The following is a 57,671-nucleotide window of genomic DNA, read 5'->3' on the forward strand; positions in this document are numbered from 1 at the left end:
CAGGACCGCTCGATCCTGTCCAAGGCGCTTGAAGACGACCTCGCCAAGCTGGCGGAAAGCCGGTCGAGCATCGACGGACTGGTCGCAGGTCAGGTCGAAAAGCTGGCCGAGGGCCGCGACATCCTCAGACGTGCGCTGGAAGCAGACCTCAATACCATCAAGGATGTCGTCGCCGACCAGTCGCAGCAGCTGACCGACAATCGCGCACAGTTCGCGCAGGCGCTGGAAGCCGATCTCGGCAGCGTCAACGGTCTTGTAAACAGCCATGCCGAAAAGCTCATCCAGGACCGCTCGACCCTGTCCAAGGCGCTCGAAGACGACCTCGCCAAACTGGCGGAAAGCCGGTCGAGCATCGACGGGCTGGTTGCCGGCCAGGTCGAGAAGCTGGCCGAAGGCCGCGACATCCTCAGACGTGCGCTGGAAGCAGACCTCAATACCATCAAGAGTGTCGTCGCCGACCAGTCCCAGCAGCTGACTGACAATCGCGCACAGTTTGCGCAGGCGCTGGAAGCCGATCTCGGCAGCGTCAACGGTCTTGTAAACACCCATGCCGAGAAGCTCATCCAGGACCGCTCGATCCTGTCCAAGGCGCTTGAAGACGACCTCGCCAAGCTGGCGGAAAGCCGGTCGAGCATCGACGGGCTGGTTGCCGGCCAGGTCGAGAAACTGGCCGAGGGCCGCGACATCCTCAGACGTGCGCTGGAAGCAGACCTGCAGAAAATTGCGACGAGCCGCAGCGAGGTGGACGACATCATCGCCGGGCATGTCGGCAAGCTGGGCGAAGGCCGCGACGCGCTGACCCGTGCGCTGGAGGACGATCTCTCCAAGCTCGCCGATACGCGCAAGGAAGTCGACCGTTCCCTGTCCGGCCATATCGACCAGATCGCGGCCAGAAGCACCGATATCTCGGACGCCATTGCCGCAGACGTCGAAAAGATCGAGCAGGCGTTCAGCCGCCAGACCGGCATCATTGAGGAGCGCGCCGCAACCATGGAGCGCGCGCTGTCGACCGGTGTCGACAACGTCCGCAGCGTGCTCGAAAAGAGCGCCGTCTTCGTTGCGGGAGCGCTGCGTGAAAAGGTCATGGAAGTCACCAGCGCGCTGCATGAGCAGGCAGGCGCGGCGTTCAGCGACGCCGATCGCAAGATCGCCGAACGTGCCGAGCAGACCTCGGCCGCCTTGCTCGCCAGGGCGGAGGATATCGCCCGCACCTTCGAGGAGGCGGACCGCCGCCTCGCCGCACGTGCCGAAGACACGTCGAGCACGCTCATTGCCCGCGCCGAGGATACATCCAGCGCAATCATGGCCCGTGTCGATGACACATCGAACTCCTTGCTGACGCGCGCCCAGGAAACAGCCGACCAGCTGGCCGCTCGCGCCAGCGAGATCGCCGGTACATTCGATGCGGCGGACCAGAAGCTGGTTGCCCGCGCGGTCGAAACGGCGCAGTCGCTGGCGGCACGCGCCGGCGACATCCTGCGCAATTTCGAAGGCGCCGACGAACGGCTCGGCGTGCGCATCGGCGAATCGGCCGAAGCGCTAGCAGCGCGGGCATCGGACCTTGGCCGCATTTTCGATGCCGCCGACCAGCAGCTGATCTCGCGCATCGCCGAAGGTTCGGAGGCGCTGGCGGCCCGAGCATCCGAGATCGGCCGTATCTTCGACGAGGCGGATCACCGTCTGGTTTCCCGCATCACCGACAGCACGTCGACGATCGGAGAACATGCCGACAGCATCGTCGGGGCGTTTGCCAGCACCGAGCAGCGGGTTGCCGAACGTGCGAGGCAGACCGGTCAGGAACTGGCCGTCCACGCCCGTGAAATCGAGCAGGCGCTCGCCGGCGCCGACGAGCGCCTGGCATCCAGCGCGGCGGCTGCGGCGGCTCGCGTCGAGGAGCAGGTTGCCGGCGTCGAAAACCGTCTCGTCTACACCACCGAAACGATAGGCCAGAAGCTCAACGAGCAGGTTTCGACCGCTGAGGCGCAACTTATTTCGCGCGCCAACTCGATCGCCGAAACCTTCACTGCGGTCGGCCAGCATATCGGCCAGAGCACCAACGACGCGGCGAAGACCATCGGCACCAACACCCGCGAGCTCAACACCATGCTTGCGGCACGTTCGGCCGAGATCTCGAAAATCCTCGACGAAACGGCACGGCCGCTGGTCGAGCGCTTCGCCCTGGGCGGCTCGGAACTGCAAAAGAGCATGGAAGAGGTGACCGAACGCGCCACCGAGAAGCTGCGCAGTGAAAACGCCACCCTCGTCAATGCGCTCGCCAGCCGCACGGCCGAAACATTGTCGGCCGTCGAAGGCGCGCGCTCGACGCTCGCCGACAGTGTCGCCGATCTCATCGGCCGCATGAGCACCTCGAGCTCGCAGCTCGGTCAGTTGATCGAGCAGGCGGCGGCCAATCTCGGCCAGGTCGACGAACGCCTGACCGGCAGCACGCAAAGCTTTGCGGCGACGACGGAAAAAGCCGCGCAGACCTTCGCCAGTTCGGCACGCCTGGTCGATTCGAACACGACACGGCTTACCGAGCTGTCATCCGCGACCTTGCGCGAGGTTGCCTCGATCGCCACCAAGTTCGACGAGCACAGCCGATTGCTGTCCAGTGCTTCGGATCTGTTGAGCTCGGCCCAGAGCAACCTCGAACACACACTGGAAAGGCAATCGTCGCTGGAGGACCTCGCCGTCGGCCTGGTCAAGAAGTCGGAGGATCTCGAAAAGGTCATGCGCTCGTTCGAGGATCTGGTCGGCCAGACGTTGCAGAATGCCGAAGGCAAGACGTTGGAGTCGGCGGACAAGATTCGTACCGCCATCTCCGACGTCGTTGATTCGGCAACGAAGCGCTTCGCCGACGCGACCGAGGAGATGCGGCGCACCGCCGGCTCGATCAAGAGCGAACTCGACCTCACCCGCGCCGAGCTCAAGAAGGGCGTCATCGAAATGCCGGAAGAGGCAAAGGAATCGACCACGGCCATCCGCCGCGCCGTTTCCGAGCAGATTAACGCGCTGAAGGAACTATCTGAAATCGTTGCGAAATCTGGCCGCAACACCGACTCCTCGGAGCCGCGCAACCTGCGTCCTGCGCCGCAAGCGCCTGCCGCGCCCGCCGCTGAGCCGCAGCGCCGTCCTCCGAGCCCGCAACTGGAGCCTCTTGGCCCGCAGGCGCCATCGGGTGACACCGCACTGCGCGGCACGCTCGACCTTGAACGCCCGGCTGAGACGGCGCCGCGCCAGCGCGACCCCAATGGCCGTACGCCGCAGGGCGGCTGGGTGCGCGATCTCTTGACCGGGGCATCGCGCGAAGACGGCGCCAAGCCCGCGGCACCTTCGGAAGCGCCACGCTCGGCCCCTGCCCAGCGCTCGCCGCTTCACGTCGTGGAGTCGCTCAACTCGCTGTCCGTCGACATCGCCCGCGCCATCGATCACGACGCCTCGATCGAGCTGTGGGACCGCTACCGGCGCGGCGAGCGTGACGTGTTCACGCGGCGTCTCTACACGTTGAAGGGTCAGCAGACTTTCGACGAGATCCGTCGCAAATATCAGATGGAGGCGGAGTTCCGCGCCGCCGTCGACCGTTACTGCGACGATTTCGAAAAACTGCTCAAGGACGTGTCGCGCAACGACCGCGACAACATGATGGCGCAGACCTACCTTACGTCGGACACCGGCAAGGTCTATACGATGCTTGCACACGCCAGCGGCCGCCTGCATTGATCAGGCGATAGGGACCGAAAAGGCGGGAAAAATTCCCGCCTTTTTCATGCCGTCCCCGCGTCCTCGGGGATGATGCCCTATTCATTGATCTCCGGTTCGACGAGCCTTGCCAGATTTCGCAGCGACTCCTGCCAACCGAGATAACAAGCCTCAGCTGGAATCACGTCCGGAACACCTGCCTGCGTGATATCCAGTTCCGTGCCGACTGATACTTTCTTCAATATCACCGTCACCTGCATCTCGCCGGGCAAGTTAGGATCGTCGAACTTGTCCGTATAGCGCAGGCGTTCACCCGGAACGAGCTCGACATATTCGCCGCCAAACGAATGGCTTTTGTCCGTTGTGAAGTTGCGGAACGACATTTTGAATGTTCCGCCGACTTTGGGTTCCAGATGATAAACCGTGCAGGCAAAGCCGTTGGGCGGTAGCCATTTCGCGAGCGCGTCCGCCTCAAGGAAAGCGCGGTAGACTTTTTCTGGGCTGGTTGCCAGGATGCGGTGCAGGCGTACGGTACTGGGCATATCATTTATCCTTGTGATGTCGTTCCATGCCCAAGGACGAACCGGTCTTGACCAATCCGACACAAGTTCTGAGGTTTTTTGGAACCGGGGCCGCAGACCTTCATGTTTAGGCTCCCTGCGACCGCTTTTCGACCCGTTGCGGAAGTTCGTTCGACCCTGCCGAATTCACGCCCATGACCCTAGTCGGACATTCCAGGCCCAAATTTTCTCCCAGATAGGGGACCTCCAGTGGAACTCACCGCTTTGACCCAATCCAGTTGCTACTCGATTTCGACCTCAATGTCGCAAGAGGTGGCGAAAGCGGATCTTGACCGAGCTAGATGCGTGTCGCCTATTTGGCGCGCTCGATACGCGGGGGTATATGAGCGGGCTTGCAATGGTGAGCCTGGCGCTACCTGCCCGGCCGGCTCAAAACAACGGTGGGGGCCTATTCGGAGCTCGCCACGCGTGCGACCAGCGGCGTGATGCGGCGGATCGCGACGCGCCGGTTCTCGCGTTCGGGCTCCTGGGTTTCAACCTTCAAATACTGCTCGCCATAGCCCTGCGTCTCCATGTTCTCGGGCGCGATGTCGAAGACGTTGGTCAGCGCGGTCGCCACCGCCTCGGCCCGCTGGTCCGACAGCGCCAGGTTCGCCACCTCCGCCCCGACCGCATCGGTGTGGCCCTCGATCAGGAAGGTCTCGCCCGGGTTCTCCTTGAGCAGGCGCTGCATGGCCCCGGCGACACCTTCGAGCTTGCCGATCTCGCTCTCCGGGATCTGGGCCGAGCCGAACTCGAAATTGATGATGTCGAGATCGATGCGCCTGACCTTGTCGCGGATGCGCGCCGAACGCCGGACCTCGTCAAGTGAGTAGGTGCGCTCCACCTGCTCGACCGGCGGCTGGTCGAGGAACGTATAGTAGTCCTCGGGGTCCTCAACCCATTCCGCGTCCAGTATGTAGTCGCGGACCGGAATGTCGAGATCGAGCGGCGGCAGGTCGAGGCCGGGATCGCGCCATTCCAGCACCTCGTCGTAATAGTCGTCTTCGACATAGACGAGGACGATCTCGCGATCGTCGGGCAGGATCTTCACGCGGCGGACGACGTCTCCCCAGCGGTTGCGGATCGTGACGATCCGCGTCCCGTCGGGACGGACCACAACCTCGCGCTGCCGGCTGCGCGGCAGTTCCTCGTAGTAGACCTCGCGCGCGTCGATGATGAAGCGCTCCTCGCGGGGCCGCTCGATGAAATAGGTGTTGTTGGTCCGGAAGATGAAGCGGTTGTTGACCTCGCGCACGAGTTCCGCGCCCTCCGGAACCTCGGGACGCCCCCTGCGCGAGCGTTCGATCCGGCGGCCTTTCTCGGAGATGACGGAGCCGATTTGCACTGGATCTGTCGAGGCTCGCGCCTGCGCCGCGGCGTCGCTTTCGGGCAGCCGCTCGGCCCTGGCCCGAGCGGGCTGATCCGGCTCGGCGCCGCCCGGCTTGCGCCTCAGCGGCTTTTCCTTGGCGCTGTCGAAGAGCCTGGCGGCGTTTTCGGGACGACGCATCGCCGCTTCGCGCTCCTTGCGCCGCTTCAGGCGTTCCTCGGTGATCGCGGGCTCGGGTTCGGCGGCACGCTGTCTGGCGGCCTCGCGCTCCTTGCGCCGCTCCAGGCGCTCCTCGGTGATCGCCGGCTCGGGTTCGGCGGCACGCCGTTTGACGGCCTCGCGGTCCTTGCGCCTCTTCAGGCGCTCCTCGGTGATCGCTGGCTCGGGTTCGGCGGCACGCTGTCTGGCGGCTTCGCGCTCCTTGCGCCGCTTCTGGCGCTCCTCGGTGATGGCGGGCTCGGGTTCGGCGGCACGCCGTTTGACGGCTTCGCGCTCCCGCGCCGCAGGCCGCTCGGCCCGCTCGCGCTGCGCCGGCCTTTCTGCCCGGGGAGCCCGCTGCTCGTCGCGTTTGGCCCCCTCTCTTTTCTTCCTGCGCAGCAGTTCTTCCTCTTCGGGAGACTGGGTTTGGGCCAGAATGAGGGGTGCGGCGCGCGGCTGGGCGTCGCGCGAAAGTGCGGGAAGCGGAGCAGGTGTCAATGTGAGGCTGACCACGGCACCCAAAACAATCCGAAAATGGCGTTTCATCTGGACAATGATTCCGTAGAGCAGTCCCTTGCGCATCTCCAACCTTGAAACAGGTAAGATTGTTCCCAATCGGTCGGTTCCCGGGCGCTTCGAGGCGTTTTTCCGTCGAGAATATGTCCAGGGCGCGGCGCCTCACCGGCCGCAGCCGGGAATGGCCCGAGAAACGCGACGCTTTTGACGAGTTTCTCGCACCCACGTCCAAGCGACCTTTGCCTTTCAGGAAAGCTCGATAACGATCAGATCTTTTGATAGTGATCTGGCGACCTCGTTCTACTATGTTCGCCCGCAGCGACGTCGAACCGCTAACCCCTGTGCGGTTCTTGCAGCGAAGCAACACGAAGGTCGGCCAACGAGTAGGAGAGGCGACCGACAGGGTCGCCTCGATGTTGGTCCGGAAATAGCGCAACCGAGCCGGCCGGGGCATCGGCTCGGATTTCACCGCCATGGCGCGTTCTACGTCTCAATCGGGTGGCTTTGCGACACCAACTAGCAGCAAGATCGAAGTCGGGAATCAGGCGGATACCCTTCCTGCGATTCATGCACCGACGGCAATTTTGATCAGGCAATGAGCTGATGCGACCGGCGGTATCCGGCACACGCTTTTCAAGCACGGTGCTATTGTACAATCTCTACCAGGACGCGCTTACCTTGATAGCCCGATGAGTTTAGAATTGGTCTTTCAGGCGGCTCGTCAGAAGCCGCCGGCGAAGAGGCCTATCGAGGGAGGAAACCATGACGCCGATCGAACCAAACAGGTCGCGTACCTGGCATAGGTCAGTGCTCGGCGCGGCCGTGCTCGGCATGGGCGTGCTGCTGACGGGAACGAGCGCCGGCGCTGGCTCTGTGGACAAGACCCCATTCGGAAACACGCAGGACGGCAAAGCCGTCGATCTCTACACGCTCACCAACGACAGGGGCGCGTCCGTCAAGTTCATCGCCTATGGCGGTATCATCACGGCGATCAATGTGCCCGATCGCTGGGGCAAGCTCGACAACGTCGTGCTCGGCTTCAAGGAACTCGCCGACTACGAATCCATGAACCCCTATTTCGGCGCCTTGATCGGGCGCTACGGCAATCGCATCGGCGGCGCGAAGTTCACGCTCGACGGCACGCAGTACCAACTCGCCGCCAATAACGGGCCGAACAGCCTGCACGGCGGCACGAAAGGCTTCGACAAGGTCGTCTGGGCGGTCGAACCGCTGAGCAGCGTCAGCGGCGCCGCAGCGCGGCTCAACTACACGAGCAAGGATGGCGAGGAAGGCTATCCCGGCACGCTCACGGTCCAGGTCGTCTATAGCCTCACCAACGACAACGAGCTGCGCATCGACTACGAGGCGACGACCGACAAACCAACCGTGGTCAATCTCACGAGTCATTCCTACTTCAATCTCGCCGGCGACGGCACGGGTGGGATCGACGATCACATCCTCACGATCAACGCCGATCGCTACACGCCGGTCGATGCGACCTTGATCCCGACCGGGCAGCTCGCCTCCGTGACCGCCACGCCGTTCGACTTCCGCCAAGGGGCGCCGATCGGCGCACGCATCCGCTCGAACGACCCACAGATGGCCTATGGCCGCGGATACGATCACAACTTCGTGCTGAACCGGTCGGGTGGTGGACTTTCGCTCGCCGCCCGAGTCTACGAGCCGCGCTCGGGCCGGATCATGGAGATCTCGACCACCGAGCCCGGCGTCCAGTTCTACAGCGGCAACTTCCTCGATTCGACGCTCGTCGGCGCGGCCGGTCAGCAATACCGCCAGACCGACGGCTTCTGCCTTGAGACGCAGCACTTCCCGGATTCGCCGAACAAGCCGTCATTTCCAACGACGGTGCTGAAACCGGGCGAAACGCTGAAGTCGACTACGATACACAAATTCTCCACCGACGCGTCCTAGCGTTGCAGCTGCGTTCTTTTCTGGTTGCTGAATCGATGGGTCGCCATGATTCGGAGATCATGGATGACGGGCGTTTCGATCGAGACGCTGGAGCTCTGGGCGTCGTCGCTGCGGGAGGCAAGGCAGCGGATCCGGAGCTTGCTTGCTGGCGCTATGTCCCCGGCGGAACACGCAGCGTCTCCGCGGCGAAGCAGGCGAACATTGCGGCTTTCCATCGCCCACAAAGCCGCTGGCCGTAGCCAAATCAAATCAGACCTTCATGCAAGTCGCTGTCTACGTCCGAAAGGGGGTCGATTCAAAGCTGTAGCGCGAAGGGCGGCTTTGGAGAAGCGCCGGGAAGGTCGGTAATTGGCGCTCCCTGCTCGTTCCAGTCGTCGAAACGGACGGCAGTTCCCCACCCGTCTCGGCCATTGGCGGCAGCCAGAAGATTGAGTTTGATCCTAAGCTGCGCCAGGCAGTTCCGGCTGTATCAGATCACCGAATCGGTCCAGCGGACGATGTCCTTGGCGGCATCGCCGAATGCGCGGTCGAGCGCGCCGACATAGGCCTGGTTGCCGCCGCCGGAGACGGGCGCGGTCGCGGTAAAGCTCTTCGAGGCGCGCACCTCGCCATTGCGGTCGTTCAGTATCCGCACGAACAGCTCGACCTCGGCATGTTCGCCGCCGTCGACCCGGACTTCGAAGGAACGGACTTCGACGATCACCTGATAGTCGATCGCCAGCCCCTCGCCCGGCTTGCCGACACCGGCGAAGCTGCCCGAGCGCTGGAATGTCTCGGCCAGCCGCGCCTGCACGATCAGCGGCAGCCGATCGGCCCATTGCGCGCCCTTGAGGTACTGGATCGAACGCACAGACGGCTTGATAACGATGTTCTGGCTGTCCAGCGCCTTGAGCGCGGAGGGTTGGGCAATGAGGATCTGGCGGCGGCTGCGGCCGCGCGCATCGAGCGGCGGCGCCGACAGTTCGAATGTGTCCAGGGGCGCCGGCCCGCCGCCCGGCAAAAACGCGCAACCGGCCAGCGAAAGCGTAAGCAATGCCACACCCGCTTTGAGCCCGCCCGATTTGACCCCGCCCAATTTAAGCACCACCGACTTCACACGCGATCCCCGTTGTCCCCCGAATCGTATGAGCAATCCGCTTTCCGCAGTGCACTTGCCTGCTGTTCTTGGGGCGGGCGAAAGCCGAAGTCAACGCCGCGCCCTGCCGTCGAATTGCCGAACCTCGCCTTCGCCGCCTGACAGGATCCGCTGCGGATTGCGGCTGAGATCCGTCACCGCCTCTTCGATGCGGCTGATCGAACGGCGGCTGTCCTGGACCAGCGCCTCGACGTCCTGCAGGCCCTGACCGGAGAATCGCGCCAGATTGTCGGTGATGGTGCCGAGGCGGGCGTTCAGCGTGTCGGCGACCTGCTTGAACGATTTCAGCGTATTCCTGGCATCGGCTATCATGCCGTCGGCCTGGCCTGAGCCGAGCAATGTATCGACCTTGGCGAGGATGCCGTCGACGCGCACCGAAGCGTCGTTGAGACGCTCCGCGAGCTGTTGCGCGTCCTTGATCGTCTGGTCGATATCGTCGGCCCGGTTGGCGAATTTGCTGGTCACCTTGGCGATGTCGGCGGCAGCCTCGTTGGCGTTTTCGCTGGCCTTCTGGATGTTGGCCAGCGCGGTGCGAACCTGTGCCGGGTCGATGCCGTCGAGAACGCCGTCGACCTTGGCCAGCGTGCCTTGCGTCCGTTGGGCGAAATCGTTGATCGATCCCACCGCGGTGTCGACATTCCTGACGACCGTGTCGAACTGCTTGCTGGTTTCCTTCAGGTTCTCGGTCACCGTATCGACATTGGCGACAATGCTCTTGATCTGATCCTTGTCGACAGCGTTGAGCAGCCCTTCCGCCGCCTTCAACGTGCCGTCGAGCTTGCCCGAGACGCCCCTCAATTCGTCCGACAGCGAACTGACGCTGGCGAGGAATTTGTCGATGCCGTCGGAGTTCCTGGCCAGCGCGTCGGAGAAGGTCTGCACATTGTTGACGGTCTGCGTCAGCGGCCCGCGAACGTCCCTGGTGAAGCCTTCGAGCTGGGTGAGAACCGTATCGGCGCGGGTAAAGATGTTCTGCGCCGTCTGCAACAGGTTGGTGACCGCCGACGGGTTGGCGACGATCTCGGCGACGCGGCCCTCCGCCTCCGCCTGGTCGAGAAGGTTGACCTCCTTGAGGTCGGCGCCCCTGAGTTCGATATTGGCCTGACCGGTGAGGGTAGCAAGGCCGATATCGGCCTGCGTCGATTTGGTGATCGGGGTGTTCCTGCCTATTTCGGCTTCGGCTATGGCGTCGTTCGGATTGGCGGGGTCGATATAGACTCGCCTTACATCCCCGACCCTGACGCCGTTGAACAGCACGAAACTGCCGCGGCCGAGGCCGGAAGCCGATCCCGGAATGCGCACCTGCAGCATCGCCGTCTCACCCCTCTCGCCGATCGCGGCCGTCCAATAGACGAACGCGAATGCTGCCAGGATCGCGGCTAGCGTGAAAATGCCGACAATGACGTAGTTGGCTCTGGTTTCCATTTATCCACTTATGGCTACGCGCGGGCCGCAAGATCAAGTTGCCGCGCACGTTTTCCGCGAAAATAGGATTTCACCCAGGGTTCCTCGCTTCCGAGCATGTCGTCGATCGTGCCTTCGACCAGCACTTTCTTGTTGCCGAGCACGGCCACCCGATCACAAGCGGTGAACAGCGTGTCGAGATCGTGCGTGACCATGTACACGGTCAGATCCATGGTATCGCGCAGCTTGACGACCAGTTCGTCGAACTCAGCCGCGCTGATCGGATCGAGGCCCGATGTCGGCTCGTCCAGGAACACGATGTCGGGGTCGAGCGCCAGTGCGCGCGCCAGCGCCGCACGCTTGATCATGCCGCCGGAAAGCTCGGACGGGAATTTCTGCGCCGCATCCGGCGGCAACCCGACCAGTTCGACCTTGAGCATCGCCAGCTCGTCCATCAGCTTTTTCGGCAAATCGAGATATTCGCGCATCGGCACCTGCACGTTTTCGAGAACCGTGAGCGCCGAAAACAACGCGCCGTGCTGAAAGAGGACGCCAAGGCGCATGTCGATGCGAAGACGCTCCCTCTCGCTCGCCTTTTCGACATCGACGCCGAACAGCTTGATCGTTCCCGACTGCTTGTGCACCAGGCCGAGGATGGTGCGCAGGAGAACCGACTTGCCGGCACCGGAGGCGCCGACAAAGCCGAGGATCTCGCCGCGCCTGATATCGAGCGACAACCTGTCGAGAATGACCTTGTCGCCGAAGGACACGGTGATGTCGTGCGCGGAAAGCACGATCTCGTCTTCGTCGGCCCCTTCCGCAACCCCAGTTGCCTTTGTGCTGCCCTGCGTCGCCATGTCAGAACTCGATCGCCGCGTAGAACATGGCGAATAGCCCATCGAGGATGATGACCACGAAGATCGACTTCACCACCGAAGCGGTCACGTGTTGTCCCAGCGATTCGGCACTGCCGCCAACCTTCATGCCTTCGACCGAGGCGATCGTGCCGATGATCATGGCCATGAACGGCGCCTTGATCAGCCCGGCAAAGATGGTGCTGAGATCGATGGCGACGCGCAGCCGGTCGATGAAGGCGGCCGGTGCGATGTCGGAATAGAGCCATGCCGCCGCGATGCCGCCGCCAAGTGCGGCGAAATTGGCGATGATCGTCAGGCAAGGCAGTGCGATCACCAGCGCGACCAGCCGCGGAAACACCAGCACGCCGATTGGATTGAGCCCGATGACCTTTAGCGCGTCGACCTCCTCGCGCATTTTCATCGAGCCGATTTCAGCCGTAATGGCGCTGCCCGATCGGCCGGCGATCATGATCGCGGTCATCAGCACGCCGAGCTCGCGCAGGATCAGCACGCCGACCAGGTCGACGACGAAGATATCGGCGCCGAAATAGCTGAGCTGATAGGCGCCTTGCTGAGCGACGATCGCCCCGACGATGGCCGACATCAGCACGACCACCGGGATGGCGCCGACGCCCATGCGGTCCATCTGGTTGAAGATCGCCGCCGGATTGACCGCATGGCCGCGGCCAAGCTTCATCTGCGAGCCGCGTATCGTGGCGCCCAGTATGTTCATCGCGGCCAGGAAATCGTCACGCATCTCATAGACGCGCCGGCCAACCGCCTCGAGCGCGCGAATGATGATATTCGGCGGCCTAGCGGTGCCGGAATCAGGTTCGCGTCGAACCGCGTCACCGACGGCGCCGAGCAGGATCGAGGCAATCTCGCTTTGCCCCTGCACCGTGATTTCCACACCCTTCTTTTCGAAGGCGCTAACCAGACGGTCGATCACCCAGGCCCCGGCGGTATCCATCTTCTCGATACGCGAAAGGTCGATCGCCAGCGTCTGGAAACCGCTGCGCTTCTCGATCTTGCGCATCTCGGCGTCGACCAGCGTCACGGTGCGCGTCGTCCAGTTTCCGGAGAAGGCGCAGCCGAGAACGCCGCCCTCCTCACCGACCGCGACGCGTGGCTGGTGGTCGGCCTCCTTGGCGGTCTTGCCGCTTGCGAAGCGTTTGCGGATCGTCAACATGGCGTCCTGTTTAGTCTGACGGGCCATCTGTTTAACCTGACGGAACCCACCTGTCGATTTGCCGACAAGCTTGTTGTCGCACAGCCGGAGCAGAAAAATATGGCGCGTGTCATTTCGGTCGAGTCCGAGCGCTTTCCCATCGCCGGGACCTTCACCATTTCGCGCGGTTCGAAGACCGAGGCCGAGGTCATCACAGTGACGATCCGAGAGGACGGCCAGAGCGGGCGCGGCGAATGCGTCCCCTACAAGCGCTATGGCGAGACGATGGACGGTGTGCGCGATGCGATCGAGGCGATGCGGGAGCAGATTCAAGGCGGCATCAGCCGGGCCGCGCTGCTCGAGGCCATGCCGGCGGGCGCGGCGCGCAACGCCGTCGACTGCGCATTATGGGACCTGGAGGCGAAGATCACAGGCAAGTCGGTCGCGTCCAGCATCTGCGCGGCTCCGCCAAGGGCGCTTGAGACAGCCTACACGCTGTCGCTCGGTGAGCCCGAAGCGATGGCAGCCCAGGCCCGCGCCAACGCCCGGCGCCCGCTGCTCAAGGTCAAGATCGGCGGCGACAACGATATGGCCCGTATCCGCGCGGTCAGAGAGGCGGCACCGACGAGCCGCATCATCCTTGACGCTAATGAGGGCTGGAGCGACGACAACATCGTTGCAAATCTCGCCTTTGCCGCCGAATACGGCATCGCCCTGATTGAACAGCCGCTGCCGGCGGGCCGTGACGGCATCCTTCGCCACATCGCGCATCCGGTGCGGATCTGCGCCGATGAAAGCGTGCATGAGGCAGGGGGCCTTGCCTCGCTTGTCGGCCTTTATGATGCCGTCAACATCAAGCTCGACAAGTCGGGCGGCTTGACCGCTGCTCTCGTCCTTCGCGATCGCGCCCGCGAACTGGGTTTTGGCGTCATGGTCGGCTGCATGGTCGGCACGTCATTGGCCATGGCGCCGGCCGTGCTCTTGGCCCAAGATGCCGATTTCGTCGATCTCGACGGGCCGCTGCTGCTTGCCCGCGACCGTGTTCCCGGTCTCGTCTACCAAGGTTCATTGGTGTCACCGCCCGATGCGGCGCTGTGGGGCTGAACGCGCGGCAAGCCCGATCAGTACAAGGCCGACCAAGGCGATCGGAACCATGGCAAAAAAACCATCCACGCCGAAGCGGTCATACAGAGGCCCGGACATGAGCGTCACCACGGCCGTGAAAAAGCCGTTGGAGAAATAGGCGATGCCTTGCGCGGCTCCGGTGCGTTCCTCCGCGACCGTCTCACCGATCATTTTCTGCAGGCCGATCAAAACCAGCGCCACGGAGACCGCATGCAACGTCTGGACAGCGAAGAATCCGGCAATGCCAAGGCCGAGCGGCCAGATCATGGGGAAGGCAATCCAGCGCACGATCGCGCCTATCCCGGCCATCACCATGATCGACACGACCGAGAAGGAGCCGAAAACCCGGGTAAAGACCATGAACATGCCGATCTCGGCCACCACACCCCAGCCCCAAAGCAACCCGACAACCTGATCGCCGATGCCGATCGATTTCCAGTAGATCGAGACGAAGCCGTAGAAAAACGCGTGACTGGCGGTGATGACGCCGACGCCGATGGAGAAATACAGGAAATAGGCGTTGAGGAGTTTTGGCGCGGATTGCTGGATGTCGGCCGCCGAAAGCGGCGAGGCACGGCGGGGACGGCCGAGCCGCGGCGCGATCAGTCCGACGACAAGCGCCGCACCAAAGGCCACGAAGATGATCATCGGAACAGCCGGGGCGCCGGTCGCCGACAGGATGAAACCGCCCGCAAGATTTGCGCACAGATAGGAGATCGATCCCCATTTGCGCATGCTTGCGTAGTTGGAGCCGAAGCGGCGCACACCCGATAGCGCCAGCGAATCGGCAATCGGCGAATGCGGTGTCCAGACCACGGTGAGCGCCAGCGAAACGGCGAGCACGATGGCGTAGGTCGGCGTCAGGAAATAACCGGCGGACGCAGCCACAGATGCGGCCATCAGCGCGACATAGACATGGGCGCGGTCACTCGCCCTGTCGGCCAGTGCTGTAAGCAATGGCGTCGTCACCACGCGCAGGAACATTGGTGCTGCGAGAATGACCGCTATCTGCTCGGCATCGAAACCCTCTGCCTGCAACCACAGCGGGAAATATGGCAAATGTATTCCGAGCGGCACGAAAAGCGTGAAGAAAATCAGGCCCATGCGCAGTTCGAAATGACGCGGCTTGACGAGCTGTTCGGGTGAAAGCGGCGGCAGGGAGGACATCAACAGGCAATCCGTCGGCGCAGCGCTCAGCCGAGGCGGCCAGCAGCGCACGCCAATTCCATAACATGCTGAAAAAGTCGGCGGAACCGCTTGGACTAATCGATTAAAGCGAGGTGAGGTCGGGTTTGGTCAGGCAGCCTGGACTGCCCTGCCCTTGATGTCGATCGGCACCAGCACTTCGCTGCCGACCGGAGCCTCCGGCAGGACGTGCGCCCAGTGCAGGATCTCCATCCGGCCGTCGAAATGCTCGACCACCGCGGTGCAGCTCTCCACCCAATCGCCGGTGTTGATGTATTGCACGTCCTCATAATTTTCGATCGCGGCATGGTGGATGTGCCCGCAGATCACGCCGTCGACATGCGAGCGGCGCGCTTCCTCGGTCAGCATGGTTTGGAACGAGCCGATGAAATTCACCGCCTTTTTGACGTTGACCTTGGCCCAGGACGAAAACGACCAATATGGCAGGCCACGCAGTTGGCGAAGCCGCGTCACCACGCGATTGACGAGCATGGCCGCGTCGTAGGCATAGTCGCCAAGATAGGCCAGCCAGCGCGCATTGTGGACGACAGTGTCGAACTGGTCGCCATGGATGACAAGAAGGCGTTTGCCGTCGGCGGTCTCGTGAATGGCGCGGTCGGCGACGACGATGCCGCCGAAATGCACGCCTTGGAACTGGCGCGCGAACTCGTCGTGATTGCCGGCGATGTAGGTGATGCTGGCGCCCTTGCGCGCCTTACGCAGCAATTTCTGGACGACGTCGTTGTGGCTCTGCGGCCAGTGCCAGTTCCGTCTCAGCCGCCAGCCGTCGACGATGTCGCCGACGAGATAGATGATATCGGCGTCGTGATGGCGCAGGAAATCGATCAGGAACTCGGCCTTCGCCGCTTTCGATCCGAGATGGACGTCGGAGATGAACATGCTGCGGAAAGTGCGGGGCTCTGCGCCAGGCATTGGATTCTCACCGTTGCTCTCGTGCAGCCTATGCCCCGATTCATGCAACAACCGTATGACGGTTGCGATTGGTCCAGCCTCAAGAGTAGGTTGCCGCGCCAATCAGAGGAGAAATCGCCATGGATCTCGGTATTCGCGGAAAAAAGGCCATCGTCTGTGCTTCGAGCAAAGGACTTGGGCGCGGTTGCGCCATGGCGCTGGCCGAGGCCGGCTGTGACCTGGTCGTCAACGGGCGCAATGCCGACCAATTGGCGAAGACCGCCGCCGAACTGCGCGAAAGATTTGGCGTCGAGGTGACCGAAATCGTCGGCGACGTGTCGAAGCCCGAGGTGCAGAAGGCGCTGCTTGCCGCCTGTCCCAATCCCGATATCCTCGTCAACAACAATGGCGGACCGCCGCTTCGCGATTTCCGCGAACTCGACCGCGAAAAGATCCTCGAAGGCGTCACCCAGAACATGGTGACCCCGGTCGAGCTGGTTCAGGCTGTCATCGACGGCATGGCCGAACGCGGCTTCGGCCGTGTCGTCAACATCACCTCGCTGTCGGTCTATGTTCCCATTCCCGGCCTCGATCTGTCGTCCGGCGCGCGCGCAGGCCTGACTTCGTTCCTGGCCGGCGTCGCGCGGACGGTGATCGACCGCAATGTGACGATCAACAACATGCTGCCGGGCAAGATCGACACCGACAGGCTGCGCCCTCCGCATGAAGCCGGCACCCCCGAAGATCCGGCTGCTGCCGCCGTGCGCAAGACCCAGGCAGCAGCCAACGTTCCGGCCAAGCGGCTCGGCACGCCGGAGGAATTCGGCCAGATCTGCGCCTTCCTGTGCTCGGTTCATGCCGGCTACCTGACCGGGCAGAATATACCGGTCGACGGAGGCGCCTATGTCAGCGCGTTCTAGTACCTAACGCTTGGTACCCGCTGGGAACGCCGGGAGACGATCCATCTCGGCCGTTCTTGTCAGGAAGTGACGGCTCTGAAAGCGGGGCTCTGATGGCCCCTTCCCGCGCTGGCCGCCGCTACAGTGCATAGGGCCATTCGTCCGGCACGAAGCGATAGGCGTCGCCATCGCGCGCCACATGGCCGATGCCGGGGAACGGCAAATGCATGCCGGCGATCAGCATCCGGTCAGCAGCGACCCGGTCGAGCGTCCGCTTGCGCGTTTCGGCAGCCAGCTTGGAATCGACATCGAAGGCGATGCTCCAGTCCGGGCGCGCGAACTGATAGGTCGCCATGTGCACGACATCGCCCCAGATGAACAGCGCCTCGCCGTCCGATTCCACGATGAAGCCGGCATGGCCCGGAGTGTGGCCGGGCAGCGGCACGGTGCGGATCGCGCCGACCGCCTCGCCCTCGCCACCCACCTGCCGCACGCGATTCGCATAGGCGGCGGCGGCCTGGCGGGCACCGATGAAGAACGGCCTTGCCCCATCCGGCGCCTGGTTCATGTTTGCGTCGTCATGCCAGAAGGCGTAATCGGCGGCGGTGACGATGAGCTCGGCATTGGGAAACAGCGCCTGGCCGGCGGGAGTCAGAACGCCGTTGATATGGTCGGGATGCATGTGGGTAATCAGCAATGTGTCGATCTGGTCCGGAGAGACGCCGGCCGCCTCGATAGCGGCCGGAAGTCGGCCGAGTGACGGGCCCATGCTGTCCGACATACCGGCGTCGACGAGCACCAGACGGTCGCCCAGATTGATGAGATAGGCATTGACCGGTGCGCGGCGCGGTCCGGGCTTCTGGAAGCTGGCCTCAGCCAGCCGCTCCGCATCGGCCTCAGCGAGCCCGATGACCAGCTCGGAACCAATGTCGATATAGCCGTCTAATAGCGCCGTAACCTGGACCGATCCCACGTTGCGGCGCAGAGCGCCAAGCGTTGCAGCGTCGACCAGCGGCGCGCGGGCCACTGCCGGAACGGAGACATTGGCCAGGAGAGTGCCGCCGGTTAGGCCGGCACCGGCGAGAAAATGACGGCGGGAAAGCGGCATTGCATCGTCTCCAGTTTGGGGATCTAGAGCTCCAGGCGGAGCAAGGCGGGTCTATGTCATAGGCTCAGCTTTTTGAACTTGCTGATTCCTTATATGTCTTATTACTCTTGTTTATTAATCACGACGGAGAGTTGCCATCATGGACCGCTTGACCGAGCTGACCAGCTTCGTACGCGCCTGCGATACCGCCAGCTTCTCGGCGGCAGCGCGCGAGTTGGGCTTGAGCCAGCCGGCCGTCAGCCAGCAGATCCGCGCACTGGAAAAGCGTCTAGGCGTCCGGCTCTTTGACCGTACGACCCGCCATGTTTCGCCGACGGAAGCCGGCCGGCGTTATCTGGAGCGCGCCCGCGACATCATTGAGCGCATCGAGGAGGCGGACCGCAGCGTCGGCTGCCTCGAATCGAAGATGTGCGGACGTCTTGCCGTCGGCGCGCCGGCCAGCTTCGGCGCCGGCGTGCTTGGCAGCTACCTGATCGAGTTCAAGCGCGCCTATCCGGAACTGTTGCTCGACGTGGCGCTGACCGACAGTTTCGTCGATGTGATCGCAGAGGGGCTCGACGTGGCGATCCGTATGGGGACCATCGATGACGACCGGCTGATCGTGCGCAAGCTCGGCGTGATCGGGCGCTGCCTTGCGGCGACGCCAGAGTATCTCGACCGCAGGGGCCGGCCGCGGCGCCCGGAAGATCTCGCCGACCATGATTATCTGCTTTACGCCCACATCAGGAAGCGCGATGTCGTGCCGCTCACCGGCCCGGGCGGCGAAAAGGCCGAGGTGCGAATCCGGCCGGCCATGCGCTCTGACAATTCGCTGCTCAATCATCAGGCGTTGCTGTCCGGCGTCGGCATCGGCCTCGGGCACAGGGTGATACTCGATCCGCTCATCGCCGAAGGCTTGCTCGAACATGTGCTGCCGGACTGGCACTATGCGCCGCACCATGTGCATGCGGTCTATCCATCGAACCGCTTCATTCCGTTGAAGGTCAGGCGGTTCGTTGCCGGCTTCGCCGACCACCTCGCCGCGATGAGTGCGTTCATCGATGACAAAAAAAGCATGTACATCCAAGGAAACGGCGCCGGCCCAGTGAAGTCTGACGTTTGTACGCGCAGGGAAATGGCGGAGACGGGAGAGTCGAGATGTGGCGCGGCGGAGATAGGCGTAGCCCCGCAACCGCGCGGTGAGTAGCTGTCGGGTGGACGGTAGCCGCAAAGCCTGGAGGCGGTCGACCTGACACCGTTGCGGCTGCACTTGACCGCCGGCGATCGGACATACCCCGGTCGCGCAATGCGCTCCCATGACATCAGCCCGGCAGCGACAAGGCAGGTGAGGATTTCAGCGCAACAATCTGACATAGATGAGTTTTTGACGATTCTTCCGCCTAATTGGCGGTTGCGTCATTTGGCATCGTGAAAAACCAACGCTGCATGCTAAAAGGGCTTCAAGGCAGCATAGCAGGGAGGCCCGCATGGAAGGCGAAAACAAAAAAGCAGCCCGGTCGGACCTCGACGAAGCCGCGCTTTATTTCCACAAGCATCCGCGGCCTGGAAAGCTTGAAATCCAGGCAACAAAGCCGCTCGGCAACCAGCGCGACCTGGCGCTTGCCTATTCGCCCGGCGTCGCGGCGCCCTGTCTGGAAATCCGCGACAATCCGGCAACCGCCGCCGACTACACGGCGCGCGCCAATCTGGTTGGCGTCGTATCGAACGGTTCGGCGGTGCTCGGCTTGGGCAATATCGGTCCGCTCGCCTCCAAGCCGGTGATGGAAGGCAAGGCGGTGCTGTTCAAGAAATTCGCCGGCATCGACGTCTTCGATATCGAGATCGACGCGCCTGACATCGAGCGCATGGTCGAGACGATCTCGGCGCTGGAGCCGACCTTCGGCGGCATCAACCTCGAGGACATCAAGGCGCCCGAATGCTTCGAGGTCGAGGAACGGCTGAAGGCCCGCATGGCCATACCGGTCTTCCACGACGACCAGCACGGCACCGCGATCATCGTCGCCGCCGCCGTGCTCAACGGGCTGGAATTTGCCGGCAAGACCATCTCCGACATCAAGATCGTCACCTCCGGCGCAGGAGCTGCGGCCCTTGCCTGCCTCAACTTGCTGGTTTTGCTTGGCGCGCGCGTCGAAAACATCTGGGTCACCGACCGTTTCGGCGTCGCCTACAAGGGCCGCGTCGACGAGATGGACCGCTGGAAGGACCCCTATGTGAAGGACACCGAGGCGCGCACGCTGGCGGATGTGCTGCCCGGCGCCGACGTGTTCCTGGGTCTTTCGGCCGCCGGCGTGCTGAAACCGGAATTGCTCCAGCATATGGCGCCAAAACCGCTGATCCTGGCGCTGGCCAACCCCAACCCCGAGATCATGCCGGAAGCGGCACGGGCGGCGCGACCCGATGCAATGATCTGCACCGGCCGCTCCGATTTTCCCAATCAGGTCAACAATGTACTTTGTTTTCCTTACATTTTTCGTGGCGCATTGGACTGCGGCGCCAGCGCCATCAATGAAGAGATGAAGATGGCCGCGGTGCGGGCGATCGCGGCCCTTGCCCGCGAGGAACCGTCGGATGTCGCCGCCCGCGCCTATTCCGGCGAAACGCCGATCTTCGGGCCCGATTTCCTGATCCCCTCGCCCTTTGATCCCAGGCTGATCCTGCGCATCGCTCCGGCCGTCGCCAAGGCCGCCTGCGACACCGGTGTCGCGACACGGCCGATCACCGACATGACGGTCTATATCGACACGCTGAACCGCTTCGTCTTCCGCTCCGGCCTGGTCATGAAGCCGGTGTTCACGATGGCCAAGACGTCGAGCGCCAAGCGCGTCATCTATGCCGACGGCGAGGACGAGCGCGTGCTGCGTGCCGCCCAGGTGGTGCTGGAGGAAGGCATCGCCGAGCCGATCCTGATCGGTCGCCCGCATGTCATCGAAGTCAGGCTGAAACGCTACGGGCTGCGCATCAAGCCGGGCGTCGATTTCGGCCTGATCAATCCCGAGGACGACCCCCGTTATCGCCATTATGTCGATCTTTTGATCGAACTCGCCGGCCGGCGCGGTGTGACGACGGAGGCCGCGCGCACCATGGTGCGCACCGACAACACCGTGATCGCAGCACTTGCCCTTAAGCGTGGCGACGCCGACGCCATGGTCTGCGGACTGGAAGGACGTTTCGAGCGGCATTTGCGCAATGTCACCCTGATCATCGGCCCGCGCGCCGGTATCAAGGACCATGACCTGTCGACGCTTTCCATGCTGATCTCGCAGCGCGGCATCATTTTCCTCACCGACACGCATGTCACCGTCGATCCGACGGCCGAGGAGATCGCCGAGATGACGGTGCTGGCTGCCGAAGAAATCCAGCGCTTCGGCATCGAGCCCAAGGCCGCCCTGCTGTCGCATTCGGATTTCGGCTCACGCGACTCGCCAAGCGCGCTCAAGATGCGGCAGGCAGCGGCGATCCTGGCGCGCATTGCGCCAGACCTGCAATGCGACGGCGAGATGCATGCCGACTCGGCTCTGTCGGAGCAGCTGCGCCAGCGCGTCTATCCTCATTCGCGGCTGAAGGGCGAAGCCAATCTGCTGGTGTTCCCCAATCTCGATTCGGCGAACATCACGCTCACCGCGCTGCGCGCGATGATGGACGCCCTGCATGTCGGGCCGATCCTGCTCGGCACCGACAGGCCGGCGCATATATTGACGCCGTCGGTGACGTCGCGCGGCGTCGTCAACATGACGGCGCTCGCGGTGGTCGAAGCGGCCCATAAGGCGCAGGCGGTGGTAAATCTGGGCTAAAACGGGCTTTCGCGGTAAGCTAAGTAAATAATCGCAAATGCGGTAGCTTTCGCGACGGACGGATAAAAGGAGCTCAGGGCGAATGATGGGCCTAGGGTGGAAGCTGACGCGTGCCGCGGCGCTGCTCTGCGCCCTGGCGCTATCAGGCTTTGCCGTCACTCAGCCGCAGGCCGCCTCCGGTGTTTGCCGCCAGCTGGAAGCCGATCTCGCGGCCGCTTCGCGCGGTGGCGGCGGCAAGCCGGCCCTGCTCCGGAAATACGACGACGCGATCGTGCGGCAGCGCGAGCAGATTTCAAAGGCAAGCCGCCAGTCCGACAGCGCCGGCTGCGCCTTTTTGCTGCTCGGCCGCAATCGCAACGCTTGCGCCGCAGTCGAGGCCACGCTCGACCGCATGATCGCCAATCTCGATGCCCTGCAGATCAAGCGCGCGCAGCTCGCCGACGGCGGCTCGCGCCGCGATCGCGCGCGCATATTGGCTTCGCTCGACGCCAATGACTGTCGCGACAGCATAGTGCCTTCGAAACGTGCGCCTGTCCTGGAAGCGAACCGTGAGAACGGCAATGGAAATCTGCTCGATCGGCTTTTGGGCGACGCCAGAAATCAGCCCGATGCGCTGGACGAACCGAGCGATCCCGACGAAGAACGCGGTCTCCGCGGCATGATCAATCAGCCAGACGGCATGGACCTGCCAGGTCTTGGCGGCGAATTCCGCACGATGTGCGTGCGCACCTGCGACGGCTATTTCTTCCCGATGTCGAATGCCGCCTCGCTGGGCGATTTCGAGCGCGACCAGAAGAACTGCGATTCGAGTTGCCCCGGCACCGAGATGCAGGTGTTTTATACGCGCGGCATAGGCGACGATTCGGCTGACATGACGTCTTCTGTAACCGGCAGGCCCTACAGCGAACTGCCGACCGCCTATCTCTACAAGCAGCCCGAAACGTCTCGCCCGCCGGCCTGCGGCTGCAACGCTGCACAGAATTTCGAGATCATTGCCGGCAATCCGCCAAGCCCCGAACAGACCGAGGCAGATGTAGAGACCACGCCGCTCAATCCGATGCCTGTCGCCAAACCCGATCCAGGCGCCGACCCCGAGACTTTGGCCAATGTCGGAGGCGGGCTCGATCGCGAAGCCATCAACCGCCTCGCCGTCAAACCCTCGCCGACGACTTTGCCGCCGCCGGGACAGCGCAAGGTCAGGGTCGTCGGGCCAACGTTCCTTCCCGACCCAGCAGCGGCAACAGATCTGCAAGCTCCGGCCCCGAAGGCTGCCCCGTAAGCGCCAGCCTGAGCGGCATGAACAGCGCCTTGCCCTTGCGGCCGGTCGCTTCCCTGATCCTGCCCGTCCACTCCTTCCACACCGACCCGTTCCAGGGGTCTTCCGGCAAAAGGTCGAACGCCTGGCGAAGGAAATCGCGGTCGACGTCGGAAAAGTCCGGCTGCTCCTGCGGGCCGTCGCGAAGTGTGCGCCACCAGATTGCGGCGTCGGCCAGCCTGTCGAGATTGCCGCGCACCGCCAGCCAGAAGGGCTCGGCCTGTTCGCCGGAAATGCCGAGCACGATCAGCCGGTCGCGCGCCTCGGAAAACGGCATATGGTGCAGCAGCGTGCGGTTGAGCACGAAGAGCTCGTCCGGGTCGAACTTGGCGGCGGATTTCGACGTCGCTGCCGGATCGAAGCGCCGGGCAAGCTCGGTCATATCGGGCACCGCCACGACGTTTTCCGAGGTGCCGACAAGCACGGCCAGCGAGGCGACGGCCATCGGTTCGATGCCGCTCTCGCGCAAGCTCTCGATGGAGAGCGCGCCGCTCCGCTTCGACAGGCCCTCGCCCGATGCGGTGGTCAACAGATTGTGGTGGCCGAACACCGGCGGCTCGGCACCCAATGCCTGGAACAGGGCGATCTGCACACCGGTATTGGTGACGTGGTCGTCGCCACGGATAACGTGGCTGACGCCCATCTCGATGTCGTCGACCACCGAAGGCAGAGTATAGAGATAGGTCCCGTCCTCGCGCATTAGAACCGGGTCGGAAAGCGAGGCAAGGTCGACGGTTTCCTCGCCGCGCACCAGATCGTTCCAGTGGATTTCCGTGCGCTCCGGCTGCAACGGGTCGCTTGTGAAATTGGGCAGCAGAAAGCGCCAGTGCGGCCGGCGGCCATCGGACTGGTATTCGGCGATCTGCTCAGGCGTCAGCGTCAACGCTTCGCGGCCGTAGACCGGCGGCAGGCCGCGCGTGCGGCGCACCTTGCGCCTGAGATCGAGCTCTTCGGGTGTTTCGTAACAAGCATAGAGAAGGCGCGCCGCCTTCAATTTCTCCATCGCCGCATCATAGATCTCGAAGCGCCGTGACTGGTACTCCGTGGCGTCCGGAAAGATGCCCAGCCAATGCAGGTCGTAGAGGATGGCGTCGGAGAACTCCTGCGTCGAGCGGGCGACATCGGTGTCGTCGAAGCGCTGGATGAAGCGGCCCTTGTTGTTCATGGCGAACAGCCAGTTGAACAGCGCAGTGCGCGCATTGCCGATATGAATACGGCCGGTGGGTGATGGGGCGAAACGGACGGTAACTGTCATGAACGGGGCGTACCGGATGGTTTTGCTGTTGACAAGACACGCCCCCGCGCTTGGGCCGCAGACATAGAACATGACGAAGGCGATGAAAAGGCGGCAGCGCCGCGCGTCCTAGCGCATCGGCCCGAAATCGGAACCGATTTTCGGAAAGCACGATGCGCAGATTCAAAGTTAGAGCGTACTTTGTGCGTCCAAGTGGCCGCACGTCGCTCTAATGGATGCGCGGCGCTGTAAGTCGTCAGATCACCAGCCCCTTGGTCAATTCGAGCGCTTGGCGCTCGAACAGCCGGCGGTAGATGCCGCCTTGCAGCCGGATCAGTTGGTCATGCGAACCCTCCTCGACGATGCGGCCGCGATCGAACACCAGAAGCCTGTCCAGCGCCCGTACCGTCGAAAGCCGGTGCGCGATGACCAGCGTCGTGCGGCCGACCATCAACCGCTCCATCGCCTGCTGGATCAGCACCTCCGATTCTGAATCGAGGCTCGACGTCGCCTCGTCCCGAATGAGGATCCGCGCATCGGCGAGGAAGGCCCGCGCGATCGCCACCCGCTGGCGCTCGCCACCTGATAGTTTCACGCCGCGCTCGCCGACCAGCGTGCCATAGCCTTTCGGCAGATCGACGATGAAGTCGTGCGCGCTTGCCAGCCGTGCCGCGTGCTCGATTTCGGCTTGCGTGGCGCTCGGCCGGGCATAGGCGATGTTTTCGGCCAGCGACCGGTGGAACAGGATCGGCTCCTGCTGGACGATGGCGATCTGCCCACGCAGCGACGCCTGCGCCACCCCGGAAATATCCTGACCGTCGATCAGGATCGTTCCCGCGTTCACGTCGTAAAGGCGCTGGATCAGCTTGACGAAGGTCGTCTTGCCCGAGCCCGAATGGCCGACCAGCCCGACGCGCTCGCCCGGCGCGATGTCCACCGAAAAGTCGCGATAGAGCGGCAGTCGGTGGCTGCCATAATGGAAGGTGACGTCGTCGAAGCTGATGCGGCCGTCAGTGATGCGGATCGGCCTGGCGCCGGGCACATCCTCGATGCCGAGCGGCTCGGACTGGAAGTCGACCAGTTCCTCCATGTCGTTGATCGAGCGCTGCAAATTGCGGATATGCGTGCCGATATCGCGCAAATAGCCCTGCAGCACGAAGAACGAGGTCAGCACGAAGGTGACATCGCCGGCGCTCGCCTGCCCCCACGACCATAAAAGCAGGGAAAATCCGATCACCGCTGTTCTCAGAAGCAGCAGCATCGACCCTTGCGTGGTGCCGTTGACGGTGCCACGCACCCAGGTGCGGCGCGTGCGGGCGCGCCATCTGGCGACGACCTTGCCGAGGCGCGTTTCCTCGCGTTCCTCGGCGCCAAAACCCTTGACCACGGCGTTGCAGCTCACCGCATCGGCCAGCGAGCCGCCCAGGCGCGTGTCCCATGCGTTGGCAAGCCTTGCCGCGGGCGCGACATAGCCAAGCGACAGCAGCGCCGTCACCGCGATGAACAGCACCGAACCTGCGGCGACGACAGCACCCATCAGCGGCCAGAACCAGCCGAGCAGCAGCGTCGAACCGACGAGCATGACGACGGACGGCAGCAGCGCTATCAGGATCGTGTCGTTGAGCAGGTCGAGCGCCCACATGCCGCGGGTTATCTTGCGCACGGTCGATCCGGCGAAGCTGTTGGCGTGCCAGTCGGTGGAGAAGCGCTGGACGCGATGGAACGCGTCGGCGGCGATATCCGCCATCATCTTCAGGGTCAGTTCGACGATAGCCATGAAGGCGAGGTTGCGCAGCACGACGCCGGTGAGCGCCAGCGCCACCAGCATCGAAAACGCCGCCGTCGCCGCATTCCACGCGACATCGTCGGCTGCAGCACTGCTGGCAACGGCGTCGACCAGCCGGCCGGAATAGAACGGCGTCAGCACGTCGGCCAAGGTCGACAGCAGGAACGTGCCCATGATGAGCGAAAGCCGCCACGGCTGGCGCCGCCAATGGCTGAGCGTGAAGCCAAGGACGTTGCGAAAGGCGCCGGCGCGCAAATCTATCTGAAAACGAGCCATGATGTCATTCGGGCGCAAGCGAGCCCGGCCCCGGTAAGGTCGAAAATTGAAAAAACCGCGTTGGGCGAATTAGCGCCCGGGAATGCGGAGGTTCGGCATATTTGGCGGCTCGCCCGAATACGGGCAGCGACCGGCATCGACGAACGCCTGTTGTCAGATGGGCTTGGCCGTGAAGATGAAAACCTTCCGGCGCGCCCTCTGAGACCTAGGCTTCGCGGCCTCGCATAACGGTGTCAAATCCTGCCATTCGGTCCTCCCATTAGAGCGACGTGCGTCCATTTGGACGCACAAAGTACGCTCTAACATTTTGAACCTGCGCATCGTGCTTTCCGAAAATCGATTGCGATTTTCGGGCCGATGCGTAGGGGATCACGAAGACGCCCTTATAGAGACGCCTCAACGCCGCGCCAAGTCAGTGGAAGGCCGAAAGCGCATCTGGTCCAACCAGTGAGACCATTTTGCAACAATCGCGGGTTGTGCACTTCCTCGCGGCAGCCATTTTCACAAGAGCGAGAAACGGTGATCTACCCGCCATCCCTGAACCGGTTGGTGATGGGATAACGGCGGTCGCGGCCGAAATTCTTTTTGGTGATCTTCACGCCGGGCGCTGCCTGCCGGCGCTTGTATTCGGCGATGTAGAGCAGGTGCTCGACGCGCGTCACCGTCGCCCGGTCGTGGCCGCGGGCCACGATCTCGTCGACACCCATCTCGTTCTCGACCAGACACTCCAAGATGTCGTCCAGCACCGGATAGGGCGGCAGCGAATCCTGATCCGTCTGGTTCTCGCGCAGTTCCGCCGACGGCGCCTTGTCGATGATGTTATTCGGGATCACTTCGCCGGAAGGGCCCAGCGCGCCCGGCGGCACGTGCGTATTGCGCCAGCGCGCCAGCGCATAGACCTGCATCTTGTAGAGGTCCTTGATCGGGTTGAAGCCGCCATTCATGTCGCCGTAGAGCGTTGCGTAGCCAACCGACATCTCGCTCTTGTTGCCGGTGGTGACCACCATCGAGCCGAACTTGTTGGAGATCGCCATCAAAATGGTGCCGCGCGCGCGGCTCTGCAGGTTTTCCTCGGTGATGCCTTCCTTGGTACCCTCGAAAAGCTGCGTCAGCGTGTGCAGAAATCCCTCGACCGGCTCGAAGATCGGCACGATATCGTAACGGCAGCCGAGCGCACGGGCGCAATCCTCGGCGTCTTTGAGCGAGTCCTTCGAGGTGTAGCGATAAGGCATCATCACGGCGCGCAGCCGTTCCTCGCCGAGCGCATCGACGGCAAGCGCTGCACAGATCGCCGAATCGATGCCGCCGGAAAGGCCGAGCACGACATTCCTAAAGCCGTTCTTGTTGACGTAATCGCGCAGGCCCAGCATGCAGGCGCGGTAATCGGCCTCCTCCTTTTCCGGGATTTTCGACATCGGCCCTTCGGAGCAGACCCACCCCTCGGAATTATTTCCACTTTGCGCGCCTGCGGCGGCGCGGTTTCGCTTCCAGGTGGTGACGTTGACCGTCTCCTCGAACTGGCTCATCTGGAAGGCCAGCGTCTTGTCAGAACCTATGGCAAACGACGCGCCGTCGAAGATCAGCTCGTCCTGGCCGCCAAGCTGATTGGCGTAGATGATCGGCAATCCGCATTCGATGACCTGACGGATGACGATCTGGTGGCGAACGTCGACCTTGCCGCGATAGTAGGGCGAGCCGTTCGGCACCAGCAGGATTTCCGCGCCGCTTTCGGCCAGCGTCTCGCAGATGGCGACATCGCCCCAGATGTCTTCGCAGATCGGAATCCCCAAGCGCACGCCGCGGAAATTGACCGGTCCCTGCATTTCAGGGCCGGCCTGGAAGACGCGCTTCTCGTCGAATTCGCCGTAGTTCGGCAAATCGAGCTTGTAGCGCTCGGCAAGGATCTTGCCGCCATCGGCAAAGATGATCGAATTGTGCGTGCCGCTCTTGCGCTTCAGCGGCGTGCCGATGATGACGCCGGGCCCGCCATCGGCGGTATCGCCGGCGAAATCCTGCGCCGCCCGCTCGCAGGCCTTCAGGAACGCCGGCTTCAGCACTAGATCTTCGGGCGGATAACCGGCGAGGAAAAGCTCGGTGAACAGCACGAGGTCGGCGCCTTGTCGGGCGGCATCCGCCCTCGCCTCGCGCGCCTTGGCGAGATTGGCGGCGACGTCGCCAACCGTCGGATTGAGCTGGGCGACGGCGATGCGCAATGTGTCGGAAGCGGTGTTGTCGGTCATGCCTGCTGACTTAGCGCGGCAAAATTCGCCGGGCAATGGCGTTTGCTTGGACCACTGACCGATCGACGAATGTCGATCATGTCGGACCGATCGAAATGTCGATCGTGTCCTATTCGCCCATATATTCGCGCAGTGCCTCGGGCGAATGGTTCTCGCCGATCGACATCGCCAGAATGCGCGAAATATGCCGGCGCGGCAGGCCGGTTTTCGTTGCCCAGGTATTGATCTGGTTCTGGATCTTGTCGAGATCCCGCTTCGACGTCGGGCTTTCGGCGATGTCGAGGCCGGCGTCGCGAAGTGCGGCCGCCATGTCGGCCGAGACGATGAAGGCGTCCCACTCCAGCCACCTCAGAAAATACTGGCCGGTGTTGCCGCCGAGCCGGCTGCCATGCTTGGCGAGATAGGCCATCAGCCCGACTTGATCATCCGCCGGCCAATCGGCGAGGAACTTGCCGAAGCCGCCATGCTCCCTCGATACCCGCTCGACGAAGGCTGCGTTGTCGCGGACGGATTTGATCTTCTGCGGGTTGCGCACGATGCGCTCGTCGGCTGTCAGGTCGTGCCAGAAATCATCGGGCTGGAACAGCAGCCGCTTCGGCTCGAATCCGAGGAACGCTTCTTCGAAACCAGGCCATTTCTGCTCGATGACGCGCCAGACGAAACCAGCGGCGAAAACACGCTCGGCCATGGTCGACAGGATGCGGTCGTCGGTAATGTCAGCCACCGCAGCATTGTCGGGCATAGCCCCCAGCAGCGAGGCCAATGAGGCTTCACCACCTTTGCGTTCTGCTGCGCGGGCGCAAATTTTCTGAAAATCCAACATTGTTTCCTCACCTTATCGCGTCAATCTACCACTTCCCGTACGAACCAGTAGCCTCTACCTCTATCGCTGACGACGGAGGGCGACGATGAACAAGACGATCGAGGAACTGGCAAACCGTTGGCTGAAGCGAAAGCCGGATGGTCTCAGCGCGCTTGAAAACCGGGTGCTGCAATCAACGCTCGAGCGCACCACGATCTCCAAGGATACCAACAAGGCCGTCGCTTTTCATCAGACGTTTGGCGACCGCCTCGCCGACACCATCGCCCGGATCGGCGGTTCGTGGTCCTTCATCCTGGCTTTCATCGCCTTCCTGATCCTGTGGACGTCAGGCAATGTCTGGCTCCTGTCGCGCGATGCCTTTGATCCCTATCCCTTCATTTTCCTCAACCTCATCCTCTCCATGATCGCGGCGCTGCAGGCGCCGGTGATCATGATGGCGCAGAACCGCCAGGCGGAGCGCGACCGCATCGACGCCGCCCACGACTACGAGGTCAATCTCAAGGCCGAGATCGAGATCATGGCGCTACATGAGAAGCTGGACGAATTGCGCCACAGCCAGATCGTTGGCATGCGCGACGAGATCGCGCAGCTGGCCGAACAGGTGAAGCGGATCGACGAGATTCTGTCGAAGCAGCGGACGCCTTCATGACGGATGCCATCCACCATCTCATCGAGCAATATGGGCTGATTGTCGTCTTTCTGGGCTGTATAGCCGAGGGCGAAAGTGCCGCCATCCTTGGCGGGTTTTTCGCGCATCAGCATGTCTTCGTCCTTTGGCAGGCCTTTCTCGCAGCGGCCATCGGCGCCTTCGTCGGCGACACCTTTTTCTTTATCCTCGGACGAAGCTTCGCCGACCATCCGTTCGTGGTCAAACTGAAGGGCCGGCCGGGTTTCAGTCACGCCTATCGTCTTGTCTCCACCCATCCCGACATTTTCGTGCTGACGAACCGCTTTATCTACGGCCTGCGCCTTATCGGCGGCATCGCGGCCGGACTGTCCGGCATTGCCGTGACGCGCTTTGTCATTCTCAACGTCATTTCATCCATGGTCTGGGCCGGATTGTTCACCACCATCGGCTATGTGTTCGGGCTGGGCGCGGAGCGCATCGTCGGTCAGGCGTTGGCCCGTCACGAGCGATTGCTGATCGCCCTGACGATTGGGTTGGGCGTGGCCGTCCTTGCCTGGTTCATCGCTCACACCATCGCCAACACGGAGCGTAGCAAGGAGAGGTGAGGATCAGTCGATGCAGAGCGCACGGTCGCCACGATCGAGTATCAGCGGGATGATCAGGTCTTCCTCATCGGCAAGGTGGCGGGTCAGCATGGCGATCAGCCGGCTGTTCTCGTCGGCATAGGCATCGGCGGCAAAGCGCTGCTTGTCCTCGCTCTCCTCAAGCGTACGGATGAAGGCATTCGCCGCCTCGGCATTGCGCTCCAGCCCCTCATGGATCGTGTGATGATCGGCATCGAGAATCTCGAAGCCGCGTTTCAGCCGGGTCTCCGCCTTGGCGAAGACGGGGAAATAATGATTGTCCTCGACGTTATGGTGACCGTCGAGATGACCGAGAAAATGGTTGAGGCGCGGCGCGAACCAACGCGCGAACTCCGGCGCCGTCAGACTGCCCTCGCGATAGTCGCCGATGCCGTTGGTCAGCATGCCGCCGAGCTCGCGGAACATGTTGTGCCGCTGCAGCCACATAGTGGCTATGCCATGGATGTTGGTGTGGCCCTGCCACACCTCGCGCGGGTATTTTTCGGCCAGCCAGCGCAAATCGTCCGGCAGGCCTGCCCGCTCGAGCAGCAGCAAATCGGCGGCCTCGGTCATGTCGGTCTCCTCAGGCCATGATCCCGAAAAGCGCATACCGGTTTTCGGAATAGCTCATGGTCGGGATCAAGCCGCAGTGACCGGCATGTAGGGATTTGATGGCTAGATCGGTAGCCCCATGATTCGCTCGATGATGGCGATGCCCCAGACGCCGGCAACAATCACCACCGAAATCAGCACCGCCAGCGAACCACAGTCCTTGGCGAGCTGGATATCGACGTTGAACTCCCGGCTGAACGCATCGCATGCGGCCTCGATGCCGGTGTTCAGCACTTCGACCATGATCAGGAGCAGCACCGCGCCGATCAGCAGGGCATAGCCGCGCCACGACACCGAAACAAACCAGCCGAGCGGCAAGGCAAGCACGAGCAGCATCAACTCCTGCTGGAAGGCTTTCTCGCTGGAAGCCAATTTGCGAAATGCCCGCACTGAATTGAAGAAAGCATCGATCAGCCGCTGCATGCCAAACCTTTCCGAACCACCGGCAGGGGATAGCGCAATGGCCGGATCAAGGGAATAAGGCGACCTCTGCAAAATCATTCGTCGGCGACCTTGATCGATGGCGTCGACTTCTCGAACTGCGGCAGCCCATCGTCGATCGTGTAGTAGTCGCCCTTGTCGCCGACGAAGATGTGACATTGGCCCTGAAGTCCGGTGGGCTTGTCGAACAGTCCGGCCAAAACCGAGACATATTCATCATCCTGCGGCTTCCAGAACAGCAGCGAGCCGCATGTCTTACAGAAACCGCGCCTGGCAAACGAAGATGCTTCGTACCAGGTGATGCTTTCCGCGCCCGCTATTGTAATGTCTGCGTTGGGAACATTGGTTGCAGCGTAGAAGTGACCACTTTGCTTCCGGCACTGCGAGCAGTGACAATAGATCACGCCGCGCAACAGCCCGCGCGTCCTGAACCGCACAGCCCCGCACAGGCATGATCCGGTATGAGCGTCGTCCATCTTGCCTCCCAACTCAGTCGCCACCCTGAAATCGCCGTTTATGGCATCGGCGTGCTTGCCAGGATTCCAGTTTTGCAGCGGCTATGTCCCAGCAAATGCGACATTCGGCGGGCATGTCACGCATAGCACGGTTTGTACAAAGCGGCGGGCCGCGCGAGCAGCCTCTCGACGGTCCGCCAAATTGTTTAAAGCCAACATCTTTCCATATGAATTTTCATGGCATATATTTTCATCAGAAAGGAGAGACGCTTACAATGCAGCCCCATCTTGCCGCCAACCCGGCCGAAAATGCAGTCCTGACCAAGGCCACGCTGCGCGCCGCAGACCTGCTGGACATTACCGCCAGGATGCTTGCCTCCATCATCGGGGTCTCGGAAGCCACGGTTTCGCGCATGCGCAGGCAGGAATTCCTGCTGGAGCGTGGAACCAAGCCGTTCGAGCTTGCCGTGCTGTTCGTCCGGCTGTTCCGCTCGCTCGACGCCATAGTCGGCGGCGACAAGACCGTCGCCCGGGCATGGCTGAAGAACGCCAACACGGCCTTCGACGGCACCCCGCTCGAAAAAATCGTGACGATATCAGGGCTTATCGATGTCATCGCCTATCTGGACTCCCGACGTGCTCTCGTCTGAAGCCGCCAAACTCGATGGCAAGTCCAAGCTCGAGGGCAAGTACTGGCGCATGGTCGAGGCGCAGCACCGCGTCTCGACATTGAAAGTCGTTGACACGCTCGACGAGCAGGCCGTCCTCGAAGACCTGATCGAGGAAACCAAGCCGCAAATCCCCTTGGAATGCCGGCATCTGCATTATCTCCTGGCAACGCCCTTCCGCTACGGCTCGATCTACCCGCACGGTTCGCGCTTCCGCCGCGCCGGGAGGACCAAGGGCGTCTACTATGCGGCGGAAACCATGATGACCGCCGTTTCCGAGATGGCTTTTTACCGCTTGCTGTACTTCGCGGAATCGCCGGCTACGCCGTGGCCGCGCGACGCCGCCGAATACACCGCCTTCGCTGCCGCGATACGCAGCACAAAGGTGATCGACCTGACGCGGCCGCCGCTCGACCGCGACGCGGCGGCGTGGACGCACCCGACCGACTACGCGGCCTGCCAAAATATTGCCGATGTCGCGCGCGAAGCCGGGCTGGAGGCGATCCGCTATCGCTCCGTGCGCGACCCGAAAGGCGCCAATGTGGCGCTGCTGGCATGTAGCGCCTTTGCCAGGCTGAAGCCGCTGGAACCCCATACCTGGCGCATCCGGCTGGGCGCCTTCGGCGTGCAGGCGATCTGTGAGTTCCCGGAAAAGCGGATCGAGTTTTCCAGGACGGCCTTTGCCGCCGATCCCCGGCTAAACGGATTGCGCTGGGAACGCGGGGCGCTGAGCAGATCCTGGTGATGAAAATCACACGCTTGGTGCACGCCAAACTACCGCTTGGGGTAGAAAGCGGTCGACTGTTCAAGCTACTCTGCTTCAGATGAACATGTGTTGGGTCTGATTCATGCTTGACGGTCGCGAATGGTTTGGCGTGCCGGGGGCCTCCGCTGAAGCGCTCGCTGAACTGAAGCAAGTCTCGCCAGTTGAACTGCCGGATGCGTACTACCGTCTCTTGACGTTCACTAACGGCGGAGAAGGGCCGCTGCCTGTTAATCCTTATAACCTGTGCCTCGATACCGCCGCTGAGGTCATGGAAGGGATTCGTACGCGAAATTATGGCAGAGACCATCTGGTAGGATTTGTTATCTTTGGAGGTAACGGTGGCGGAGAATTCTTAGCCTTTGACATACGGAAGAATTCGCCCTGGCGGGTGGTCATGATCGACATGATTGCTGGACCCGAAACTGCTGAGCAAGTTGTTCCTGATTTCGATGCATTCATCGAACTGATCGGCCGTGAAGCGGACGATGCTTGACGTTCCTGCACAGGGTCGAAACCGGCCGATTGTCGGATTGTCACCACTCGCAAAACCACGTCGAGCCACGCCTCAACCGGCGGGTGCGTAGCGCAGCAGCGTCACGCCCTGGGTAAGGCTTTCCTTACCAAGCGGCCTCAAGGTCAGCGACACGCCGGACTGGAAGTACGGCTTGCCGCCGCCCAGCACGACCGGGTGCATGTAGAGCCTGTACTCGTCGATGAGTCCGGATCGTGCGAGCTGCGCGGCAAGATCGGCGCCAGCAACGGTGATCTGGCTATCCGCTTCCGACCTGAGAGATTTCACCACGTTCTCGACATCGCCGTTCGCCAGACGGGCATTAGGTCCGACTTCCCGAATCGTCGTCGAAAACACGATCTTCGGGGTTTCGCGCCAGGCGCGGGCAAAATCCCGCTCGATTTCGGCACCGGTCTCTCGGTCCGGACCGTCCCAGAAGCGCATCACCTCGTACATCCGGCGTCCACAGAGCGCGATCGAGGTCTGCCTCATCATGTCGCTAAAATGCCGGTGCAGCTCCCCTTCGGGTACCGGCAGGGCAATGTCTCCGTCCGGCCCGGCGATGTAGCCGTCCAAGGACATCAGCATGGCGTAGACGATCCTCGCCATTGGTGCCTCCGTTCTGTCCCCGCACGAAGGTGCATAACTGATTGCATTTCGCAATCAGTTTTATCGCAAGGTGCGTGGAACGCAATACGGAACTTCCCAGGGCGCCCTCTTATGGCGTTTGAGGACCCCACTTGCTTACGAAATCTGAAGGAGCCTCAAGTTTGAGGCATCGTCGTCCTCAACTCAGGCCTCATTGCCATTGACAAAGATTGCCAAGCTCTCATTTATCGGGCGAGCCCAGAGGCAGAGGAAGCGCATGGCAACGATGAACGTAAGCCTTCCAAGCGATATGGTCGAATTCGTGGAGCAGGAAGTATCCCAAGGCGGGTACGGTTCCTCGAGTGAAGTAGTCAGGGAAGCGCTGCGCCTGCTGCGACACGAAAAGGCCCAACAGGCGGAGAAACTTGCCATCCTTCGGCGCGAAATCAGTATTGGGGTGGAAGCCGCCGACGCAGGACGCTTCTCGAAGAAAAGCGTCAGTGACATTCTCGACGAGGTGATGCTCGAATCGCCCAGGAGATGAGACACGAGCTTACCGAACCCACCGAACGCGATATCAGGGACATCTTGCGAAATACGATGCGGATGTTCGGTCCGCAGCAGGTCCGGGCCTATGCCCGCATAATCGAACTTGGTATCCAGCTAGTCTCGGAAGCCCCGGATCGACCAGATTCCATCGAGCGCGGCGAACTCGCCGCGGGTGTTCGACTGCTGCACCTGGAGATCGCTGCGAGAAGGCGCGGAGGTGCTGCGCATTGCCTTTATCATATGAGGGGTCGCCTCTCGGACGATACGATCGGCGTCATTGTCGTTCGAGTTCTTCATGAGCGCATGGAGCCACGGCATAGAGTGATCAGAGCACTCAAGAAGAGCCAAGGTAGATAGCCCGGAGATACCCGGCGGTGATGAGTCGTCCAGTGGTCCGGGTTCCTCATTCGAAAGCAGTTGACGTTTCCATCGCCTAAAGTGGTCAGGCCAGGCGCACCAGTTGCCAACAAGCGAGGGTGTCTCCGACGCTTCTTGATCGATGGCGACTGAAATCAGCCGTTGACGGCCTGCTTGTGCTGAACCGGGTGGCTCTTCTTGAGCAGGTCCGAGACCAGGAATGCCAGCTCGATCGCCTGGTCGGCGTTGAGGCGCGGGTCGCAATGGGTGTGGTAGCGGTCCTGCAGCTCCTCAGCGGTGATGGCGCGGGCGCCGCCGGTGCATTCGGTGACGTTCTTGCCGGTCATCTCGATATGGATGCCGCCCGGATGCGTGCCTTCGGCGCGATGCACCTCGAAGAAGCTCTGCACTTCCTTCAGGATGCGGTCGAATGGCCGCGTCTTGTAGCCGGCAGCCTCGATCGTGTTGCCATGCATCGGATCCGACGACCACACGACGCTGCGGCCTTCCTTCTGCACCGCGCGCACCAGCTTCGGCAGATGCTCGGCGACCTTGTCGGAACCGAAGCGCGCGATCAGCGTCAGCCGGCCGGGCTCATTCTCCGGATTGAGCAGGTCGATGAGTTGCAAGAGGCCATCCGGCGTCAGCGAAGGGCCGCATTTCAGGCCCAGCGGGTTCTTGATGCCACGGCAGTATTCGACATGGGCATGGTCGGGTTGGCGGGTGCGATCGCCGATCCAGATCATATGGCCGGAAGTTGCGTACCAGTCGCCTGAGGTCGAATCGACGCGGGTCAGCGCCTCCTCGTAACCGAGCAGCAGCGCCTCGTGACTGGTGTAGAAGTCGGTCTCGCGCAGCGCGTAATTGGTCTCCGATGTGATGCCGACGGCCTTCATGAAGTCCATCGTCTCGGTGATGCGGATGGCGAGCGACTCGTATTTCTCACCCTGCGGGCTGTCCGACACGAAACCGAGCATCCATTGATGCACGTTCTCCAGGTTGGCGTAGCCGCCCTGGGCGAAGGCGCGCAACAGGTTGAGCGTCGCCGCCGACTGGCGGTAGGCCATCTCCTGGCGTGCGGGGTCGGGAATGCGCGACTTGGCGTCGAACTCGATGCCGTTGATGATGTCGCCGCGATAGCTGGGCAGCGTCACGCCGCCCTTTGTCTCATTGTCGGACGAGCGCGGCTTGGCGAACTGGCCGGCGACACGGCCGACCTTCACCACCGGCTGCGCACCGGCGAAGGTCAGCACCACAGACATCTGCAGGAAGACGCGGAAGAAGTCGCGGATGTTGTCCGCGCCATGCTCGGCAAAACTCTCGGCGCAATCGCCGCCCTGGAGAAGGAATGCGTCACCGGCAGCGACGTTCGCAAGCTGCTTCTTCAGCTTGCGTGCCTCGCCTGCAAAAACCAGGGGCGGAAAGGTGGCGAGCTGGGCTTCCGTGTTCTTCACCGCGGCAAGATCCGGATAGGCAGGAACCTGCTGGATCGGCTTTGCTCTCCACGAATTCGGCGACCATTTCGTCATCGTTGCACCCAACGTTCTTTCCAGCAGGTGCTATCGCCCGCCATTTCGCCCCCCAAATGGGGATCGCGGCTCCATACACGAAGCCGATTTCCTATTCTAGACCGGATTTGGACGTGTGGCGAATGGCCGTGATGCGCCGGAACTGCCGGCGTAGTCGTTGGCCAAAGCAGCAGCAACGCCTTGCTAGGCAGCCTTCTCCACCAGCCGAGCCAATTGCGTAATGACGACGGCGGCCCCGGCCAGACGCTTTTCAGGGGTCGGCCAGTCGCGGCTGAACACGACGCTGTGGTCCGGCCGTATCTTGGCCAGCGAGCCCTGCTCGGCAATGAGCGTGACCAGTCCGACGGGGTTCGAGAACTCGCGCTTGCGGAAGTGGATGACGACGCCCTTTGGTCCGGCATCGAGCTTTTCGACATTGGCCTTGCGGCAGAGCGCCTTGATGAAGACGATCTTCAGCAGATGCTTCACTTCCTCCGGCAACGGTCCGAAGCGGTCGATCAGCTCGGCGCCGAAGGCGTCGATCTCCTCGGTGTTTTCGAGGTCACCGAGGCGGCGATAGAGCGCCAGCCGCAGCTGCAGGTCCGGAACATAGCTTTCCGGGATCATCACCGCCGTGCCGACGGCGATCTGCGGCGACCAGCCGCCATCCTGCACCTCGCCGGAATCCTTCACCTCGGCAACGGCTTCCTCCAGCATCTGCTGGTAAAGCTCGAAGCCGACCTCCTTGATGTGGCCGGACTGCTCTTCGCCGAGAAGGTTGCCGGCGCCGCGGATGTCGAGATCGTGGCTGGCGAGCTGGAAGCCGGCGCCCAGCGTATCGAGCGACTGCAGCACCTTCAGCCGCCGCTCGGCAGTGTCGGTCAGCTTGCGGTTGGCCGGCAGCGTGAACAGCGCATAGGCGCGCACCTTCGAGCGGCCGACGCGGCCGCGCAGCTGGTAAAGCTGCGACAGGCCGAACATGTCGGCGCGATGCACGATCAGCGTGTTGGCGGTCGGGATATCGAGGCCGGATTCGACAATGGTGGTCGACAGCAGCACATCGTACTGGCCGTCATAGAAGGCATTCATGATGTCGTCGAGTTCGCCGGGCGGCATCTGGCCGTGAGCGACAGCCACTTTCAGCTCGGGCACGGATTCGCGAAGGAAATCATGAATTTCCGCCAGATCACTGATGCGCGGCACGACATAGAAGGAATGGCCGCCACGGTAGCGTTCCCGGAGCAGGGTCTCGCGGATGACCAGCGGATCGAAGGGCGAGATGAAGGTGCGCACCGCCAGGCGGTCGACCGGCGGCGTGGCGATCAGCGACAGTTCGCGCACGCCGGTCAGCGCCAGCTGCAGCGTGCGCGGGATCGGCGTTGCCGATAGCGTCAGCACATGCACGTCGCTCTTCAGGTCCTTCAGCCGTTCCTTGTGCTTGACGCCAAAGTGCTGTTCCTCGTCGATGATCAACAGGCCGAGATTCTTGAACGAGATCGACGAGCCGAGCAGCGCATGAGTGCCGACGACGATGTCGACCGTGCCTTCGGCGATACCTTTCTTCGTCTCTGCCAGTTCCTTGGCGCCGACCAGCCGCGAAGCCTGGGCGACGCGGATCGGCAAGCCGGAGAAGCGCTGCGAGAAGGTCTTGAAGTGCTGGCGCGAGAGAAGCGTCGTCGGCACCACCACCGCGACCTGAAAGCCTTCCATCGCCGCGATGAAGGCGGCGCGAAGTGCAACTTCCGTCTTGCCGAAGCCGACATCGCCGCAGATCAGCCGGTCCATCGGCTTTCCGGCGCCCAGATCACCCATGACCGAATCGATCGCCGTCTGCTGGTCGTCGGTCTCCTCATAGGGAAACCGCGCGGCGAATTCGCCATAGAGACCGTCCCCCGGCACCAGCGAAGGAGCGGCGCGCATATGCCGCTCGGCGGCGATGCGGATCAACTGCCCGGCCATGTCGAGCAGCCGCCGCTTCAGCCGCGCCTTGCGCGACTGCCAGGCGCCGCCGCCAAGCTTGTCCAATGTCGCTTCGGCCGAATCTGAACCATAGCGCGACAGAAGTTCGATGTTCTCCACCGGCAGGAACAGCCGGTCGTCGCCGGCATAATGGATTTCGAGGCAATCATGCGGCGCACCGACCGCCTCGATGGTGCGCAGTCCGATGAACCGGCCAATGCCGTGATCGGTATGGACGACGATGTCGCCGGAGGACAATGCCGAGGCCTCGGCGATGAAGTCGGAAGGACGCTTCTTGCGCTTCGAGCGACGGATCAGCCGGTCGCCCAGAATGTCCTGCTCGGCGACGACGACCAGTTTCTCGGTCTCGAAGCCGGATTCGAGCGGCAGCACGGCAAGTCCCGCCTGCCCCGGTTCAAGCTTTTCCGCCTCGGCCAATGTGGCGACCGGCCTGAGATTGCCGAGGTGATGCTCGGCCAGGATCTGGCCGAGCCGGTCGAGCGAACCTTCGGTCCAGCCGGCGATAACGACGCGGCGGCGGGCGGCGCGCTCATCGGCAATGTGTTTTACGACGACGTCGAAGACGTTGATGTTGGGGTCGGCGCGCTCCTCGACGAAGCTGCGGGCATGCCGCGAGCCGGCATGGAAGATTTTCTTCGCGCCGGCATCGGGCGCGTCGAACGGCGTGAAGTCGATCGCTTCGCGCGGCCCAAGCGAGGCGATGAGGTTTTCGGGCGACAGATAAAGCAGGTCGGGCGGCACCGGCTTGTAGGGGACGGCGTCCTTCAACGCGCCGTCGGCCTGTTTCCTGCGCGCCTCGTAATGGTCGAGGATCAGCGCATGGCGCTCAGTCAGTGCCTCATGCGCCAGATGGTCGAACACGACAGGCGTGTCCGGCAGATAGTCGAACACCGTCTCCAGCCGCTGGTAGAAGAACGGCAGCCAGTGCTCCATGCCGGCAAAACGCCGCCCCTCGCTGACCGCCGCATACAGCCCATCGTCGCGCGAGGGTGCGCCAAAGGCATCGATGTAGCTGCGGCGGAAGCGGCTGATGGACTCCGGCGTCAGCGCCACTTCGCTCATCGCCTGCAGCGCCATCGACTTGCGCTGGCCGGTGGTGCGCTGCGTAGCGGCGTCGAAGACGCGGATCGATTCCAGCGTGTCGCCGAAGAAATCGAGCCGCAGCGCTTCGGTCCAGCCCGGCGCGAACAGGTCAAGAATGCCGCCGCGCACGGCAAACTCGCCGACGCCGCGCACGGTTGGCACCCGTTCGAAGCCTGATATCTCCAGCCGCGACGCCAGTGCGTTCATGTCGATCTGGTTGCCGGGTTTGGCGTGAAATGTCTGCGCCTCGACAAGGCCTGCCGGCGGAATGCGCTGCAGCAGCGCGTTGGCGGTGGTCAGGATGACGGCGCGGTGCGGTTTCTTCGCCAACGCGATCATTGCCGTGAGCGCATCGAGCCGCCGCGCGGCTGCATCCGAGCCGGGCGAAACGCGGTCATAGGGCAGACAATCCCAGGCCGGCAGTTCGAGCACCGGCAGGCCAGGCGCGGCAAATGAAAGCGCCTCGACGATCGAAGGCAGGCGCTGGCCGTCGCGTGCCACGAACAGCACCGGCTTGTCGGGCGCGATCTCGTGCGCGGCCTGCACCAGCGCAAAGGCTTCGTAACCGTCGGCGACGCCGTCGACGATGAACTGGCCGGCGCGGCCTTTCGGCAGGCCGATGGTGGGGATCAGGCTCATGGAATCACGTATTCAGAATGTCATCGCCTGGCGCGAAGCCAGGATTTTTTGCAGGACGGCACATTCGATATTTGCGGGAATCGGGCGCTTGCCCGTGATCACGGGCAGGAATTCGGTATCGGGAATGTCGAGGAGCCTCTCATATTGGTCGAGTTCGTCGCCGGTCAAGGCGCCGATCTCGGCATCCGCGAAACTGCCGAGAATGAGGTCCATTTCACGCATGCCGCGATGCCAGGACCGAAACAGAAGCTTGCGGCGGCGGGCGTCGAGCCCCTCGCTTGATCGTCTTGTTCCGGTCATTGTCCAGCATCCTTGCCTGAAGCGGCGCATATAGCGTGGATAGAGGGCGGTGTCAGCCTTGCGCTGCGGCTGTCTCGACATAAGCTGACATCATGCGCCCTTCCCTCCTCGATCCGCTGTTTGTCCCGATCACCTCGCTTGCCGGCGTCGGGCCGAAGGTCGGCGCACTGATCGAGAAGGTCGTGCCGGCCGATCTCGGCGACCGCGCGGCGCGTGCCGGCGATCTTCTGTTCGTGCTGCCCCACACGGTGATCGACCGCCGCAACCGGCCGGGTATCGCCGGTTCGGCCGAAGGCGCGATCGTCACCCTCGAAGTGCGCATCGACCGCCACCAGCCGCCGCCGCGCGGCAACAGATCGGTGCCGTACCGGGTTTACGCCCATGACGACACCGGCGAGATCGCGCTGACCTTTTTCCATGCGCACGCCGCCTATCTTGAAAAGGCGATGCCTGAGGGCGAGCATGTCGTGGTCTCCGGGCGCATGGAATGGTTCAACGGCCGCCCGACTATGGTTCATCCCGACCACATCGCGTTGGCCAGTGAGGCGGAAAACCTGCCGCTGGTCGAGCCGGTTTATCCGCTCACCGCCGGGCTCTCGGGAAAAGTGCTGCGCCGGGCAATCGGCCAGGCGCTCGCTCGCTTGCCGGTGCTGCCGGAATGGCAGGACGGCGAGTTTCTGCGCCGCCAGACCTTTCCTGCCTTCGGCGACGCGCTCGCCCGCATCCACAATCCCGCCGACCCGCTCGACGTCTCCGTCGACGGCGCGGCCTGGCGGCGTCTCGCCTATGACGAGTTTCTGGCAGGCCAGGTGTCGCTGGCGCTGGTGCGGGCAAAAGTCCGCCGCTTATCCGGAAGACCATTGGTCGGCGACGGACGCATCGTCGAAAAGCTGCGCGCCGCCCTTCCCTATTCGCTGACCAATTCGCAGGAAATGGCGCTTGCCGAAATCAACACCGATCTCGGTGACCCCGAACGCATGCTGCGCCTGCTGCAGGGAGATGTCGGCTCCGGCAAGACGGTTGTCGCGCTGCTCGCCATGGCACGCGCCGCCGAGGCCGGCGGCCAGGCGGCGTTGATGGCGCCGACCGAAATCCTGGCGCGCCAGCATCTTGCGACGATTGCACCTTTGGCGGAACAGGCGGGCCTGCGCGTTGCTATCCTCACCGGCCGCGAAAAGGGCCGCGAGCGCACCGACACGTTGGCCGGTCTGGCCGATGGCGAGATCGACATCGTCGTCGGCACCCACGCCCTGTTCCAGGAAACGGTGACGTTCCACGACCTCGTCCTCGCCGTCATCGACGAACAGCACCGTTTCGGCGTCCACCAGCGGCTTGCCATCACCGCCAAGGGCGATGCGCCCGACATGCTGGTGATGACGGCGACGCCGATCCCGCGCACGCTGGTGTTGACCGCCTTCGGCGACATGGACGTGTCGAAGCTCACCGAAAAGCCGGCTGGTCGTCAGCCGATCCGCACCGTCACCCTGCCGCTCGAGCGGCTCGACGAACTGGTCGGCCGCATGCGCGACGCCGTCGCCGACGGCCAGAAGATCTACTGGATCTGTCCACTGGTCGAGGAGTCCGAAGAGATCAAGCTGATGTCGGCGGAGGACCGTTTTGCCTCACTGTATCAGCTGTTCGGCGACCAAATCGGCCTGGTGCACGGACGCATGAAGGGCGCCGAAAAGGACGAGGCGATGCGCGCCTTCAAGGCCGGCGAGACACGCATCCTGATCGCCACCACGGTCATCGAGGTCGGTGTCGATGTGCCGGATGCGACGATCATGGTCATCGAGCATGCCGAGCGCTTCGGCCTCGCCCAGCTGCACCAGTTGCGCGGCCGGGTCGGGCGCGGCGAAAAACCGTCCTCCTGCGTGCTGCTCTACAAGGATCCGCTCGGCGAGACGGCAACGCGCCGGCTGTCGGTGATGCGCGAGACCGAGGACGGCTTCCGCATCGCCGAGGAGGATCTGAAGCTGCGCGGCGAAGGCGAGCTGCTGGGCACCCGCCAGTCCGGCACGCCGGGCTTCCAGGTGGCGCGCATCGAGGCGCATGCCGACCTGCTCGAAGCCGCCCGCGACGACGCACGGCTGATCCTGTCGCGCGATCCGGAGCTGCAATCCGAACGCGGCGCCGCCCTTCGCATGCTGCTTTATTTGTTCGGCCGCGACGAAGCGGTGCGGCTCTTGCGCGCCGGCTGAGGCCCGGCACCCACCGGCGGATTGGCGATCTGCACGCCGATCGGCTTGCCGTTCAACGTCACCATTTTCGTCTTGACCTCCGGTGCCACCAGCCCGGCCGAGACGATCAGCTTGGCCCCGTCCTCGATCGTCATGTCGAGCAGCACGACATCGGATTTCGGCACATACATCAGGAAGCCGGTGGTCGGGTTGGGCGTGCACGGCATGAACACCGCGATCAGCGGGTTGCCTTCCTGGTCGAGCTTCTGGTTGATCTCGGTTTCCTTCTCGCTGGCGACGAAGACCAGCGACCAGACGCCCTTGCGCGGGTATTCGACCAGCCCGACCTGGCGAAACATGTCTCCCTTGTTCGACAGCACGGTCTCGAAGATCTGCTTCAGCGAGCCGTAGATGCCGCGCACCAGCGGCATGCGGCCGAGCAGGCGCTCACCAAACAAGACGATGGCGCGGCCGACGATATTGGCGGTCAGGAAACCGATCAGGGTGATCAGGATCAAGGCGACGATCAGGCCAAAACCCGGAACCGGCGCCGGCAAATAGCTATCGGGGTTGTAGCGCGCCGGAATATAGGGTTTCACCCAGGAATCGACCCAGCCGATGAAGGACCATGCAATGTAGGCGGTGATCGCCAGCGGCGCGCAGACAACAAAACCTGTCAGGAAATAATTCCGCAGCCGGGTCATGCCTGAGGTCTTGGAAGCATCGGACATGGTTCACCGCAGCACTGATTGCGGCACAACATTAGTGAACCGCAATCGGCTTTGGAACTGCGAAATTTTTAAACCACGGCTATTCCACAGTCACCGATTTCGCCAGGTTGCGCGGCTGGTCGACGTCGGTGCCCATGAACACCGCGGTGAAATAGGCCAGCATCTGGATCGGCAGCGCGTAGATGATCGGCGAGATGATTTCCGGCACGTCCGGCAGCACGATCGTCTCCATCGTCTTCACCGTGGCGTGCGCGGCACCCTTGCTGTCGGTGATCAGGATGATCTTGCCGCCGCGCGCAGCCACTTCCTGCATGTTCGACACGGTCTTTTCAAAGATGCGGTCATGCGGGGCAATAACGATGACCGGCATGTTCTCGTCGATCAGCGCGATAGGCCCGTGCTTCAGTTCGCCGGCGGCATAGCCCTCGGCATGGATATAGGAGATTTCCTTGAGCTTCAGCGCACCTTCCATGGCCAGCGGGAAATTGGTGTCGCGGCCGAGATAGAGCACGTTCTTGTAGTGCGAGAGGTCGCGCGCAACCTTTTCGATCTGGCCGTCGAGCTTCAGGACCTGGTTGGCGTAGCGGGGCGCTTCCGACAGTTGGCGGACCAGCGTCGTTTCCTGCTCGCGCGAAATCGTTCCGCGCGCCACGCCGGCCCGCACGGCAATCGAGGCCAGCACCGACAATTGACAGGTGAAGGCCTTGGTCGAGGCGACACCGATCTCCGGCCCGGCCAGCGTCGGCAGGATGACGTCGGACTCGCGCGCCATCGTCGATTCGCGGACATTGACGACCGCGCCGATCTTCATCCCGGCCTGCCGGCAATAGCGCAGCGAGGCCAGCGTGTCGGCGGTCTCGCCCGATTGCGAGATGAAGAAGGCGGCGTCTGTCTTCGACAGCGGCATCTCGCGGTAGCGGAATTCCGAAGCGACATCGATGTCGACCGGCAGCCGCGCATAGCGCTCGAACCAGTATTTGCTGATCAGGCCGGCCAGATAGGCGGTGCCGCAGGCCGAAATCGCCAGCCGATTGATCTCAGCGAAATTGAACGGCAGCTCGAGCGGCTTCGAGACGCCGCCAACAAAATCCACATAATGCGCCAGCGTGTGCGAGATCACCTCGGGCTGTTCATGAATTTCCTTCTCCATGAAATGGCGCCGGTTGCCCTTGTCGACCATGAAGCTGGTGCTGAGCGACTGCTGGCGCTTGCGGTCGACCTTGTTGCCGTCCATGTCGAAGATGCCGACGTCGTCGCGGCGCACCACCGCCCAGTCGCCATCCTCCAGATAGGTGATCGAATTGGTGAAGGGGGCAAGCGCGATGGCGTCGGAGCCCAAAAACATCTCGCCATCGCCATGGCCGACGGCCAGCGGCGGGCCGTTACGCGCGCCGACGATGAGATCCTCGTCTCCCCTAAACATGATGGCCAGCGCAAAGGCGCCTTCCAGCCGCTTCAGCGCCTGGTGCGCGGCCTCGACCGGCTGCAGGCCCCTGGCCAGTTCGCGACCCACCAGGTGTGCGACGACCTCGGTGTCGGTCTGCGATGAAAATGTGTAGCCGTCGCGCATCAGCTCGTCGCGCAATTCGGCGAAATTCTCGATGATGCCGTTGTGGACGATGGCGACGCCGTCGGAAAAATGCGGATGCGCATTGGTCTCATTGGGCACGCCATGCGTTGCCCAGCGCGTGTGGCCGATGCCGATCATGCCGTCGAGCGGTTCGTCCTTCAGCCGGCGTTCGAGATTGATCAGCTTGCCCTCGGCGCGGCGACGCGCAAGCTTGCCGTGCTCGACGGTGGCGACGCCAGCCGAATCATAGCCGCGATATTCGAGCCTTTTCAGTGCATCGACGATCAGTGGCGCGACCGGCGAGTGACTGACAATTCCGACGATACCGCACATAGACGTTGCCCCCGATTCCGGCATAAAAGCCCGGCGCCATTTAGGGTTGGCCGGGCTGCCGCGAAAATCACATTGCGTTTCGTCCCGTATCAGCCGGAACGATCTTGCACAGATGCACCATGACAGGGCGCTCTTGCAATCCGGTTACAGCAATCGCTCAGTTTCTCCGAGCATGCATCCTATGTCGCCTCGGTGGTTCCTGAAATCCATCAAAGATATGATGCAGTTCGTTGCGGAGCTCCGTCAGGCTAGCCTTTTTTCCGGGCCGCCGCTGCCGAAGCAAAACGCTCGCGCAATTCCTTGCCCTTGCCGGGCAGCGTCCTCTGGCGGGCGCGGCCGAATGCCAACCCATCGTCCGGCACGCTTTCGGTGATCACGCTGCCCGAAGCGATGTAGCCGCCCTTGCCGATTGTGACAGGCGCCACCAGCGAGGAATTCGAGCCGACGAAGGCGCCCTCGCCGATATCGGTGAAGAATTTCGAGTAGCCGTCATAATTGCAGGTGATGGTTCCAGCGCCGATGTTGGCGCCGGCGCCGACGCGGGCATCACCGATATAGGTCAGGTGATTGACCTTGGCGCCCTCCTCGACCGTCGCCTGCTTGACCTCGCAGAAATTTCCGACCTTGGCTTTTTGCTTGAGATCGGCGCCCGGCCGCAGCCGTGCAAACGGACCGACATCGCAGTTCGAAGCGATCGTGGCGCCTTCAATATGGCTGAAGGCATGGATCTTGGCGCCCGTGGCGATCTTCACGCCCGGCCCGAACCAGACGTTGGGTTCGACGATCGTGTCGGCGCCGATCTCGGTGTCGTGCGAAAAGAACACGGTTTCCGGCGCGATCAGCATGACCCCGGAGAGCATGGCCTCGCGCCGCCGACGCGTCTGCCAGATGCCTTCCGCCGCAGCGAGTTCGGCACGGTTGTTGATGCCGAGCACATTCTCGAAGCCGGCTTCTGCAGCAACGACATCAAAACCCTGCCCGCCGGCGATCTCGACGATGTCAGTGAGGTAATACTCGCCCTTGGCGTTGTTGTTGCCGACTTGATCGAGTAGCTGCAGCGCATGCTTTCCCGCAATCGCCATCAGCCCGCCATTGCAGAAGGTGATTTTCTTCTCCTCGTCGGTGCAGTCCTTTTCCTCGCGGATGGCGATGAGCTTGCCGCCTTTTTCGATCAAGCGGCCATAGCCGGACGGATTTGACGTGCGGAAGCCGACCACAACGACGGCAGCGCCTTCAGCCAGCTTCAGGCGCGCAGCGGTCAGCACCGCCGGATCGATCAGCGGCGTATCGCCGAACATCACCAGGACGTCATCGTAACCCTTTGATATCGCGTCGCGAGCAGCCAGAACGGCATGCGCCGTGCCGAGCCGCTTGTCCTGGACGAAGGTCTCCGCCTTCGGCGCGAACTTTTGCGTGGCCTTGCGCATCTCGTCCGCGCCATGGCCGATCACCAGCGCCAGATCACCGCTGCCTGCGGCTTCCGCAGCCTTGACGACATGGGCGACCATCGGCAGGCCGGCGATCGGGTGCAGCACTTTTGGCACAGCGCTTTTCATGCGCGTGCCTTCGCCGGCGGCGAGGATAACGGACAGGCAGGTTCTCTGGCTCATGGAATGGCAACCATATGAAAAGGGTCGGGAATCAAGGCATGTCTAGCATTGGCGCCAATGCTGCGCCAATGCGGTTAAATTCCAGTGAGGTGGTTGTGCTGCGTCGCAAATTCGATTTCTAATCCGGCCAATGATCTATGCTGGCGCTGCCCCTCATCTGCCTGCCGGCATCTTCTCCCCGTATAGTGACGGGGAGAAGGAGGAGGCTGGCCGCAACCTCGGCACCCTTTCTGCAGCGCTGGAGATTGGCGAAATCCTTTGCGAAGGCGTCCTTCTCCCCGTCACTATACGGGGAGAAGTGCCCGGCAGGGCGATGAGGGGCGGCGCAAACCTGAAGCGATTACCGTGCCGGCAACGCCAGCTGCGATAGCTGTGAGTCGCATCAAGCTTTCGACTTGATCTAATCAACCCAGTTGCCCCAGCATCGGGAAATTCTCCAGCAGCCAGTAGGACGCGGCCTGCACGCCGCCGGTCAGGAAAAAGACGCCGGCGACGACCAGCAGTACGCCCATCGCCTTTTCGACACGGCCGAGATGGACGCGGAATTTCGAGAGAAGGCGCATGAAGGCGCCGGAAAACAGCGCCGCGATCAGGAACGGTATGCCGAGGCCGAGCGAATAGGCGGCAAGCAGCAGCGCGCCCTCGCCCACCGTCTCGCGGCCGCCGGCAAGCGTCAGGATCGGCCCCAGCACCGGTCCGATGCAGGGTGTCCAGCCGAAGGCGAAGGCCAGTCCCATGACGTATGCGGCAACGATACTGGCCGGCTTGCCCCGCGACTGGAAGCGCGCCTCACGCGACAGCAGCGGGATGCGCAATATGCCGAGGAAATTCAGCCCCATCAGGATGATCAGCACGCCGGCGGCCATGGCCAGCGGCTCCTGCCAGACGCGCAGCAGCCGGCCGATGGTCGAGGCGCCGGCGCCCAACGCCACGAAGACGGTCGAAAAGCCGAGAACAAAGGCGATCGAGGCATAGAGCAGCGCGCTGCGTGCGTCTGCCTTGGCCGCGACGCCGGCATTGCCTCGGAAATCATCGACCGATACGCCCGCCATGTAGCAGAGATAGGGCGGCACCAGCGGCAGCACGCAGGGCGACAGGAACGAGATCGCCCCCGCCCCGACCGCGCTGACATAGCCGATATCCAATGCCATTCCCGAAACTCCAACTGTATCGGCGCCGATATAGCGGCGCACGTCCTTGTCCGCCAATCACCAATGCGTGGCAAGTTGCCGCCTCGCATCGAGGAAGAAACGACCCACCAAGCGCGTTGATGCAACGAGGCCGCGGCTTTTCCGCGCGCTTCTCGATCATATCAGGGAGAGCGTCATGAAATCGATCACAGTTGGGCTGGCGGTGCTTTTGCTCGGCACCGCCACCTCATATGCCGCCGAAGCGTGGAAAGAAGCCGATATCGGCGGCACCAAGATATACACCGATGCCAACGGCATGACCCTTTACACCTACGACAAGGACGAGATGGGCAAGTCGAACTGCTACGACAAATGCGCCGCCAGTTGGCCGCCGCTGAAGGCTGAGGCCGACGCCAAGCCCGAAGGCGAATGGACAATCGTCGACCGCACCGACGGCACCAAGATGTGGGCCTATGAAGGCAAGCCGCTCTACACATTCATCAAGGACAAGAAGGCCGGCGATGTGACCGGCGACGGAGTCGGCGGCGTCTGGCACATCGCCAAGGCCGACTAAGCCCCGAACCTCAATCCCCGCCCTTGACCGGCGGGAAATCCCTGGCTGCCGCGTATCCCTGCAGGCCTCCCGGCGGCCAGCTTCTTGTGCCGTCCCGCTGGACACACGAGCCCCACTCGCCACGCCAGTCTCGCCCGCCAGCGTCGTCTCATCATGCCGGGCGTCCCTCAGCTGGGGCTGGCGCGTGATCGATGTTTCTCTTATATCCGCAGAAGATTTTGTCCCGTTTTCCCGGATTCATGCCGGCTTGTCCAACGATAGGGCAGCTGGTCACCTTATCTGGGATTGCGGATATCACATGATGCGCCCTTGGGTTGCGCGCTCAATGCAGGCCTGCATTTTGGGCGCTTCCCCTTGACCGAATGCAAAAGCGCGGCCATGTGAGCGACAATTGTACGAGATTTCGTCGCGCGCAGCGGAATTCTTCTGCCGCACCACAGCTGATATGAGACCTCATGGACGTCGTCGTCGTCGAATCGCCGGCCAAAGCGAAGACAATCAACAAGTACCTCGGAAAGAACTACAAGGTCCTGGCCTCGTTCGGTCACGTCCGCGATCTGCCGGCCAAGGATGGCTCGGTGCGTCCGGACGAGGATTTTGCCATGTCCTGGGCTGTCGACACTGCCTCGAGCAAACGTCTTGCCGACATCGCCAAGGCGGTCAAGGACGCCGACGGCCTGATCCTCGCCACCGATCCGGATCGCGAAGGCGAAGCCATTTCCTGGCATGTCCTGGAAGTGCTGAAGCAGAAGCGAGCGCTGAAGGACAAGCCGGTCAGCCGCGTCGTCTTCAACGCCATCACCAAATCGTCGGTGCTGGAAGCGATGGCCAATCCGCGTCAGATCGATGCGCCGCTGGTCGATGCCTATCTCGCTCGCCGCGCGCTCGACTATCTCGTCGGCTTCACGCTGTCGCCCGTCCTGTGGCGCAAGCTGCCCGGCGCCCGTTCCGCCGGCCGCGTCCAGTCGGTGGCATTGCGCCTCGTCTGCGACCGCGAGTTGGAGATCGAGCGCTTCATCCGCGAGGAATACTGGCAAGTCGCCGCCATTCTCGGCACGCCGCGCAAGGAAAATTTCGAAGCGCGGCTGACCGCCTTCGACCGCAAGAAGCTGCAAAAGCTCGACATTTCGAACAAGGCGCAGGCCGACGACATCAAGGCGATGCTGGAAGGTGCGACCTTCAAGGCGCTGTCGGTCGAAGCCAAGCCGACCAAGCGCAATCCAGGTCCGCCCTTCACCACCTCGACGCTGCAGCAGGCCGCCTCCTCGCGCCTCGGTTTTTCGGCAAGCCGCACCATGCAGGTGGCGCAGCGGCTCTATGAAGGCATGGACATCGGCGGCGAGACCACCGGCCTGATCACCTATATGCGAACCGACGGCGTGCAGATGGCGCCCGAGGCGATATCAGCCGCGCGCGACGCGATCGCAAAAGAGTTCGGCCCAAAATACCTGCCTGAAAAGCCGCGCTACTACACGACCAAGGCCAAGAACGCCCAGGAAGCGCACGAAGCGATTCGCCCGACCGATTTCATGCGCACGCCCGCTTCGGTCAGGCAATATCTCGATGCCGACCAGGCACGGCTCTACGAGATAGTGTGGAAACGCGCCATCGCCAGCCAGATGCAGCCGGCCGAGATCGAGCGTACCACTGCCGAGATCGAGGCGGTCAACGGCGCCCGCACCGCGGAGCTTCGCGCCGTCGGTTCGGTCATTCGCTTCGACGGCTTCATTGCCGCCTATACCGACCAGAAGGATGAGGATTCGGAAGACGAGGAAGACCGCCGTCTGCCCGAGATCCGCGCCGGCGAACAGCTCGACCGCGAGGCGATCAACGCCACCCAGCACACCACCGAACCGCCGCCGCGCTATTCGGAAGCCTCGCTGATCAAGAAGCTGGAAGAGCTCGGCATCGGCCGGCCGTCGACCTACACGGCGATCCTGAAGACGCTGGAGGATCGCGACTACGTCAGCATGGACAAGCGCAAGCTGTTGCCGCAGGCGAAGGGCCGGCTGTTGTCGGCCTTCCTCGAAAGCTTCTTCGAGCGCTATGTCGAATATGATTTTACCGCCTCGCTCGAGGAAAAACTCGATGAAATCTCCGACGGCAAGCTCGCCTGGAAGGATGTGCTGCGCGATTTCTGGAAGGATTTCTCGGGCGCCGTCGCCGACATCAAGGAATTGCGTGTCACCGACGTGCTCGACGCGCTCAACGAGGAACTGGCGCCGCTGGTGTTTCCCGCGCGCGAGGACGGCTCAAATCCGCGCATCTGCCCGAAATGCGGCACCGGCAACCTGTCGCTGAAGCTCGGCAAGTTCGGCGCCTTCGTCGGCTGCTCGAACTATCCCGAATGCTCCTTCACCCGCCAGCTCGGCGACGCCGCCAACCCCAATGGCGAAAACGGCAATGGCGAGGACGGCACCAAGGTGCTGGGCAAAGACCCCTACACGGCGGAGGAAATCACGCTGCGCAGCGGTCGTTTTGGCCCCTATATCCAGCGCGGCGACGGCAAGGAAGCCAAGCGTTCCAGCCTGCCCAAGGGCTGGACAGTCGATTCGATCGACCACGAAAAGGCCCTCGCCCTGCTGTCGCTGCCGCGCGACGTCGGCAAGCATCCGGAATCCGGCAAGATGATCTCGGCCGGTCTGGGGCGCTACGGCCCGTTCGTTCTGCATGACGGCACCTACGCCAATCTCGACAGCATCGAGGACGTGTTCTCGATCGGTCTCAACCGGGCCGTGTCGGTCATCGCCGAGAAGCAGTTGAAGGGCCCGGGCGGCCGCAATGGCGGCACGCCCGCCGCCTTGAAGGAGCTTGGCGAGCATCCCGCAGGCGGCGGCAAGATCGTCGTGCGTGACGGCAAATACGGGCCTTATGTTAATTTCGGCAAGGTCAATGCGACGCTGCCGAAGGGCAAGGACCCGCAGTCGGTGACAATCGAGGACGCGGTGGCGCTGATTGCCGAGAAGGAAGCCAAGGGTGGCAACGGCGGCAGAAAGCCCTTCCGCAAAGCGGCCGCACCTGCCAAAAAGCCTGCGGCGGCCAAAAAACCGGCGGCCCAAAAACCGGCGGCCAAGAAAGTGGCCAACTAAAAGGGATAGTGCATCGTGGCGCGCAGGGTATCCGGAAGAAGTCATGGCGATCTGCGCACCGCCGACACCAGGGCCAAGGTCAAAGACAACTACCGCCCGTCCCGCGACGAAATCCTGCGCTACATCGCCGAAAACCCCGATCGCTCCGGCAAACGCGACATCGCCAAGGCGTTTGCGCTGCGCGGCGAGGACCGTATCTGGCTGAAGGACATTTTGCGCGACCTGCAGGACGAAGGCCTGCTGACCAAGGAGCGCAAACGGCTCGCCCGTGTCGGCGCCCTCGCCCATGTCGCCGTGCTCGACATCTTTGGCCGCGACGCCGACGGCGTGCTGCTGGCGCACCCAACCGAAGCCGTGGGCAACGGCGAGCCGCCTGTCATAGCGATCCGCGTGTCGCGCGGCGGCGGCCCGACACCGGGCGTCGGCGACCGTGTGCTGGCCAAGACCTTTCCAACCGATGACGCGACGGGCCCCGCCTATACCGGGCGGGTGATGAAGATCTTCGAGAAGCGCACCGAGGCCGTTCTCGGCGTCTTCCGCGTGCTGCAGGACGGCACCTTCCGCATCGAGCCTGTCGAAAGACGCCAGCCGGAGCTGATCGTCGACAAGGAATTCCAGAACGGCGCCAAGAATGGCGATCTGGTCGAGGTCGAGCCGGCGCGGGCCTCCCGCTATGGACTGCCCAGAGCCAAGGTGCTGGCGGTGCTCGGTTCGCTGACCAGCGAAAAAGCGGTCTCGATGATCGCCATCCACGCGCATGACATTCCGCATATTTTCCCGGCAGACGTCATTGCCGAGGCGGAGGCGGTCAAACCGGCGACGCTGGCCGGCCGCGAGGACTGGCGCGAGCTGCCGCTGGTCACCATCGATCCGGCCGACGCCAAGGACCATGACGACGCGGTGTTCGCCATATCGGATCCGGACGAGAAGAACCCCGGCGGCGTGGTGGTTACCGTGGCGATTGCCGATGTCGCCGCTTATGTGCGCTATGGCACCGCGCTCGACCGCGAGGCGCTGAAGCGTGGCAACTCGGTCTATTTCCCGGATCGCGTCGTGCCGATGCTGCCGGAGCGCATCTCCAACGACCTTTGTTCGCTGCGCGAAGGCCAGGACCGCCCGGCGCTGGCGGTCCGCATGACTTTCTCGGCCGATGGCCGCAAGCTCAGGCATTCGTTCCACCGCATCATGATGAAGTCGGCGGCGAAACTCGCCTATCGCCAAGCGCAGGCCGCGATCGACGGCACGCCGGACGACAAGACCGGCCAGATCCTCGACACGGTGCTGAAGCCGCTGTGGGACGCCTACGCCGTGGTGAAGCGCGGCCGTGAGACGCGCCAGCCGCTCGAGCTTGAATTGCCGGAGCGGAAAATCCTGCTCAAGGAGGACGGCACTGTCGACCGGGTCGTCGTGCCGGAGCGGCTCGACGCGCACAAGCTGATCGAAGAGTTCATGATCCAGGCCAATGTCGCGGCGGCCGAGACGCTGGAGGCGAAACGGCAGGCATTGGTCTACCGCATCCACGACGCACCTTCGCTCGCCAAGCAGGAATCGCTGCGCGAATTCCTGCAGACGCTTGGCCTGTCGCTGGCACGCGGCGCGCAGATGCGACCGAACCAGTTCAACGGGATTCTGGATCGCGTCCGCGGCGCCGACCATGAGGGACTGGTCAACGAGGTGGTGCTGCGCACGCAGATGCAGGCCGAATATTCGCCCAGCAACATCGGCCATTTCGGCCTCAATCTGAAGCGCTACGCGCATTTCACCTCGCCGATCCGCAGATATGCCGACCTGATCGTGCATCGCGGGCTGATTGCCGCGCTCGGCTTCGGTGCGGGTGGACTGACGCAGGATGAGGCGGAGCGGCTGGAAGAAGTTTCTGCGCTGATCTCAGCCACCGAGCGCCGCGCCATGGCTGCCGAGCGCGACACGGTCGACCGGCTGATCGCCGCCTATCTCGCCGAGCGTGTCGACGATCGTTTCGATGCACGCATTTCGGGCGTCACCAAATCGGGACTATTTGTCCAATTGCCGCAGTATGGCGCAGATGGTTTCATCCCGGTGTCAAGTCTGGAGGGCGATTACTACATATACGACGAAACTGCCCGATCGCTTTTCGGAGAACGCACCGGCAAGGGCTACCAGCTTGCCGACCGCGTCGAGGTTCGCCTGATCGAGGTGGCGCCTATGGCCGGCGCGATGCGTTTCGAGATGCTGACCGACCCGAAGCCGCTGCCCGGCTCCAAACGGTCGTTTCACAAGGCCAAAGGCCGCGCCCGTGCGTCGCAATCGCGTCCAGGCTCGCGCGGCAGGAGACGGTAATGCCAAGCGATTTGAAAATGAATCAACAGGTTTTCGGCGGCGAACATCACTCGGGCCGGATCGCCCGCCCGCTGTGGACGGCGATCAAGCGTGGCGCGCTTGGCCGCTGCCCGCATTGCGGCGAGGGAAAGCTGTTTCGCGCCTTCGTCAAGACCGTCGATAAATGCGATCATTGCGGCGAGGAGCTTCACCACCACCGCGCCGACGATCTGCCGGCCTATCTGGTGGTGGTCATCGTCGGTCACATCGTGCTCGGCGCCTTCATGGGCGTCGAAGCGACCTCCACCCTGTCCACCTGGCAGCACATCGCCATCTGGGTGCCGCTGACCATCCTCCTGGCGGTCGTCTTGCTGCAGCCGGTCAAGGGCGCCGTCATCGGCCTGCAATGGGCGTTCTATATGCATGGCTTCGGCGGGGAAGAAGACCTGATCGAGTCGCATCCCGAGGCTTGAAACCGAGGCTGACGCAAATCGGCATGGCTGGACGCCACTTTCGCATCGGAGAAGATTCCGCTAGGTCGTGCGCATGGACGTTATGACCAAGGCGGAAGTCGACAAGGTTGAGCGGATCGCGCTCGACGCCAAGCCTATACGCCCGCGCGACGCCGCGACGCTGATCCTGCTCGACCGCAAGGGCGACGAGTTCCTGGTGCTGATGGGCCGGCGCCACACCCGTCACGCCTTCATGCCGGGGAAATTCGTCTTTCCCGGCGGCCGCACCGATCCGGCCGACAGCCGAATTCCCGTCGCCACCGCGTTGCACCCTGAGGAACAGGCGAGGCTGACCGCCGGCGTCGGCCGCACCAGCCCGGCCCGCGCCCGCGCCATCGCCTTGTCGGCGATCCGCGAGACCTATGAAGAAGCCGGCCTGCTGATCGGCCAAAAGGGCGCCTTCGCGACGACGACGCGCGATTGGCAGGGTTTTGTCGAGCACGACGTAAGACCCTCGCTGGAAGCGCTGCGCTTCATCGCGCGCGCCATCACGCCGCCAAACCGGGTGCGGCGCTTCGACACGCGCTTCTTCAGCGCCTGGCGCGAAGATGTCGCCGTGGAGCTGCCGGACGGCGGTCCGACCAACGAGTTGGAGGAACTGGTCTGGCTGCCGCTCGCCAAGGCCAGAGAAGCTGATATTCCCGACATCACCAGGGCTATCCTCGAAGAGCTGGAAAAGCGGCTCGTCGATGATCCGCTGCTGCGCCCCGGTGGTTCCGTGCCGTTCTACCGGCTTGTCGGCAATCGCTTCGTTCGCGAAATTCTGTAGAGCATAGAGCATTCACATCCCATGACAGTCGATACCCAGCAAGAGGTCGAAGAACGCGTACATTGGCTGCCAATGATCGCGGCGATCTCGTCGATCAGCGTCGTCGGCATCGCCATCGGCCTCGGCATGCCGCTGCTCAGCGTCATCCTCGAAACGCGCGGCCATTCGGCGTCGATGATCGGCTTCAACACCGCTGTCGCCGGCCTCGCCTCGATCGTCGGCGCACCGCTCGCCACCCCGCTCGCCATGCGGTTCGGCGTCGCCTGGACGATGCTGGCCATGATCGCCACGGGAGTGCTGGCCTTTGTCGGCTTCCACTTCGCGCCGGACTTCTGGATGTGGTTTCCGCTGCGCGTCCTGCTGCACATCGCGCTGACGGTGCTGTTCATCCTGTCGGAATTCTGGATCAGCACATCGGCGCCGCCGCACCGGCGCGGCCTTGTCCTCGGCATCTACGCCACCGTGCTGTCGCTCGGCTTTGCCGCCGGGCCGTGGCTGTTCGCCCATCTCGGCAGCACCGGCTTCCTGCCCTTCGGCGTCATCATGGCGCTGGTGACGCTGGCCGCCATTCCAGTTCTGGCGGCACGCAACGAGAGCCCGACGATCGTCTCCAATGGCGAAACCAGCAACTTCCTGCGCTACATCTGGTTGGTGCCGACGGCGACCGCCGCGGTGCTGGTGTTCGGTGCGGTCGAGACCGGCGGCTTTGCGCTGTTCCCGGTTTATGGCAATCGCATCGGCTACTCCGAGGCCAACGCCGCCCTGCTGCTCACCATGATCGGCCTCGGCAACGTGCTGTTGCAGATCCCGCTCGGCATGATCAGCGACCGTGTCAGCGATCGCCGCTATCTGCTTCTGGCTTGTGCAATCATCGGCCTTGCCGGCACCATCTTCATGCCGCACTTCGCGCAGAATTGGCACCTGATGGCGGCGCTTCTGTTCGTCTGGGGCGGCGTGGTCGCGGCCATGTACACGATCGGGCTGGCCCATCTCGGCTCGCAGCTTTCCGGGCACGACCTGGCCTCGGCCAACGCTGCCTTCGTGCTCTGCTACGGTGTCGGCATGGTGCTCGGCCCGCAGGCGATCGGCATCGGCATGGACCTTTTCGGACCCTCGGGCTTCGGCTGGGCGCTCGGCATGTTCTTCGCCTTCTATATCGCGCTGGTCGGCGCCAGGCTGGTCCGAAAAATCCTGTAGAAAGACCGATCGATGCCTCATGTGGCGCGAGGCTGCTGACATAACCGTGTCAGCAGCACTTGGATAGATTGTCAGCAACACGCCACGAATTTGAGGATGCCACCATGATCGACTCCGGGTTCGAAACAAAATCGGTGCGGATGGAATTGCTGCTGCTCGTGACCTTTCAAGCACCGGTCGGCGATGTTGACCGCATCATGGAAGCGGTGGTCGCGATCGCGCCGCTGACCATGGACAAATACGACAGCAATGCCTATCAGTCGGCGCATGGCATCGAGCGCTACCGGCCGCTCGAAGGCGCTGCCGCCGGCGCCGAGACGGAATTGCGCCGACGGCCGGGTACGGTGGAAGTGTCGTTCGAGCTGCCCGACGACCAGGCGCTGGCGGCCCGCATCATCGAAACGATCTTCCAGGCCCACAGCTATCAGGAGCCGGTGATCCGCATCCAGCCGATCCTCGCCAGCCGCTCCAAGGGGT

Annotated in this window: 45 protein-coding genes (1 of these 45 cut by a window edge); 21 read left to right on the plus strand and 24 right to left on the minus strand. The window is 62.9% G+C overall.

Annotated elements, in window-relative coordinates:
- On the plus strand, positions 1-3,720 hold a 3,720-nt coding region (locus AC0L3N_RS09960; RefSeq protein WP_473547427.1), incomplete at its 5' end, for a coiled-coil domain-containing protein.
- A 77-nt stretch (positions 3,721-3,797) separates the two neighbouring features.
- Here the strand turns inward: AC0L3N_RS09960 and AC0L3N_RS09965 are convergent.
- Both AC0L3N_RS09965 and AC0L3N_RS09970 read right to left on the minus strand, forming a co-directional pair.
- Complete coding sequence (locus AC0L3N_RS09965) at positions 3,798-4,241, minus strand: SRPBCC family protein (protein WP_473547429.1); 444 nt, start codon at positions 4,239-4,241, stop codon at positions 3,798-3,800.
- A gap of 427 nt (positions 4,242-4,668) precedes the next feature.
- Entirely contained in the window at positions 4,669-6,333 is a 1,665-nt protein-coding gene (locus AC0L3N_RS09970) for an OmpA family protein (protein WP_473547431.1), read from the minus strand.
- Positions 6,334-7,065: 732 nt separating this feature from the next.
- On the opposite strand from AC0L3N_RS09970, the gene AC0L3N_RS09975 reads away from it, so the two are divergent.
- Entirely contained in the window at positions 7,066-8,235 is a 1,170-nt protein-coding gene (locus AC0L3N_RS09975; protein WP_123145769.1) for an aldose epimerase family protein, read from the plus strand.
- 469 nt (positions 8,236-8,704) lie between these two features.
- On the opposite strand, the gene AC0L3N_RS09980 is transcribed toward AC0L3N_RS09975, so the two are convergent.
- From AC0L3N_RS09980 to AC0L3N_RS09995, 4 genes are all read right to left on the minus strand, one after another.
- Complete coding sequence (locus tag AC0L3N_RS09980) at positions 8,705-9,310, minus strand: ABC-type transport auxiliary lipoprotein family protein (protein ID WP_425294063.1); 606 nt, start codon at positions 9,308-9,310, stop codon at positions 8,705-8,707.
- A 111-nt stretch (positions 9,311-9,421) separates the two neighbouring features.
- The gene (locus AC0L3N_RS09985; RefSeq protein ID WP_473547432.1) at positions 9,422-10,795 is read right to left on the minus strand and encodes an MlaD family protein; all 1,374 of its coding nucleotides are present in this window, start codon (positions 10,793-10,795) and stop codon (positions 9,422-9,424) included.
- Between the two features lie 14 nt (positions 10,796-10,809).
- Positions 10,810-11,631, minus strand: a complete 822-nt coding sequence (locus AC0L3N_RS09990; RefSeq protein WP_473547434.1) for an ABC transporter ATP-binding protein — start codon at positions 11,629-11,631, stop codon at positions 10,810-10,812.
- A 1-nt stretch (position 11,632) separates the two neighbouring features.
- Positions 11,633-12,820 carry an MlaE family ABC transporter permease gene (locus AC0L3N_RS09995; RefSeq protein WP_123145764.1) on the minus strand — a complete coding sequence of 396 codons (1,188 nt, stop codon included), beginning with the start codon at positions 12,818-12,820 and terminating at the stop codon, positions 11,633-11,635.
- 99 nt (positions 12,821-12,919) lie between these two features.
- Here AC0L3N_RS09995 and dgcA point away from each other — a divergent pair, with 99 nt between their 5' ends.
- Positions 12,920-13,903 carry an N-acetyl-D-Glu racemase DgcA gene (dgcA, locus tag AC0L3N_RS10000; RefSeq protein ID WP_473547436.1) on the plus strand — a complete coding sequence of 328 codons (984 nt, stop codon included), beginning with the start codon at positions 12,920-12,922 and terminating at the stop codon, positions 13,901-13,903.
- Here the strand turns inward: dgcA and AC0L3N_RS10005 are convergent.
- Positions 13,874-15,091, minus strand: a complete 1,218-nt coding sequence (locus AC0L3N_RS10005) for an MFS transporter (protein WP_473547437.1) — start codon at positions 15,089-15,091, stop codon at positions 13,874-13,876. The two genes, dgcA and AC0L3N_RS10005, sit on opposite strands and share 30 nt — an antisense overlap.
- A 129-nt stretch (positions 15,092-15,220) precedes the next feature.
- Complete coding sequence (locus AC0L3N_RS10010) at positions 15,221-16,042, minus strand: UDP-2,3-diacylglucosamine diphosphatase (protein ID WP_473547439.1); 822 nt, start codon at positions 16,040-16,042, stop codon at positions 15,221-15,223.
- Between the two features lie 119 nt (positions 16,043-16,161).
- On the opposite strand from AC0L3N_RS10010, the gene AC0L3N_RS10015 reads away from it, so the two are divergent.
- On the plus strand, positions 16,162-16,941 hold the full coding sequence (locus AC0L3N_RS10015; protein ID WP_473547441.1) for an SDR family oxidoreductase: 780 nt from the start codon (positions 16,162-16,164) through the stop codon (positions 16,939-16,941).
- A gap of 118 nt (positions 16,942-17,059) precedes the next feature.
- On the opposite strand, the gene AC0L3N_RS10020 is transcribed toward AC0L3N_RS10015, so the two are convergent.
- Positions 17,060-18,028: an MBL fold metallo-hydrolase gene (locus AC0L3N_RS10020; protein WP_123145759.1), complete on the minus strand. Its 969-nt coding sequence runs from the start codon at positions 18,026-18,028 to the stop codon at positions 17,060-17,062.
- Between the two features lie 139 nt (positions 18,029-18,167).
- Between AC0L3N_RS10020 and AC0L3N_RS10025 the strand changes: the two genes are divergently transcribed.
- The 3 genes from AC0L3N_RS10025 (at position 18,168) to AC0L3N_RS10035 (ending at position 23,098) form a co-directional block, all read left to right on the plus strand.
- Entirely contained in the window at positions 18,168-19,214 is a 1,047-nt protein-coding gene (locus AC0L3N_RS10025) for a LysR family transcriptional regulator (RefSeq protein ID WP_123145758.1), read from the plus strand.
- A gap of 280 nt (positions 19,215-19,494) precedes the next feature.
- A complete protein-coding gene (locus tag AC0L3N_RS10030) occupies positions 19,495-21,819 on the plus strand; it encodes an NADP-dependent malic enzyme (RefSeq protein ID WP_123145757.1) in 2,325 nt (774 codons plus the stop codon).
- An 82-nt stretch (positions 21,820-21,901) separates the two neighbouring features.
- On the plus strand, positions 21,902-23,098 hold the full coding sequence (locus tag AC0L3N_RS10035; RefSeq protein ID WP_473547443.1) for a DUF2865 domain-containing protein: 1,197 nt from the start codon (positions 21,902-21,904) through the stop codon (positions 23,096-23,098).
- On the opposite strand, the gene gltX is transcribed toward AC0L3N_RS10035, so the two are convergent.
- From gltX to AC0L3N_RS10055, 4 genes are all read right to left on the minus strand, one after another.
- Entirely contained in the window at positions 23,016-24,389 is a 1,374-nt protein-coding gene (gene gltX, locus AC0L3N_RS10040) for a glutamate--tRNA ligase (RefSeq protein WP_473547445.1), read from the minus strand. The genes AC0L3N_RS10035 and gltX overlap by 83 nt on opposite strands.
- Positions 24,390-24,624: 235 nt before the next feature.
- Complete coding sequence (locus tag AC0L3N_RS10045) at positions 24,625-26,430, minus strand: ABC transporter ATP-binding protein (protein ID WP_473547447.1); 1,806 nt, start codon at positions 26,428-26,430, stop codon at positions 24,625-24,627.
- 524 nt (positions 26,431-26,954) lie between these two features.
- Positions 26,955-28,670, minus strand: a complete 1,716-nt coding sequence (locus AC0L3N_RS10050; protein WP_473547449.1) for an NAD+ synthase — start codon at positions 28,668-28,670, stop codon at positions 26,955-26,957.
- Positions 28,671-28,779: 109 nt separating this feature from the next.
- Entirely contained in the window at positions 28,780-29,493 is a 714-nt protein-coding gene (locus AC0L3N_RS10055; protein ID WP_123145754.1) for a DNA-3-methyladenine glycosylase I, read from the minus strand.
- 85 nt (positions 29,494-29,578) lie between these two features.
- Here AC0L3N_RS10055 and AC0L3N_RS10060 point away from each other — a divergent pair, with 85 nt between their 5' ends.
- Both AC0L3N_RS10060 and AC0L3N_RS10065 read left to right on the plus strand, forming a co-directional pair.
- A complete protein-coding gene (locus tag AC0L3N_RS10060; RefSeq protein ID WP_123145753.1) occupies positions 29,579-30,142 on the plus strand; it encodes a DUF1003 domain-containing protein in 564 nt (187 codons plus the stop codon).
- Entirely contained in the window at positions 30,139-30,726 is a 588-nt protein-coding gene (locus tag AC0L3N_RS10065; protein ID WP_473547451.1) for a DedA family protein, read from the plus strand. The genes AC0L3N_RS10060 and AC0L3N_RS10065 overlap by 4 nt, the downstream gene beginning before the upstream one ends.
- 3 nt (positions 30,727-30,729) lie before the next feature.
- Here AC0L3N_RS10065 and AC0L3N_RS10070 read toward each other — a convergent pair whose 3' ends face one another.
- The 3 genes from AC0L3N_RS10070 to AC0L3N_RS10080 form a co-directional block, all read right to left on the minus strand.
- Complete coding sequence (locus AC0L3N_RS10070; RefSeq protein WP_473547453.1) at positions 30,730-31,317, minus strand: hemerythrin domain-containing protein; 588 nt, start codon at positions 31,315-31,317, stop codon at positions 30,730-30,732.
- A 102-nt stretch (positions 31,318-31,419) separates the two neighbouring features.
- The gene (locus AC0L3N_RS10075; protein WP_027155134.1) at positions 31,420-31,779 is read right to left on the minus strand and encodes a diacylglycerol kinase; all 360 of its coding nucleotides are present in this window, start codon (positions 31,777-31,779) and stop codon (positions 31,420-31,422) included.
- Between the two features lie 74 nt (positions 31,780-31,853).
- Positions 31,854-32,273 (minus strand): GFA family protein, encoded by a 420-nt coding sequence (locus tag AC0L3N_RS10080; RefSeq protein ID WP_473547455.1) that lies wholly within the window; start codon positions 32,271-32,273, stop codon positions 31,854-31,856.
- A 254-nt stretch (positions 32,274-32,527) separates the two neighbouring features.
- Between AC0L3N_RS10080 and AC0L3N_RS10085 the strand changes: the two genes are divergently transcribed.
- The 3 genes from AC0L3N_RS10085 (at position 32,528) to AC0L3N_RS10095 (ending at position 34,179) form a co-directional block, all read left to right on the plus strand.
- Positions 32,528-32,902 carry an antitoxin Xre/MbcA/ParS toxin-binding domain-containing protein gene (locus tag AC0L3N_RS10085; RefSeq protein WP_473547457.1) on the plus strand — a complete coding sequence of 125 codons (375 nt, stop codon included), beginning with the start codon at positions 32,528-32,530 and terminating at the stop codon, positions 32,900-32,902.
- Positions 32,862-33,665 carry an RES family NAD+ phosphorylase gene (locus tag AC0L3N_RS10090; RefSeq protein ID WP_473547459.1) on the plus strand — a complete coding sequence of 268 codons (804 nt, stop codon included), beginning with the start codon at positions 32,862-32,864 and terminating at the stop codon, positions 33,663-33,665. The genes AC0L3N_RS10085 and AC0L3N_RS10090 overlap by 41 nt, the downstream gene beginning before the upstream one ends.
- A 103-nt stretch (positions 33,666-33,768) precedes the next feature.
- Positions 33,769-34,179 (plus strand): SMI1/KNR4 family protein, encoded by a 411-nt coding sequence (locus tag AC0L3N_RS10095; RefSeq protein WP_123145749.1) that lies wholly within the window; start codon positions 33,769-33,771, stop codon positions 34,177-34,179.
- Between the two features lie 72 nt (positions 34,180-34,251).
- On the opposite strand, the gene AC0L3N_RS10100 is transcribed toward AC0L3N_RS10095, so the two are convergent.
- On the minus strand, positions 34,252-34,806 hold the full coding sequence (locus tag AC0L3N_RS10100; protein WP_473547461.1) for a dihydrofolate reductase family protein: 555 nt from the start codon (positions 34,804-34,806) through the stop codon (positions 34,252-34,254).
- A gap of 256 nt (positions 34,807-35,062) precedes the next feature.
- On the opposite strand from AC0L3N_RS10100, the gene AC0L3N_RS10105 reads away from it, so the two are divergent.
- A complete protein-coding gene (locus tag AC0L3N_RS10105; protein WP_123145931.1) occupies positions 35,063-35,329 on the plus strand; it encodes a type II toxin-antitoxin system ParD family antitoxin in 267 nt (88 codons plus the stop codon).
- Positions 35,330-35,846: 517 nt separating this feature from the next.
- On the opposite strand, the gene AC0L3N_RS10110 is transcribed toward AC0L3N_RS10105, so the two are convergent.
- From AC0L3N_RS10110 to AC0L3N_RS10120, 3 genes are all read right to left on the minus strand, one after another.
- Complete coding sequence (locus AC0L3N_RS10110) at positions 35,847-37,220, minus strand: class II 3-deoxy-7-phosphoheptulonate synthase (protein WP_473547463.1); 1,374 nt, start codon at positions 37,218-37,220, stop codon at positions 35,847-35,849.
- A gap of 183 nt (positions 37,221-37,403) precedes the next feature.
- Positions 37,404-40,901 (minus strand): transcription-repair coupling factor, encoded by a 3,498-nt coding sequence (mfd, locus tag AC0L3N_RS10115; RefSeq protein ID WP_473547465.1) that lies wholly within the window; start codon positions 40,899-40,901, stop codon positions 37,404-37,406.
- A 12-nt stretch (positions 40,902-40,913) separates the two neighbouring features.
- Entirely contained in the window at positions 40,914-41,201 is a 288-nt protein-coding gene (locus tag AC0L3N_RS10120) for an FAD assembly factor SdhE (RefSeq protein ID WP_473547467.1), read from the minus strand.
- 92 nt (positions 41,202-41,293) lie between these two features.
- Between AC0L3N_RS10120 and recG the strand changes: the two genes are divergently transcribed.
- Positions 41,294-43,402 carry an ATP-dependent DNA helicase RecG gene (gene recG / locus AC0L3N_RS10125; RefSeq protein WP_473547469.1) on the plus strand — a complete coding sequence of 703 codons (2,109 nt, stop codon included), beginning with the start codon at positions 41,294-41,296 and terminating at the stop codon, positions 43,400-43,402.
- On the opposite strand, the gene AC0L3N_RS10130 is transcribed toward recG, so the two are convergent.
- The 4 genes from AC0L3N_RS10130 to AC0L3N_RS10145 all read right to left on the minus strand — a co-directional run bounded on the left by AC0L3N_RS10130 (position 43,354) and on the right by AC0L3N_RS10145 (position 48,776).
- Positions 43,354-44,112 (minus strand): DUF502 domain-containing protein, encoded by a 759-nt coding sequence (locus AC0L3N_RS10130; RefSeq protein WP_473487276.1) that lies wholly within the window; start codon positions 44,110-44,112, stop codon positions 43,354-43,356. The two genes, recG and AC0L3N_RS10130, sit on opposite strands and share 49 nt — an antisense overlap.
- A 79-nt stretch (positions 44,113-44,191) precedes the next feature.
- Complete coding sequence (gene glmS / locus AC0L3N_RS10135; RefSeq protein WP_473547471.1) at positions 44,192-46,015, minus strand: glutamine--fructose-6-phosphate transaminase (isomerizing); 1,824 nt, start codon at positions 46,013-46,015, stop codon at positions 44,192-44,194.
- 248 nt (positions 46,016-46,263) lie between these two features.
- Complete coding sequence (gene glmU / locus AC0L3N_RS10140) at positions 46,264-47,625, minus strand: bifunctional UDP-N-acetylglucosamine diphosphorylase/glucosamine-1-phosphate N-acetyltransferase GlmU (protein WP_473547473.1); 1,362 nt, start codon at positions 47,623-47,625, stop codon at positions 46,264-46,266.
- 404 nt (positions 47,626-48,029) lie between these two features.
- A complete protein-coding gene (locus AC0L3N_RS10145; protein WP_473547627.1) occupies positions 48,030-48,776 on the minus strand; it encodes a cytochrome c biogenesis CcdA family protein in 747 nt (248 codons plus the stop codon).
- A gap of 175 nt (positions 48,777-48,951) precedes the next feature.
- Here AC0L3N_RS10145 and AC0L3N_RS10150 point away from each other — a divergent pair, with 175 nt between their 5' ends.
- The 7 genes from AC0L3N_RS10150 to AC0L3N_RS10180 all read left to right on the plus strand — a co-directional run.
- Positions 48,952-49,329 carry a COG4315 family predicted lipoprotein gene (locus AC0L3N_RS10150; RefSeq protein WP_473547475.1) on the plus strand — a complete coding sequence of 126 codons (378 nt, stop codon included), beginning with the start codon at positions 48,952-48,954 and terminating at the stop codon, positions 49,327-49,329.
- A gap of 455 nt (positions 49,330-49,784) precedes the next feature.
- Positions 49,785-52,418, plus strand: coding sequence for a type I DNA topoisomerase (gene topA, locus AC0L3N_RS10155; protein WP_473547477.1), 2,634 nt, complete (start codon positions 49,785-49,787; stop codon positions 52,416-52,418).
- Positions 52,419-52,433: 15 nt separating this feature from the next.
- Positions 52,434-54,737, plus strand: a complete 2,304-nt coding sequence (rnr, locus tag AC0L3N_RS10160; protein WP_473547479.1) for a ribonuclease R — start codon at positions 52,434-52,436, stop codon at positions 54,735-54,737.
- A 17-nt stretch (positions 54,738-54,754) separates the two neighbouring features.
- Positions 54,755-55,189 carry a DUF983 domain-containing protein gene (locus AC0L3N_RS10165; protein WP_244603021.1) on the plus strand — a complete coding sequence of 145 codons (435 nt, stop codon included), beginning with the start codon at positions 54,755-54,757 and terminating at the stop codon, positions 55,187-55,189.
- A gap of 73 nt (positions 55,190-55,262) precedes the next feature.
- Complete coding sequence (locus tag AC0L3N_RS10170; RefSeq protein ID WP_473547481.1) at positions 55,263-55,997, plus strand: NUDIX hydrolase; 735 nt, start codon at positions 55,263-55,265, stop codon at positions 55,995-55,997.
- A gap of 21 nt (positions 55,998-56,018) precedes the next feature.
- Positions 56,019-57,194, plus strand: a complete 1,176-nt coding sequence (locus AC0L3N_RS10175; RefSeq protein ID WP_473487268.1) for an MFS transporter — start codon at positions 56,019-56,021, stop codon at positions 57,192-57,194.
- Positions 57,195-57,298: 104 nt separating this feature from the next.
- Positions 57,299-57,671, plus strand: the 5' portion of a protein-coding gene (locus tag AC0L3N_RS10180; protein ID WP_473547483.1) for a YqfO family protein. It continues 83 nt past the right edge of the window; the window shows 373 of its 456 coding nt (coding positions 1-373); it begins with the start codon at positions 57,299-57,301; the stop codon falls past the right edge of the window.

The organism is Mesorhizobium sp. WSM4807 (genome assembly GCF_055811615.1).

Coding starts and splice junctions, on each gene's coding strand:
- AC0L3N_RS09965 (WP_473547429.1), bottom strand. CDS start 4,241: ATGCCCAGTACCGTACGCCTGCACCGCATCCTGGCAACCAGCCCAGAA.
- AC0L3N_RS09970 (WP_473547431.1), bottom strand. CDS start 6,333: ATGAAACGCCATTTTCGGATTGTTTTGGGTGCCGTGGTCAGCCTCACA.
- AC0L3N_RS09975 (WP_123145769.1), top strand. CDS start 7,066: ATGACGCCGATCGAACCAAACAGGTCGCGTACCTGGCATAGGTCAGTG.
- AC0L3N_RS09985 (WP_473547432.1), bottom strand. CDS start 10,795: ATGGAAACCAGAGCCAACTACGTCATTGTCGGCATTTTCACGCTAGCC.
- AC0L3N_RS09990 (WP_473547434.1), bottom strand. CDS start 11,631: ATGGCGACGCAGGGCAGCACAAAGGCAACTGGGGTTGCGGAAGGGGCC.
- AC0L3N_RS09995 (WP_123145764.1), bottom strand. CDS start 12,820: ATGTTGACGATCCGCAAACGCTTCGCAAGCGGCAAGACCGCCAAGGAG.
- dgcA (WP_473547436.1), top strand. CDS start 12,920: ATGGCGCGTGTCATTTCGGTCGAGTCCGAGCGCTTTCCCATCGCCGGG.
- AC0L3N_RS10005 (WP_473547437.1), bottom strand. CDS start 15,091: ATGTCCTCCCTGCCGCCGCTTTCACCCGAACAGCTCGTCAAGCCGCGT.
- AC0L3N_RS10010 (WP_473547439.1), bottom strand. CDS start 16,042: ATGCCTGGCGCAGAGCCCCGCACTTTCCGCAGCATGTTCATCTCCGAC.
- AC0L3N_RS10015 (WP_473547441.1), top strand. CDS start 16,162: ATGGATCTCGGTATTCGCGGAAAAAAGGCCATCGTCTGTGCTTCGAGC.
- AC0L3N_RS10020 (WP_123145759.1), bottom strand. CDS start 18,028: ATGCCGCTTTCCCGCCGTCATTTTCTCGCCGGTGCCGGCCTAACCGGC.
- AC0L3N_RS10025 (WP_123145758.1), top strand. CDS start 18,168: ATGGACCGCTTGACCGAGCTGACCAGCTTCGTACGCGCCTGCGATACC.
- AC0L3N_RS10030 (WP_123145757.1), top strand. CDS start 19,495: ATGGAAGGCGAAAACAAAAAAGCAGCCCGGTCGGACCTCGACGAAGCC.
- AC0L3N_RS10035 (WP_473547443.1), top strand. CDS start 21,902: ATGATGGGCCTAGGGTGGAAGCTGACGCGTGCCGCGGCGCTGCTCTGC.
- gltX (WP_473547445.1), bottom strand. CDS start 24,389: ATGACAGTTACCGTCCGTTTCGCCCCATCACCCACCGGCCGTATTCAT.
- AC0L3N_RS10045 (WP_473547447.1), bottom strand. CDS start 26,430: ATGGCTCGTTTTCAGATAGATTTGCGCGCCGGCGCCTTTCGCAACGTC.
- AC0L3N_RS10050 (WP_473547449.1), bottom strand. CDS start 28,670: ATGACCGACAACACCGCTTCCGACACATTGCGCATCGCCGTCGCCCAG.
- AC0L3N_RS10055 (WP_123145754.1), bottom strand. CDS start 29,493: ATGTTGGATTTTCAGAAAATTTGCGCCCGCGCAGCAGAACGCAAAGGT.
- AC0L3N_RS10060 (WP_123145753.1), top strand. CDS start 29,579: ATGAACAAGACGATCGAGGAACTGGCAAACCGTTGGCTGAAGCGAAAG.
- AC0L3N_RS10065 (WP_473547451.1), top strand. CDS start 30,139: ATGACGGATGCCATCCACCATCTCATCGAGCAATATGGGCTGATTGTC.
- AC0L3N_RS10070 (WP_473547453.1), bottom strand. CDS start 31,317: ATGACCGAGGCCGCCGATTTGCTGCTGCTCGAGCGGGCAGGCCTGCCG.
- AC0L3N_RS10075 (WP_027155134.1), bottom strand. CDS start 31,779: ATGCAGCGGCTGATCGATGCTTTCTTCAATTCAGTGCGGGCATTTCGC.
- AC0L3N_RS10080 (WP_473547455.1), bottom strand. CDS start 32,273: ATGGACGACGCTCATACCGGATCATGCCTGTGCGGGGCTGTGCGGTTC.
- AC0L3N_RS10085 (WP_473547457.1), top strand. CDS start 32,528: ATGCAGCCCCATCTTGCCGCCAACCCGGCCGAAAATGCAGTCCTGACC.
- AC0L3N_RS10090 (WP_473547459.1), top strand. CDS start 32,862: ATGTCATCGCCTATCTGGACTCCCGACGTGCTCTCGTCTGAAGCCGCC.
- AC0L3N_RS10095 (WP_123145749.1), top strand. CDS start 33,769: ATGCTTGACGGTCGCGAATGGTTTGGCGTGCCGGGGGCCTCCGCTGAA.
- AC0L3N_RS10100 (WP_473547461.1), bottom strand. CDS start 34,806: ATGGCGAGGATCGTCTACGCCATGCTGATGTCCTTGGACGGCTACATC.
- AC0L3N_RS10105 (WP_123145931.1), top strand. CDS start 35,063: ATGGCAACGATGAACGTAAGCCTTCCAAGCGATATGGTCGAATTCGTG.
- AC0L3N_RS10110 (WP_473547463.1), bottom strand. CDS start 37,220: ATGACGAAATGGTCGCCGAATTCGTGGAGAGCAAAGCCGATCCAGCAG.
- mfd (WP_473547465.1), bottom strand. CDS start 40,901: ATGAGCCTGATCCCCACCATCGGCCTGCCGAAAGGCCGCGCCGGCCAG.
- AC0L3N_RS10120 (WP_473547467.1), bottom strand. CDS start 41,201: ATGACCGGAACAAGACGATCAAGCGAGGGGCTCGACGCCCGCCGCCGC.
- recG (WP_473547469.1), top strand. CDS start 41,294: ATGCGCCCTTCCCTCCTCGATCCGCTGTTTGTCCCGATCACCTCGCTT.
- AC0L3N_RS10130 (WP_473487276.1), bottom strand. CDS start 44,112: ATGTCCGATGCTTCCAAGACCTCAGGCATGACCCGGCTGCGGAATTAT.
- glmS (WP_473547471.1), bottom strand. CDS start 46,015: ATGTGCGGTATCGTCGGAATTGTCAGTCACTCGCCGGTCGCGCCACTG.
- glmU (WP_473547473.1), bottom strand. CDS start 47,625: ATGAGCCAGAGAACCTGCCTGTCCGTTATCCTCGCCGCCGGCGAAGGC.
- AC0L3N_RS10145 (WP_473547627.1), bottom strand. CDS start 48,776: ATGGCATTGGATATCGGCTATGTCAGCGCGGTCGGGGCGGGGGCGATC.
- AC0L3N_RS10150 (WP_473547475.1), top strand. CDS start 48,952: ATGAAATCGATCACAGTTGGGCTGGCGGTGCTTTTGCTCGGCACCGCC.
- topA (WP_473547477.1), top strand. CDS start 49,785: ATGGACGTCGTCGTCGTCGAATCGCCGGCCAAAGCGAAGACAATCAAC.
- AC0L3N_RS10165 (WP_244603021.1), top strand. CDS start 54,755: ATGAATCAACAGGTTTTCGGCGGCGAACATCACTCGGGCCGGATCGCC.
- AC0L3N_RS10170 (WP_473547481.1), top strand. CDS start 55,263: ATGGACGTTATGACCAAGGCGGAAGTCGACAAGGTTGAGCGGATCGCG.
- AC0L3N_RS10175 (WP_473487268.1), top strand. CDS start 56,019: ATGACAGTCGATACCCAGCAAGAGGTCGAAGAACGCGTACATTGGCTG.